The sequence below is a fragment of the Streptomyces sp. 3330 genome (assembly GCF_031456635.1).
Taxonomy (GTDB): Bacteria; Actinomycetota; Actinomycetes; order Streptomycetales; family Streptomycetaceae; genus Streptomyces.
Genome location: NZ_JAVDVA010000028.1, coordinates 1 through 57507, shown reverse-complemented (window position 1 = coordinate 57507; position 57507 = coordinate 1). Strand labels below are relative to the sequence as shown.

Genomic DNA, 57507 nt, shown 5'->3' with positions numbered 1-57507 from the left:
CGTCACCTGTTCGTCGGAGTACGGCGCCGGCGCCTGTGGCAGACCGCGGTGACGGTAGTCCTCGCCGTCGATGCGCAGCGCGCGGAAGTGCGCGGACAGGCCCTGGATCTCGCGCAGGAAGTCGGCGGACGCGAACCGGCCCTCGCCGAGCTTGCCCGGGAGGGTGTTGGAGGTGGCCGCGAGCGCGACCCCCGCCTCGACCAGCTTGCCGAGCAGCGTCGAGACGAGGACGGTGTCGCCGGGGTCGTCCAGCTCGAACTCGTCGATGCACAGCAGCCGGTGCCCGGACAGCGTCCGGACCGTCTGCTGGAAGCCGAGGGCGCCCACCAGGTTGGTCAGCTCGACGAAGGTGCCGAAGGCCTTGAGGGCGGGCTCCGCCGGGGTGGCGTGCCACAGCGACGCCAGCAGGTGGGTCTTGCCGACGCCGTAGCCGCCGTCCAGATAGACGCCGCGCGGCCCGGCGGGGACCTTGGCCGCCCTGGACCTGCCGAAGCCGAGGAACCCCCGCCTGGCGCCGCCGGCGGCGTGCGCTCCGCCGAGACCGGTCGCGAAGCCCTCCAGGACCCCGACCGCCTCCGTCTGGCTGGGCTGGTTCGGATCCGGGATGTAGGTGCTGAACCGGACCGAGTCGAAGCGCGGCGGCGGCACCATCTCGGCGACCAGCCGGTCCGCGGGGACATGCGGCTGGCGGGTGCAGAGGGACACGGGGGCCGCGTCGGCTATCGGGCCGAGGCCGTGGGCGGAGGAGGAGGACGACACGGTTCCCCATGCTACGGGGCGTGCCAGACTGCCTGGCATGCGACGGCTGTTCCCTGTGACCCACCAGACAGTGACCACCGACTCCGGCGGCAGGCCGCCCGGAGCCCCCGGCGAGGGCGGTGGCGACAGGGGCGCCGCCGAGGGCCATGAGTGGAGCCTCGACGAGCTCGCCGACGCCTACGCCTACCCCGAGCCCGGACCCGGCGGGCCGCGGCCCTGGCTGCGGGCCAACATGGTGTCCACCCTCGACGGCGCCGCCCAGCACGACGGACGCTCCCAGCCCATCTCCACCCCCACCGACATGCGGATCTTCGGCACGCTCCGCGCGCTCGCGGACGTGGTGGTCGTCGGCGCGGAAACGGTACGCCTGGAGGGCTACCGCCCCGCACGCGCGCGTGCCGAGTTCGCCGGGCGGCGCGAGGCCGCCGGGCAGGGTCCCGCGCCGGCCGTCGCGGTCGTCACCGCCCGCCTCGACCTGGACTTCTCGCTCCCGCTCTTCACCTCGCCGCTGGTCCCCACCCTGATCCTGACGGGCGCCGCGGCGGCCCCCGACCGGGTCGCCGCCGCGGAGAAGGCGGGCGCGCGCGTGGTGATCGCCGGTGACGGTACGGGCGTCGAGCCGGAGCGCGCCGTGCAGGCGCTCGCCGAACTGGGGCACACCCGGCTGCTGACGGAGGGCGGGCCCCGGCTGCTCGGTCAGTTCGTGGCCGCCGAGGTGCTCGACGAGCTCTGTCTGACCGTCTCCCCGATGCTCACCGCCGGCGACGCGCAGCGGATCGCGGGCGGCCCGTCCGTCGCGGTTCCGCGGCGGTTCGCGCTCGTGTCCCTGCTGGAGGAGGAAGGTTTCCTGTTCAGTAGGTATCGAAGGGCGTGACGCGGATAGGAGTTCGATCGTCACCGTCGGTCCTCAAAGGGCGGAATCAATCGTTCCGTTCCGCGTCCGGCGGGCACACTGAATCTCGCAGTCCCCGTGCGCACACGGGGAAGGATGGTTTCCGCAGGGCCGCCGACGGCCCACGGAGGAGAGAGGGCCACGGGGGTCCTCGAGGGAGAATGGGGCGCTGGTGTTCACAAGCGTTTTGATGATCGAGAAGGCCCTGACGTCCGCCGACGTGGAGTTCGTCAGCACCTTGCACGGGGACGAGCCGGTCTCCTTCCACGTGCTGCTCCAGCCGCGCGGCGACCAGGCCGACCGCTTGCTGCGGGCCATCGACGACGTGGCTCTCGGCGAACTGGACGAGGCGGCGCGGGAGGGCGAGACGCCCGAGGGCGACGAGGCGAAGGGGTTCGGCGTACGGGCCCTGGAGGTGTCCTTGCAGGCCCTGCACGCGGCGGGCCACGACGCGGTGGGACGGCTCATCGAGGACCATCCGCTGGACGCGCTGAAGTCCCTCGTCGCGGAGGCGGCGGCGGACGAGGTGATCGTGCTGACCGACCCCCACTACGTCGAGGAGTTCTTCCACCGGGACTGGGCCTCCCGCGCTCGGCACAAGGTGGGGGTGCCGGTGCTGAAGCTCTTCTCGCACAGCAAGGCGTGAGCCGGCCCCGGTGACGCGCGGTGAGGGACGGTGCGGGCGCGGGACGGTGCGGGTCAGCCGTGGCGCTCCCGCCCGCGCGACCCGGTCGTACATCGGTACGGTCCCGCGCCCCTGCGTGGGTGCGACGAGCCTCGCGCAATAGGGTGGGGGCGCACCGAACCGTCGCAGCGCACCCTGGGAGAACACGCATGGCACCCGGCCTTCCTACCGCCATGGACCGACCGCACTTCATCGGCATCGGTGGGGCGGGGATGTCGGGGATCGCGAAGATCCTGGCTCAGCGCGGCGCGAAGGTGGCCGGCAGCGACGCCAAGGAGTCCGAGACCGCGGCGGCGCTGCGGGCGCTCGGGGCGACCGTGCACATCGGCCACGCCGCCGCCCACCTGGCCGACGACGCCAGCTGTGTCGTCGTGTCGTCGGCGATCCGCGCGGACAACCCGGAGCTCGCCCGCGCGGCGGAGCTGGGGATTCCGGTCGTCCACCGCTCGGACGCGCTCGCCCGGCTGATGGACGGGACGCGGCCGATCGCCGTCGCCGGCACCCACGGCAAGACGACGACCACGTCCATGCTCGCGGTGTCGCTGTCCGAGCTGGGCCTGAACCCCTCGTACGCGATCGGCGGCGACCTGGACGCGCCCGGCTCCAACGCGCTGCACGGAGAGGGCGAGATCTTCGTCGCCGAGGCGGACGAATCGGACCGCAGCTTCCACAAGTACGCGCCCGAGGTCGCCATCGTCCTCAACGTCGAACTGGACCACCACGCCAACTACGCCTCCATGGACGAGATCTACGCGTCCTTCGAGACGTTCGCCGGGAAGATCGTGCCCGGCGGGACCCTGGTGATCGCCGCCGACCACGAGGGCGCGCGGGAACTGACCCGGCGGGTCGAGGGCGTGCGGGTGGTGACGTACGGAGAGGCCGAGCACGCCGACGTGCGGGTGCTGTCCGTCGTCCCGCAGGGGCTGAAGAGCGAGGTGACCGTGCTCCTCGACGGCCGCCGGCTCACCTTCACGGTGTCCGTGCCCGGCCGCCACTACGCCCACAACGCCGTCGCGGCGCTGGCCGCGGGCGTCGCGCTGGGCGTCCCGGCCGAGGAACTGGCCCCCGCCCTCGCCGCGTACACCGGCGTCAAGCGCCGGCTCCAGCTCAAGGGCGAGGAGGCGGGCGTCCAGGTCGTCGACTCCTACGCCCACCACCCGACGGAGATGACGGCCGACCTGGAGGCGATGCGCGCGGCGGTCGGCGACGCCCGCATCCTCGTCCTCTTCCAGCCGCACCTGTTCTCCAGGACCCAGGAGCTCGGCAAGGAGATGGGCCGGGCGCTGGCCCTCGCGGACGCCTCCGTCGTCCTCGACATCTATCCCGCCCGCGAGGACCCGATCCCGGGCGTGACCAGCGAGCTGATCATCGACGCCGCCCGGGCGGCGGGCGCGGACGTGACCGCCGTGCACGACAAGGACCTGGCGGCGGAGGTCGTGGCGGGAATGGCGAAGGCGGGTGATCTCGTTCTCACCATGGGCGCGGGTGACGTGACGGACCTGGGCCCGCGCATTCTGGACCGTCTTTCCCAGTAAGGGGCTGAGGCTCATGTCGTACGACGTCGAAAAGCCGGACGAGCAGTGGCGGGCGGAGCTGACCCCGGCCGAGTACGCCGTCCTGCGGCAGGCCGCCACCGAGCCCGCCTTCACCGGTGAGTACACCGACACCAAGGCCGAGGGCGTCTACTCCTGTCGCGCCTGCGGCGCCGAACTGTTCACCTCCGCGACCAAGTTCGACTCCCACTGCGGCTGGCCGTCCTTCTTCGACCCGAAGGACACCGACGCCGTCGAGCTGATCGAGGACCGCTCGCACGGGATGCGCCGCACCGAGGTGCGGTGCGCCCGGTGCGGCTCGCACCTCGGGCACGTCTTCGAGGGCGAGGGGTACGCGACCCCGACCGACCAGCGGTACTGCATCAACAGCATCTCGCTGCGGCTGGCGAAGGACGGCGAGGTCTGAGGGCGGGGGCTGAGGTCGAGGTCCGAGGGCGAGGTCGGAGGGCGGGGGGTCTGGCCGTCGTCGCTGACGGCCGGGGCCCGACGGCCGACGGCGAGGCCGCCCGGCAGGGGCGACGGCTCACAGCTGCTTGCGCTGCACCAGCGCCGACAGCACCAGCATCCCGGGCAGCAGGGGCAGCCACACCGTCAGCACCCGGTAGCCGATGACCGTCGCGGTGGCGAGGGGCAGCGGGGTGCCGTAGCCCGCCAGGGTGAGGACCAGGGCCGCGTCGACCGGACCGATGCCACCGGGGGCGGGGACGGCGCCGGCCGCGGTGCTCGCGGCGAGGAACGCGAAGAGCAGCTGCGGCCATGACAGGGGCAGGCCCAGCGCCGTTCCGACCGAGGCCACCACGCTCGCCTGGATCAGCGGCGCCGCGGCCGCTCCGCCCCACAGGGGGAGGAAGCGGGCGGGGCGGGTGTGCAGATGCCGGGCGTCGGTGAGGGCCGTGCGGACGAAGTCCAGGGCGGGGCGGCGCAGCGGCCGGACGATGACGAGCAGCGCCGCGGTCGCCGCGGGGGCCAGCAGCAGGCCCGCAGCGGCCAGGAGCAGCGTCCGTCCCTCCGGGAGAACCCTGGCGGGGGGTACGGCGCTGGGCGCGGCGAGCAGGAAGATCAACACGACGGGTGTTTTCGCCACGGCTCTCACCAGGGAGTACAGGGCGATCGAGGCGGTGGCACGGGGGAGGGCGACGCCCTGGCGTTGCAGGAAGCGGACCGTGACCGCGTGGGCGCCGATGCTTGCGGGCAGTAGGTGGTTCGCGGCGCCCGCGGCGATCTGGGAGGCCACCAGCAGGCCCGGTGGCAGGCGCTCGGGGATCGCCCCCTGCCGGACGCAGGCCGCGGCGACCGTTCCCAGGTAGGTGAAGAGGAGCCCGACCAGCAGCCACCAGGGATCGGCGGTGGCGAGCAGGGCCGCGCCGTCCCGCACGGCATGCCAGTCGATCACCGCCCACACCGCGAGCAGCAGGAGCGGGGACAGGGTGAGGGCCCGGCGGGCGGCGGTGGCGGCCAGGGGGCGGCGGCGGCCTTGCGCGAGCGGGGGCGGGGGCGGGGGCGGGGGCGGGGACGCGGGGTCATCGAGGGGCAGCAGGGACACGGCGCACGTCGTCCTTCCGCGTCGTGACCGCGCGCGGCGGCGCGTCGGATCGGGCCTGGGGGGGGGGGGGACGGGGACGTCCTTCCCCTCCGGTGTGACGGTGCGGTGTCCGTGAGCCGACGGAGTGCGGGCCGAGGGGCGACCGCGGTGCGGTGGGGCGGGGTGCCGTCAGGCAGATGCCGTGCGTCGAGTGCCGTCCGGCGAGGTGCTCTGGGAGCGGTGCTGCGAGGCGCGGTGCTCTGTGGTGCGGTGCTGCGAGGCGCGGTGCTCTGTGGTGTGGTGCCGTGAGGCGAGGTGCTGAGGGGCGAGGTGCTGTGCGGTGCGGAGAAGCGAGGTGCGGTGAGGCGGGGTGCTGTGCGGTGCTGCGAGGTGCGGTGCGGAGAAGCGAGGTGCGGTGAGGCGTGGTGCTGTGAGGCGAGGTGCGGAGAGATGCCGTGAGGCGGGGCGAGGTGCGGTGAGACTGTGGGATTTCTGCCCGTACCCTTCGGGGTTCATCCCGGGCGCGTCCCGAGGTTCACCGGCCCGCAGTACGGGCGGTCCCCTTCATGTGTTTCCGGTCGGTGGCCGACGAGATGCCGACGGAGGTGGCGGAAAGACGTCGAAACGGTTGCCGCTGACGAGCGGTGGGCTGCGGAGCGCAGCGGTGCACAGCCGTGCCGGGCGGTGCGGTGCACGGCAGAGCACAGCACAGCAGTGCCGGGCCGTGCGGTGAGGTGAGGTGAGGTGCGGTGTTGTGCCGTGCGCCCTCCGGATCATCGAGTCTTCGCGTTACTGCGTTTCGGTAACCGCTCTACGGCGCGCTACAGCGTCGCGGAAACCGGTTCACGGTGCGTTACTGCGTTTCGGTAACCGGTTCACGGTGCCTTGCCGCGTGTCGGAAACCGGTTCACGGTGCGTTACTGCGTTTCGGTAACCGCTCTACGGCGCGTTGCCGAGCGACCGGCCCACGCCGCTCCGCCCGGCGGTGGCCGATCCGCGCGGCAGCGTCAGCGTGAACACCGTGACCCCCTCCGCGTCGCCCAGCTCCAGCGTGCCCCCGTGCGCCCTGACCAGGGAGCGGGCCACGGACAGGCCGAGGCCGCTGCCGCCGCGGTCACGGCTGCGGGCCTTGTCGACGCGGTAGAACCGGTCGAAGACGCGGGCGCGGTCGCCGGGCGGGATGCCGGGCCCCTCGTCGGTGACCTGGACGCGTGCCGTGTCCGGCGAGACGGCGACCTCGACGCGGACCGCGGTCCCGGCCGGGGTGTGCACAGCCGCGTTGGTGAGGAGGTTGTCCAGGACCTGGCGGATGCGGTGCGGGTCCATCCGCAGCTGCACGGCGGCGGGTCCGCGGGACACCGTGAGCGCATGGCCGGGGTGGCTGGCGCGAAACGCGTCGGCCCCCTGCTCGACCAGTTCCACCAGGTCGGCGTTCTCCCTCCGCAGGGGGGTCTCCACCTCGGCCGCGTCCAGGCGGGCGAGCAGCAGGAGATCGTCGAGGAGGACGCCCATCCGGGCCGCCTCGGCCCGCAGCCGGGCCAGGTGCTTGTCACGTTCCTCGGGCGCGTTGGCCGCCGCGTACTGGAAAAGGTCCGCGTAACCGCGTACCGACATGAGGGGCGTGCGCAGTTCGTGCGAGGCGTCGGCGACGAAACGCCGCAGACGCTGTTCGGCCTGGGCCCGCACGGCCAGGGAGTCGTCGATGTGCTGCAACATCGTGTTGAAGGCGGTGCGCAGCTCCTCGACCTCGGGACCGCCGCCGGGGGCGTCCGCGCGCAGGTGCAGCCGGGACGCCGACTCGGTCAGGTCGTGCGAGGCGATGCCGTGCGCGGTGTGCGCCATGTCGCTGAGCGGTTTCAGACCGCGTTTCAGCATGCGCCGGCCGAACACCACGAGCGCCAGCAGGGCGAGACCGAAGGCGACCACCTGCGTGGTGATCAGCTGGCGCACGGTGCCGTCGATGTCCTCCGTCGGGGCGGCGCTGACCAGCACGACACCGGGCGACACCTCGCAGGCGCGCAGCAGATAGGTGCCCTCGCCGTCGATCCGTACCGTGCGGGTCACCTCCGTGTCGGCATCCTCCATCCGCCGGGCGAGGGCGGTGAGCGCGGTGGTGTCCGAGGGCACGTCGGCGGGCTTGCGCAACACGGCCGACCCCGCCGAGACGTCGTACACGGCCGTGTACCAGCCGTAGTACGGCTTGCGCTCCACGATGCCGTGCGCCTTGGCGTCCTTGGTCTGCACGATCTGGACGAGCTTGATCTGGTCGCGCAGCTGATGGTCCAGATAGTCCCGCATGTACATGGTCAGCGTGGCGCCGACCACCGCGAACACGACGAGCGACAGCGCGCCCAGGCCGAGAGCCAGCCGGGTGCCGAGCTGCAGTCCGCGGTACGTGTGCCAGAAGCGGCCGATCACTCGGCCGCCTGCCGTATCACGTACCCGAAACCGCGTACCGTCTGGATCAGCGGGTCGTCGCCGGTCGTGCCGAGCTTGCGACGCAGTCGGCTGACGACCAGTTCGACGACGTTGGAACGGCCGCCGAAACCGTATTCCCACACGTGGTCGAGGATCTGCGCCTTGGTGAGCACGGTCGGCGACTTCCGCATCAGATAGCGCAGCACCTCGTACTCGGTCGGTGTGAGCGTCAGCAGCTTCCCGCCGCGCCGGACCTCCCGGGTGTCCTCGTCCATGGTGAGGTCCGCGACCCGCAGCACGGAGCGCTGGACGCCGGGACCGGCGCTGCGCCGCAGCACGGTCCGCAGCCGGGCCATCAGCTCCTCCACGGCAAACGGTTTCACCAGATAGTCGTCCCCGCCCCGGGTCAGCCCGGCGACCCGGTCGGCCACCCCGTCGCGCGCCGTCAGGAACACCACCGGCACCATCGTCCCGCTGTGCCGCAACCGGTCGAGCACGCCGAAGCCGTCGATGTCGGGCAGCATCAAATCGAGCACCACGATGTCGGGGTGGAACTCGGCGGCGCGGCGCAGCGCCTCCGCGCCCGAGTTCGCGGTGACCGCGTCCCAGCCCTCGTAACGGGCGACCGTCGCCACGAGGTCGGCGATCGGCGGGTCGTCGTCCACGACGAGGAGTCGTACTTTTTCCACCTGCTCATAGTGCGCCACCCGCCTCCCGGCGCCAGACCCGCGTCTCCCGCACGACCGGATCGATAAGATCTTGAAAGTTGCACGACAGGAAAACGACAGCGAAGCACGGACAAGCTCTGTGTTCTGAGGACCCGATCTAGGAGTTTCCGTCCGTGACGACCGTCCAATCGCCTCCCGTACCCCCCACGGCGATACGTCCCAAAGCAGTGGCCCGCGCCGGCCTGTACGCCGTGCTGGCCGCGAACGCGGCCGTCGTGACCCTCTTCGCCGTCCAGGCGGGCTTCGCCTCCAACGCGCTCGTCGTGATCGGCCGCTTCGCCGGCCTGTACAGCGCCCTGCTGATGGCGTTCCAGCTGCTGCTGGTCGCCCGGCTGCCCTGGCTGGACCGCCGCATCGGCATGGACCGGCTGACCAACTGGCATCGCTGGACCGGTTTCGGCCTGTTGTGGACCTTGGTCGGCCATGTGGTTTCCATCACTTTCGGCTATGCCGAATCCTCGTCGATGAACCCGGTGAGCCAGCTCGTCGACCTCGCCGAGACCGTCGAGGGCGTGCTGCGCGCCGCCGTCGCGATGGTGCTGATCCTGGTCATCGGCGGCGTCTCCGCCCGCTGGGCCCGCCGCCGCCTCGCCTACGAGACCTGGCACTTCGTCCACCTGTACACGTATGTCGCCGTCGTGCTGGCCTTCACGCACCAGGTCGCGGTCGGTACGACCTTCACCGCGTCGTCCGCCGCCACGGCGTACTGGTACGCGGTGTGGGGCGTCGCCCTCGGCTCGGTGTTCCTGGGCCGGCTGGTCATGCCGCTCTGGCGGAACCAGCGTCACCAACTGCGCGTCGAGGCCGTCGTTCCCGAGGCCGACAACGTCGTCAGCGTGTACATCACCGGTCGTGACCTGGACCGGCTGCCCGCCCGGGCCGGCCAGTTCTTCCTGTGGCGGTTCCTGACCAAGGACCGCTGGTGGCAGGCGAACCCCTTCTCCCTCTCGGCCGCGCCCGACGGCACCCGGCTGCGCCTCACCGCGAAGGCGGCCGGCGACGGCTCCGCCGGACTGCGCCACCTCGAGCCCGGCACCCGCGTCTTCGCCGAGGGCCCCTACGGCGCCTTCACCGCCATGCACCGCACCCGGCCCGAGGCCCTGCTCATCGCCGGCGGCGTCGGCGTCACCCCCATCCGGGCGCTCCTCGAGGAGATCCACGGGCACGCCGTGGTCATCTACCGGGTGGCCGGCGAGCGGGACGCCGTGCTCTACGACGAACTGCGCGAACTCGCCCTGGCCAAGGGCGCCGAACTGCATCTGGTCACCGGGCCGCCGGTGCCGGACCGACTGGCGCCGCGTGAACTCGCCGCGCTGGTACCGGACATCGCGGAGCGGGACGTCTTCCTGTGCGGCCCGCCGCCGATGATGAACGCGGTGCTCGGCACCCTGCGCGAGCTGGACGTGCCCAAGCCGCAGATCCACTTCGAACGCTTCAGCCTGGCGGGATGAGAGAGACATCGTGAAGCGAGCCATACCTGTCCTGGTCCTGTCCGTGGCGGGTCTGATCCCGGTCTGGCGCTACGAGCCGTCGACCGGTACGACCTCCACCGCCGAGGCCGCCTCGACTCCCTCCGGATCCTCTTCCTCCTCCGTCTCGGCGGGATCGGCCACGTTCACCGGTTCGACCGTGGCCACGGAGAAGGGCGACGTCCAGGTCCGCATCACCTACGACGGCGACAGGATCACGGCCGTGACGATGCTGAAGCAGCCGGATCATCCGCAGACGACGGCGGCGGTGCCGAAGCTGATTGCGGAAACGCTTGCCGCGCAGAGTGCGGACATCGACACCGTTTCCGGCGCGACCGTCACGAGCGACGGCTACCGGGAGTCGCTCCAGGCCGCGCTCGACGCGAAGGCGGCCGCCGCGTCCGCGTCCCCCTCGGCCTCGGCGGCCGGCTCGGCGTCGCAGACCGTGTCGGGTTCGACCGTGGCCACGGAGAAGGGTGACGTCCAGGTCGAGGTCACCTTCGAGGGCGACAGGATCACGGCCGTGACGATGCTGAAGCAGCCGGATCATCCGCAGACGACGGCGGCGGTGCCGAAGCTGATTGCGGAAACGCTTGCCGCGCAGAGTGCGGACGTCGACACCGTTTCCGGCGCGACCGTCACGAGCGACGGCTACCGGGAGTCGCTCCAGGCCGCGCTCGACGCGAAGGGCGCCTGACGTGCACCGTGTCGAACACGTCATGGGATTCCCGGTCTCGCTGCGGGTGGACGACCCCGTCGTCCCCGACGGCACGGGGGACGCGGTGTTCGCGTGGCTGCGCGAGGTCGACGCGCGGTTCAGCCCGTACAAGGCCGACAGCGAGGTTTCCCGGTACGGCCGGGGCGAGTTGCCGGCCGACGAGCTGAGCGCCGACCTCGTGGAGGTGCTCGACATCTGCGAGCGGTACCGGGTGGCCACCGGCGGCGCCTTCGACGTCCGGCTGCCCGGCCGCCCTCTCGACCCCTGCGCGGTGGTCAAGGGCTGGTCCGTGCAGCGGGCGGCGGCGCTGCTGACCGGGGCCGGGCTCAGCCGGTTCTGCCTCAACGCCGGTGGCGACGTGGTCGTTTCCGGCGGGCCCTGGCGGGTCGGCGTGCGCCATCCCGAGATCGCCGACCGGCTGTGCGCCGTCCTCGAGCTCACCGACGGGGCCGTCGCGACCTCCGCTCGTTACGAGCGCGGCGACCACATCCTCGACGGCCGCACCGGACGCCCGGCGACCGGCCTCGACAGCCTCACCGTCGTGGCCCCGACCCTGACCGAGGCGGACACCGTCGCCACGGCCGCCTACGCCATGGGCGCGGAGGGCGTCGAGTGGGCGGCCGCGCGCGAGGGTTGCGAGGTCTACGCCGTGCTGCCCGGCGGACGTGTCCTGCGCACCGCCGGGTTCCCGGCGGCGGGGGCCGCGGCGGCGTGAGCGTCGGGGCGGCCGCCCTGGGAGCGGCCCTGTGGCTGCTCGGCTGGGGCGCGACGGTCCTCGCCTGGACGTCCGGGCGGGCACGTCGGCCGCCCCCGCGTCGGCAACGCCGGTGCCGTGGTCGTTGCCGCTGACCGGGTCGCGCCGGCCCAGCTTGCTCTGAAGCGGTTCCACAAGGTTTCAGGGCACACGGAAGGCGGGCCGTCGGTGAAACCGGCGGCCCGCCGTTTCTGTTCGGTGTTTCTCACCCGACGTCGGACGCGTCCAGGCGGTAGAGACCGCTGTAGTCGGACACGGCCGTGCCGTTCGCCTTGACCCAGGTCAAGATCTCGGAGTTCGAGGAGCCCTGACCGCTGTCGCCGACGACGATGTAGTGCAGCTTGCCCGCCTTCACGAGGCTCTTCAGCTTGGCCAATGTCATCGCGTCGTCGCTGCCGGACCAGCCGCCCATCGAGATGACCGGCTCGCCTGACTCCAGGATGATCGAGGAGGCCGTCTGGTCGGTGGCCACCGCCACCAGCCAGGTGGCCCCGTCCTGGTTCTGCTTCAGGTACGTGATCATCGCGGACGACACCTGGGTGCCGTCCATGCCCCCGGCAGCGCGACCGCCGGCGGTGCCGGACTCGGCGGTGCCGGATTCCGCGGTGCCGGACCCGGCCGTCCCGGAGCCTGCCGTGCCCGACCCCGTCGAGTCGCCGCTGCTCGACTGAGGGCCGCCCATGGCCTGGCCGTCGCCCGCACCGCTCGGCGCCTCACCGGAGCCGGTCCCCGGTCCGCCCTCGGACCCGCTGGGCCGCTGGCCGCCGCCCATGCCGCCGTTGCTCGGCCCGGCCGTCGGGTTGGTGCCGTTGGTGCTGGCGGTCGCCGCGGAGGCCGAGTAGGCGGCCGGACCGGCGAGCAGCGCCACGACCGCCGCAAGCGCCGCGACGCCCATCAGCCGCCGCCGCTTCGTGAACCGGCCGACCAGCAGCCCGATCACCGAGGCCGCCCCCGCCACACCGGCCACGATCTGGGCGACCGTGTACAGCGTTCCGGAGCCGGAGACCCGCTGGAGCAGGACGACCGCCCACACCGAGCTCGCGGCCACCGCGACCGGCAGCACCCATCCCCACTTCACCGCGGAACGGTTGCGGAAAGCGTTGTGGAGCATGACGCCACCGGCGCCGGCCAGTGCCGCGACACCGGGCGCCATGGCGGTGACGTAGTACGGGTGGAAGGTGCCTTCGGCGAGGGCGAAGGTCAGGTAGTGCAGGACGAACCAGCCGCCCCACAGCATCAGCGCGGCACGCCTGGCGTCCGTACGGGGCGCCCGGCCGCGCAGGACGAGACCCGCCACCAGCGCGATCGCCGCGAAGGGGATCAGCCAGGAGATCTGGCCGCCCATGATGTCGTTGAACATCCGGTAGAGGCCCGCCTCGCCGCCGAAGCCGGCGCCGTTGCCCTGCGAGCCCACCGAGGAACTCGCCCCGAAGATGCGGCCGAAACCGTTGTAGCCGATGACGAGGTCCCAGACCGTGTTGTCCGTCGAGCCGCCGATGTAAGGGCGGGACGAGGCCGGGATCAGATCGACGACCACCATCCACCAGGCGCTGGAGACGATCAGCGCGACCGTGCCGACGGCAAGGTTGCGTATGCGCCTGCCCAGCGAGGCGTCCGCGGCCCACAGGTACACCAGGAAGAACGCGGGCAGGACGACGTACGCCTGCATCATCTTCGTGTTGAACGCGAACCCGATGGCGACACCGGACCACACCAGGGGCATCAGCCGACCGGTGCGCACGGACTTCAGCAGCGCGGCGGCGCCGAGCAGCATCAGGAAGACGAGGATCGGGTCGGGATTGGTGTCGCGCGTGATGGCGACCGTGATCGGGGTGAGTGTCAGCGCCAGCGCGGAGACGGTCGCCGCCACCGCGCCGAAGTCCCGCTTCACCAACCGGTACAGCAACGCGACGGAACCGGTTCCCACGGCGACCATCGGCAGCGTCAACTGCCAGGTGCCGTACCCGAAGACCCGGGCGGACAGGCCCATCACCCACAGGGCGAACGGCGGCTTGTCGACCGTGATGAAGCTGCCCGCGTCCAACGCGCCGAAGAAGAACGCCTTCCAGCTCTCGGTGCCGCTGTACACGGCCGCGTCGTAGAAGGTGTTGCCGGTGATCGAGGAGAGGTTCCAGGCGTAGAGGACCGTGGCCAGGACGAGGATCGCCCACAGGGCGGGGCGGGCCCAGCGCGGGTCCTCGGGTGCGCCGGTGAACAGTCGCCGGGCGCGGGAGACGGGCCCGCCGTCGCCGGGCGGCGCCGACCGGTGGCGGGCGCCCTCCTCGCGGACGGAGGCGGGCGGCGGGGCGAGTGTCGTCATGACGCGTACTCCAGGTGGGTGTTCGCCCCGGTGGACAGGACGACGGCGGGAGTGGTCGTGCGTGCCGCCGGCGCCCGGCGGGTGCTCGTGCGGCGGGGTACGGCGGGGACACGGGTGCGGCCGGTGAAGCCGCACCGCGCGTCCGGGAACCGGGTGCCGAGCGCTGTTCCCAGCAGCGGACGGCGGCAACGGGAGACGAACTCCCGCTCGGCGCCCGGGACCACGGACGCCCGGCGGTGCGGCCGGCTGCCGACGGCGAGGTCGCTGTGGCCGGACAGCAACGGGGCGATCAGAGGGGGTAACGCATCCTGGCCCGTCGACATATCCACCTCCGTGTACGCGAGGCCATCCGCGCCGGAACGGTTTCCCACCTGTTTCACGACGGCGCCCCGGCTCTCGACCCGCCGCCGGACGCCTCCCGCGTTCGCTTCGTTCATGGCCCTGACGATCGAGGCCGTGTCTGGGGGATCCCTGAGCCGGCCCTGAGGGAGGAGTGAGAATCAGCGGACTCACAGGGTGCGCACAGTCGAAACCCCTTTCATCCGGGCGCGGGTGGCGTGATCCACTGGCCGCATGAGTCTGACGAGCGAGGTCTTCCTGGTGGGGGACGACGGCGACCTCGACATCCTGGCCGGGGTCCGGGACGGTCGGCCCGACGGCATGGATCTCGCCGGGCCGGAGTCGTGGCGCCGGACGGTCTGGGGATCACGGGCCATCCGCCGGATCGGCGCCCGGTTCCTGCCCGCGCTCGTGAGCGTGCACCACGGCGACGTCGTCGCTCCGGACGAGATTCCCGCCTTCCTGGCGGAAATCGCTTTGGTACGCGCTTGCTCGGAGCGGCTCGCCGCCGAGACCTGCCCGCCCGACCGCACGGTCGACAGCCACCGCCGTCATCTCCGCGCCCGCCTGCACGGCATCGAGGTGAGCGCGCGGTACGCGCAGGAGGCCGGCGGCGGACTGCTGATCTGGTAAGCGGTCTAGACTCTCCCCGCAACGGCCCGAACTCGTAACGAGAGCGGGCAGAAATTGCCAGTCCCGAAGGGTATTCGGCGCTTTGATACGGATAGATTCAGTCACCAAGCGATACCCGGACGGCACGGTGGCGGTCGACCGGCTCTCCCTCGACATACCGGACCGTTCGATCACCGTCCTCGTCGGCCCCTCGGGCTGCGGCAAGACGACCACCCTGCGGATGATCAACCGGATGGTCGAGCCCAGCGAGGGCACGATCCTCATCGACGGCGTCGACAGCCGTCAGCAGCCGGTCAACACCCTGCGCCGGTCGATGGGTTACGTCATCCAGAACGCCGGTCTCTTCCAGCACCGGACGATCGTCGACAACATCGCCACCGTGCCCCGGATGCTCGGCTGGAGCAAGGACAAGGCCCGTGCGCGGGCCCGGGAGCTGATGGAACGGGTGGGGCTCGACGCCTCGTTCGCCAAGCGCTACCCCTACCAGCTCTCCGGAGGCCAGCAGCAGCGTGTCGGCGTGGCCCGCGCGCTCGCCGCCGATCCGCCGGTGCTGCTGATGGACGAGCCGTTCTCCGCCGTCGACCCCGTCGTCCGCAAGGGCCTTCAGGACGAACTGCTGCGCATTCAAGCGGAGTTGGGCAAGACCATCGTCTTCGTCACGCACGACATCGACGAGGCCGTGAAGCTCGGCACGATGGTCGCGGTGCTGCGCACCGGCGGCCGGCTCGCCCAGTTCGCGCCGCCCGCCGAGCTGCTGTCCGACCCCGCCGACGCGTTCGTCGAGGACTTCCTCGGCGCCGACCGGGGCATCCGGCGCCTGTCGTTCTTCTCCTCGGATGGCCTGGAGCTGCTCACCACGCCGATCGTCGCGATCGACTCCACGGCCGAGCAGATCGCCGCCCGTGGCGCGACCGACGCGCCCTACCTCCTCGTCACCGGCCTCGACGGCCGCCCGCTCGGCTGGAGCGAGCCCGGCGCGCTGACGGCCGGACGGATCGACGCCGACCGACTCCTGCCGTACGGACGGCCGTTCGTCGCCGGGCGGGACTCGCTGCGCGCCGCCCTCGACTGCGCGGTCCTGTCGCCCACCGGCTGGGCGGTCGCCGTGGACGCCGAGGGCCGGGCCGCCGGAGTCGTTTCCCAGACGGCCATCGGCGAGGCCATCCGCGGCGCCCACGCGGCAGGTCGCGCGGAGCGGCCGTCGACCGAGGAGACGGCCCAGAAGGTCATCCGGTGAACCGCTTCTTCGACATCCCCAGCGACCTCCAGCACGACTGGTTCGGCCTGATCGGGCTCCACCTGCGCGAGGCCCTGCTGCCGGTGCTGGGCGGGCTGCTGCTCGCGCTCCCGCTCGCCCAGCTGTGCGTGCGGCTGCGCTGGCTGTACCCGCCCGTGCTGTGGGTGACGACCGTGCTCTACGCCATCCCGTCCCTGGCCTTCTTCGTCGTCCTCATCGACTACACGGGCCAGACCGAACTGACGGTCATGATCCCGCTCACCGTCTACAGCCTGGTCGTGCTCGTGCCGGCCATCGTCGACGGCGTGCGCTCGGTTCCGCAGGAGACCCTCGCCGCCGCGACCGCCATGGGCTTCGGACCCGTACGCCGTTACGTCCAGGTCCAGTTGCCGATCGCGGTGCCGGCCATCATCGCCGGCCTCCGGGTCGCCACCGTGTCCAGCATCAGCCTCGTCAGCGTCGGCATGCTGATCGGCAACCAGGGCGCGCTCGGCAACCTGCTGCACGACGCGCAGATCTACAACAGGCCCGAACTCGCCTGGAACTCCGTGATCACCAGTGCCGCCCTGGCGGTGCTCGCGGACGCCCTGCTGGTCGTCCTGCGCGTCCTGCTCACCCCCTGGATGCCGAGCGGCGTGCGCGGCGGAAAGTCCAGGCCCGCCGGTGTCCGGCCCGACCCGGCCGTGCCCGCCCTGGAGGACGCAGCCCGGTGAACGTCATCAATTTCATCAACGCCTTCTTCAGCGACGGCGCGCACTGGCACGGATACGACGGAATCCCCACCCGTGTGTGGGAACACGTGCAGTACTCCCTGGAAGCGCTTGCTCTGGCCGCCGCGATCGGGCTGCCGATCGGCCTGCTGACCGGACACTACGGACGGGGCGGAAACGTGCTTTCCCTGGTTGCCACCGCCGGCCGGGCGCTGCCCACCTTCGGCCTGCTGGTGGTCACGACCATCGTCCTCGGCTTCGGCATGCTGCCCGTGATGATCCCGCTGGTCGTCCTCGCCGTCCCGCCGATCCTGGTCACCACCTACGAGGCGGTGCGCTCCGTCGATCCGTCCCCCGTGGACGCCGCGCGGGGCATGGGCATGGGGGAGTCCGGCGTCCTGCTGCGCGTCGAACTGCCCGTCGCGCTCCCGCTGATCTTCGGCGGCCTGCGTTCGGCGGCCATCCAGATCGTCTCGACGGCCACCATCGCCGCGTACGTCAGCCTCGGTGGGCTCGGCCGTTACATCGTCGACGGTCTCTACCAGCACGACTACGAGAAGGTGATCGGCGGCGCCACCCTGGTCGCCGGCATGGCACTCGCGACGCTCGCGGTGTTCTGGGCGGCGGCGAAGGTGACGGTCTCGCCGGGGGTGCGCCGGAGCAACTAGGACCGGTCCCGGCCCTGGTACCCGCCCTCGCCCTGGGGCGAGGGCCGTACGGCGATCGCGTCGACCTCGAACAGCATGCCCGGCGGGGCGAGCGCGGCGACCCCGCTCAGGGTCTGCGCGGACAGCCGCTCGCCGAAACGGGCGTGCAAGGCCTTACCGAGGATCTCGAGCCTGCCGGGGTCGTGGTCGACGACGAACGTGCCCAGCCGCACCACGTGGCGGAGCCCGAGGCCCACCCCGGCCGGCGCCGCCTCCAGCCGGTCGAAGGCCAGCTCCACCTGGGCGGCGAAGTCACCGGGCACGGGGGCGCCCGACGCGTCCGAGGCGTACTGGCCCGCGACGAAGACCGGTTCGCCGGGCGCCGACACGGCATGGCTGTAGCCGAAGGGCGTGGGGTCGTGCAGGGCAGGCGGGTTGGTGATCGTCCGCTCGTCCTGGCTGTGCCGGTGCCTGAGATTGCGGCTGTTGCTGTCCCGGTTGCTGTCACGCTGGCTCATGACGGAAACAACTGCGGTGCGGAGGAAAGGCATTCCCCCGCACCGCAGTTCGGCCAGCCGCAAGCGTGGTGGCCGCTTGCGGCTGTTCTGTTTGTTTCCAGTCGTTTCAGCCGCCCGTGGTTGTTTCCGGTTGTCGGCAAGCGTTGCCAACCGCCTTCTGGCTGTTTCTGGCCGCCACTAGCTGTTTCTGGCTGTTTCCAGCCGGTTCCGGCCGTCGGCGGCCCACGACGTCAGCCGCCCGAGCGTGCCAGTGCCTGTTCCAGCACGACCAGCAGCGCGTCGCGGACCGAGCCGCGCTCGCGGGCGTCGAACACGAGCAGCGGGACGCCCTCGGACACGTCGAGGGCCCAGCGGACCTCGTCCAGCGTGTGCGCGATCTGTCCGTCGAAGGCGTTTACGGCAACGGCGAACGGGATCTGCTTGTGTTCGAAGTAGTCGACCGCGGCGTAACAGTCGTCGAGACGGCGGGTGTCCACGATGACGAGCCCGCCGACCGCGCCCTCCACGATGTCGTCCCACATGAACCCGAACCGCTCCTGCCCGGGCGTGCCGAACAGGTACAGCTTCAGTGTCGGGTCGATGGTGATGCAGCCGAAGTCCATCGCGACCGTGGTGGTGGTCTTGCGCGGTGTGTGGCTGAGGTCGTCCACACCTGCCGCGACTTCGGTGATGGCCGCCTCGGTGGTCAGCGGCTCGATCTCGGAGATGGAGCCGACGGCGGTGGTCTTGCCCACGCCGAAGCCGCCCGCGATCACCAGTTTCACCGGCAACGGCGGCCGTACGGCGGCCTGACCGGCCGAGGTGCGGACCAGCGGTTCAGTCGGTGTCACGGAGTACCCCCCGGGAGTCGGGGATGGCCCGCAGGCCATCGATAACCCTGCGCAGAACGGATGCGTCGTGGGTGACGCCGGAGTCGGGCACGTGCACCGACAACTGCCCCGCCGTCCGGAGGTCCTCGGCGAGGACCCGCACCACGTTCAGGTGCAGCCGCAGCCTGGCCGCGATCTCCGCGATGGACTGCGGGACGCGGCAGGCGGCGACGATGTCGTGCTGTTCGAAGGAGAGCCGGCCGAGCGCGTCGAGCCCGCCGGTGGTGGCCACCAGCTGGGTCTCCACGGGCATGGTCCGGCCGGACGACGCCTCGCCCGCGGCGCCCGCGACCCGGCCGGCGGTGACCAGGAAGGGCCGGACAGCGGGTGCGGGGCCGACAGGGGCGACGCCGTCCTCGTCGGCCCCGCGCGGTGTGCGGCCGTCCGCCATCGGTCTTCGCTCTCTCTACGGTGGCACGCGTTCAGCGCGTGCGCGTGGCGCCGACGCTGTTCTTCAGTTCCAGGACGAGCTGCGGGCTCAGCGCCGTGCCGGCGCGGTTGGCGAACACCGTCATCTCGTAGGCGATGTTGCCCAGCTTGGCCTCTTTGTCGGTGACGACGCCGAGCACGGCGCCGCTGCCGATCGCGGAGACCAGCACGTGGCCGCCCTCGAGGTCGATGATGACCTTGTTCAGGCCGCCCAGGCCGTAGTTCCCGGAGGCGCCGGCGGCCAGGCTGGTGATGCCCGAGACGATTGCGGCCAACCGTTCGGAGTCGGCGTGCTCGCGCAGCTCCGACACCGCGATCAGCAGTCCGTCGGAGGACACCGCGATGGCGTCCACGACCCCTGCGGTCTCGGTGGCGAAACGGTTGAGCAGCCAGGTGAAGTCGGCTGCGGCGGCCCGCAGATCGGTCGGTCTGGCGTCTCCGGCGGGAGTCTCACCTGTCGACGTGCTCACTGCTCGGCTCCTTCCGGAAGGTGGTTCTGGTGCTGCGTGGTGTCCCGGCCGGTGATCGGGTCGGTGATCGGTTCGGACCGGTCGGACGCGTCGGACTGCTCTGTCCGGTCGGTCCGTTCGGGCGAAACGGCGGGACGGTGGTCGTGCCGGGGGTCGTTCCGGCGGTCGGTCGGGTCTTCGCCCGTGGGAGTGAGGGGGCGGGGCTCGGCGGGGCGGGGGTGTTCGCCGGTGTCCCGGTGCGCGCGGGCCACGGCCGCCTCGAACTCCTCCAGGGAGTCGCGTACGGCGTCCGCGTCGGCGGGGCGGGCGGCCTGCCGCGCGGCCTGCTGGGCGGCGGCGTCGGCGGTCGTCCGCAGCGTCGCCCCGCGCACCCGTCGACGGAGCGGACGGGAGCCGTCGGGCCCGACGGCGAACGGATCCGCCCCGGCCCGGGAGGGAGCGGAGAGCGGACCGGCGGATCCCTGGGGGCCGGTGGAACGGTCCGACGCGGACGGCTCGCCGGCACGGTCGGCGCCGGTGTGCTGCGCCCCGCGGACGAAGTCACCGGGGTCGCCTGTCGCGCGGGCGGGGCCGCTCGCGTGGGCGGACGGGTGGGTCTGCGGCGCGGGCTCCGTCGTACGGGCGGCGGGCCGGGAGCCGGCCGCGTGGACGTGCGACGACTGCGCCGCACCGGGGGCGGTCGCGTGCTCCGCCGTACGGGCGTGGCCCCCGGGTTCGTCCTCCGCGCGGGCGTGAGGCGTCGTCCCGGCCGCACGGGGCGCCGGGATGCCGACGCCGGCCGGGTAGGCGCGGGACGCGGGCTCCTCGCCGGTCGCCGACTCGGTGCCGGTGGCGGCCGGAGCCTCGGACGGGGCGGCCGCGGCGGGGGCCGCGGGCTCCGCCGTACAGGCGGAGAAACCGCCTTCGACGATGTGCTCGGTGGAAGCGGTCACGGCGGCAGGCCCGGAGGGAGCTGACCCGGTTCCGGCCGCAAAGGAGGAGGAACCGGTTTCCGCCGCAAGGGCCGAGATACCGCTTTCATCGGTTTCGGCGCCGGCACCCACCACCGTCGTCGCGGTGTCGCGCGTGGGGTCGACTGCGCCGGTCACCGGAGTGAGCGGGGCCTCGGCCTGTCGTTCGGCCGGGGACGGATCGCGGCGGGGGACCCGGCGCGGGAGCGTGCCCGGTTCGTCCTCGTGCGTGGCCCAGGACGGCACCGTGGACGGGACCGACGACGACGGTGAGGGGCCGGCCGCGGGGGCCGACGGGGCGGCGAGGGCGGCGGCGCCGGTGGCGGCGGGCCGACCGGGCGGGTCCAGCTCGCTCATCGTCAGGAGCAGCGTCGAGGGGATCTGCACCTCGGCCGTCACGCCGCCGCCCGGGGTGCGGGAGAGGGTGACGTCGACGTCCCAGCGGCGGGCCAGCGCGCCGACGACGAACAGGCCGAGCACCTTCGTGGGGACGACGTCGAGGCGTTCGCGGCGCACGAGGCGGGAGTTCTCCTCGGCGAGGCGTTCGGCGCTCATGCCCAGACCGTGGTCGGCGACGGTGATGGAGGCGCCGTCCGCGTCGGAGCCGACGACGACCTCGACGGGGCTGCCCTCGGGCGAGAACGACACGGCGTTCTCGAGGAGTTCGGCGATCATCAGCGTGAGGTCGCCGATGATGTCGGGCTCCACCATGGTCTCGGTCGCGGCCCGCAGCTGCACCCGCTGGAAGCCCTCGATCTGCCCCAGCGCGGCGCGCACGACGTTGGTGAGCTCGGTCGGCCCCGCGTCCAGGACGGTCTCGCGGATGCCGGCCAGCAGCATCAGGCTGTCGGCGTTGCGGCGCAGGCGGACCGCGATGTGGTCGATGGAGTAGAGGCGTTCGAGCAGCGCCGGGTCTGTCTCACCGCGCTCCACCGCGTCGATCAGCGCCAGTTGACGAGTCGTCAGGTTGCTGACGCGTCGGCCGACGTTGCCGAACATCTCGGCGACGTTGCGCCGGCTGAGCACCTGGCGTTCCAGCAGCGCGGCCGCGGTGGTCTGTACGTTGTTGAAGGCCTCGGCGAGTTCACCGATCTCGTCGTCCGCGGTGACCGGGAGCTCGCGCAGGCGCGGAGGCCCGGACTCCTCGGCGTCGTCGTCGGCGACACGGGCGAGTTCGCGGCCCGCCACGTCGGCGACCTCCTGGGCCGCCCCCGTCAGCGCCAGCACCGGGCGGACCACGGAGCGGCGCACCAGGATGGAGAAGGCGATCCACAGGGCGAAGCCGAGCAGTGCGAGGGACAGCAGCAGACCCGCGCGCCACTGGGCGCTGGAGGCGGTGTCGTCGGCCCGGTCGGCGATCTGGTCGATGAGCGACGCGGTGATCTTCAGCCTGGTCCGGGCCTGGGTGCTGTAGTCGGGGTAGGAGGCGATGGCCGCGCGGAACGCCGTGCGGATGTCGGCCTTCGACTCGGCCTGCAACGCGCTCGGGTCCACGGCGAGTTCGGCGTAGTGCTGGCCGATCGACGCCTGCGAGGAGTTGTGTTCGATGCCGCCGAACTCTTCGTTCTGCGCCTCGTCGGCGAACCGCTCGAACCGCTGGGCCTGGTAGGTGAACAGCTCGTAGGAACCGACCGCGCCGGTGAACTCGATGAGTGCGTTGCTGTCGCCGGTCCGGGCGGAGAACACGCCGGTCTCGAAGGCGCCGTGCGCGGCGTCGGCGCGCAGCAGCGAGTCGAGGAGGTTGCCCGTGAAGGTCGTCGCGAGGTCGGCGTTGCGGTCCAGGCCCAGGCCGTCGATGAGGCCGTCGGCCGCACCCGAGTACGCCGGGTCGATGTTGTCGGCGGGCAGATAGCCCTGCTCGATGGTGGCCCGCAGACCGGCCAGACCCTGGACCTCCTTCAGTGCCTGCACCTCGGTGTCCGGCAGTCGGTCGCCGAAGGCGTCGACGACTTTCTGCACCTGCGCGTCCACGGCGGCCTGCGCCTGACGGTAGCCGTCGGTGGAGGGGGTGCCGCCGTCGAAGGACGCCTCGTGCCGCACGGAGAGCAGGATCGCCTGCTGGTGCTCGTCCTGCAGCACGGCGACGAGCTGGGCGACCTGGGCGCTGTCACGCACCAGTTGGGCGGCGTTCTCCGCGCGGTCGGACTCCTGCACCAGGTCGACGATGAGGTACGTCAGCAGCAGCGCGATCACCGTCAGCGGGATACCGACGAGTACGTTCAGCTTGCGCTGGAAGGGCCACCGGTCGGCGAAACCCCGCAGACCCCGGCGTGCGGACGCCGGTGCCGAGGATGCCGACCGGGCGGGCGCGTCCACCTCTTTCGTGGACACCGGGCCTCCTTCAAGGGGGTGCTGCGGGTGTGCAGGGGGCATCTGCATGCATGCCGACTTTCTGCACACACGTGTCCGAATATGAATGATACGGAAGCGGCCCCCGTACACCGCTGTGGCCGACGCCGACTGCTGTGGCGGACGCCAACTCCGGCGAGACTATCGCCTATTCGAACGGTCGAGCGCGTCGCCCTACGTCAAGAATCCATTACGAAGCGGTGAACCAGGGCCGTTCAGGGGCCTTCAAAGGGGTACACAGGTGATCTACCGATCCGGTCGTAAGTGATCACGGATCGAAGCCAATCGGTAACCCGGCTCCTCTTGACTGATCAAGAAGCGGGTGGATTGGATCAGGCCAGCGTGTTTGAGTTCTCATCAACCCCCCAGCCCGGAACGGGAACCGTGACTTCCAACGCCCACAGCAGCAGGTCCCTCAGGAACCACCCCGGTGCGGCGGCCGTCGCCCTCGCGGCGGTGACGGTCCTGCTGGCGGGATGCTCCTCCTCGTCCGACGACACCTCCGACCCGCTCGCCGGCGACAAGGCGGCCGGCGACACCGTGGTCGTCGGCTCCAACAACTTCGCCGAAAGCATCCTGCTCGCCGACATCTACGGCGAGGCCCTGAAGGCCAAGGGCATCAAGGTGTCCTACAAGCCCAACATCGGCAGCCGCGAGACCACGTACGGCCTGCTCAAGAACGGTTCCATCACCGTCCTGCCGGAGTACAACGGCTCGCTGCTGGCCTACCTGGACGCGAAGGCCGAGCAGACCTCGCTCGCGACCGTGAACGCCGCCGCGAAGGCCAAGCTCGACTCCAAGCTGACGCTCCTCGAGTCGTCGCCCGCCGAGGACAAGGACTCCGTCACGGTCAACGCGGCGACCGCGAAGAAGTACAACCTCACCGCGACGTCCACGCTCGCCGACCTCAAGGACATCGCGCCGGAGCTGGTCCTCGGCGGTTCGCCCGAGTTCCAGACCCGCCAGCAGGGCATCCTCGGCCTGGAGTCGGTCTACGGGCTGAAGTTCAAGTCCTTCAAGGCCCTCGACGCGGGCGGTCCGCTGACCCAGGCCGCGCTGAAGAAGAACACCGTGCAGGCCGCGGACATCTTCACCACGGACCCGACCATCACCCAGGAGAAGTTCGTCGTTCTCCAGGACCCGGAGAACCTCTTCGGATTCGCGAACGTGACGCCGCTGGTCTACAAGAGCGGACTCTCCCAGGAGGGCATCGACGCGCTCAACGCCGTCTCCGCCAAGCTCGACACCAAGACCCTGCTCGACCTGGACTCCCAGGTGCAGCTGGAGAGCAAGGACCCGCTGGACGTCGCCAAGGCCTGGCTGAAGTCGGCCGGTCTCGGCTGAGGTTCCACCGGAGCACGTGAACCGTTGGAAACAACAGGAAACGGACCGGCCCGGGTTTCTCCGCCCCGCGGGGGCGCCCGGACCGTTCTGAACGGCACCACCCTTACCGTCGGCGAGCTGATCGCACTCGTCGACGGTGCGTCCGTCCCCGCGGTGGCCCCCGAAGCCCGCGAGCGCGCCGTCCACTCCTGGCATACGGCGCAGACGCTCGCCGCCGCCGGACGGCTGTACGGCCGCGGCACCGGCGTCGGCGCACAGCGCTCGGTGCCGGTCGACGAGGGCGACGAGGCCGCGCACGGCCTGCGCCTGCTGCGCAGCCACGCGGGCGGCGCGGGCGCCCAGCTCCCCGCCCGCCAGGTCCGCGCCATGCTCGCGGTACGCGCCAACCAGCTCCTCGCCGGCGGCTCCGGAATCCAGCCCGCGTTCGTCGACGCCCTCGTCGACGCGCTCCGTCTCGGCGTCCACCCGGCCGTCAACGAGTACGGAGCTGTCGGCACCGGCGACCTTACGGCGCTGGCCCAGACCGGCCTGACGCTGATCGGTGAACGGCCGTGGCTGAGCCCGGAGTCGAGCGGGCCAAGGAGGACGCCCGGGCCGGACGGCGAGCCGACCGGCCCCGTGGAGCACGCTGCTGAGCCGGCCGGCGGACCCGCCGCCTCGGGGACGGGGCCGGCGCGCTCCTGCCCGTCGGCCACGGCTCCGGCCCTGGACGGCGAGCCCGCTGCCGCCGCTCCCTCCGCCGGCGCCCCCACCGTTCAGCTCGTCACGCTGCCCGGACCCGCTGCCGAAACCGTATACGTCCCCGTTTCCGCCCCTGTTACGGCCGTCGCGGCCGTCCGGGGCCCCTCCACCACGGGCCCCTCCACCCGGCTCCCGGCCCCGGTCGTCCTCGGACCCGGTGATGCGCTGGCCCTGCTCAGCAGCAATGCGCTCGCCTTGGGCCAGGCCGCGCTCGCCCAGCACGAACTGGATGTGCTGCTGCGGGCCACGCACGCCGTCGCCGCTCTGTCCCTCGCCGCGGTGTCCGGCTCGGCGGAGGCGTACGCCGCTCCCGTGCACGCCCTGCGGCCCTATCCCGGCGCCGCCCGCGCGGCCGGTGAGGTGCGGCGGCTGCTGGGCCTGCCCGACCGCCCGCGGCACCGCGGGAGCGGGCGGATCCAGGACCCCTTCGGGTTCCGTGCCTTCCCGCAGGCGCACGGCTGCGCCCTGGACGCCTGCGACCGGCTGCGGGAAATCGTCGAGGTGGAGATCAACTGCCCCTCGGAGAACCCCCTCATGGATCCCGGGGGCACCGCGGCCTACCACCACGGCGGCTTCTTCGCCGCGCCCCTGGGCCTCGCCCTGGACGCCGCGAACCTCGCCCTGCTGCAGACCGCGCAGCTCTCCGCCGCCCGCCTGACGGCGCTCGGCGACCCCGGGCTCACCGGTCTGCCCCCGTTCCTCGGCGGCGGACCGGCGACCAGCTCGGGCACGATGATCCTGGAGTACACGGCCAACTCCGCCCTGGCGGAACTGCGTGCGGCGACGGCACCCGCGTCGGCGGGACACGCGGTCCTGTCGCGGGGGCTGGAGGAGGCCGCCACCTTCGCCGGGCAGGCCGCCCGCCAGAGCGCGCGAGCGGCGGACGCCTACAGCACCGTCCTCGCCTGCGAACTCGTCGCCGCCGTACGGGCCTTGAGGATGAAGCCGGCCCGGGCGGAGGCGCCGGCGCCGTCGGCCGCGGTCCTCGCCGCGGCGACGGCCGTTCTTCCCGCGGGCACGGAAGACCGTCCGCTGAGCGGCGACGTGACGGCGGCGGCCGAACTGCTGCCGCGGCTGGCCGAGTGGTGAGCGCCGCTGCGCGGCAGCGGCACCGCTGACGGATCCGGGTCAGTAACCCACGAAGAACGTCGCGTCCTGCTTCTCGGTGGCCGTCGAGACCGGGTCGATGCGCAGGACGTAGTTCGCGTGCCGGATGTAGCGCGTCGGGTTGTTGTAGGAGCGGAACGACGCCCATCCGGAGTCCGCCAGGCCCGCCGTACGGTAGAAGGTCGCGTCACCGGCGAAGGTCGACGTGGCGTCGTCGGCGTCGAGCCGGAGCTGGTAGTCGTAGTGCCGCAGATACCGCGTCGGGTAGTTCACCGACCGGAAGGAGACCCCGGAGCTGTCGGCCAGGCCGGGGACGAGCTTCCACTGCGAGTCCGTGTACAGGTCGAAGGGGTACGCGTCGATGCGGCCGACGTAGTCGGCGTGGCGGACGTAACGGTCGGGGTAGTTGTAGGACTTGAGCCGGTTCCACGCGGGGGCGCCCCACTTGGCGACGAGGTTGCTGTACTGCGTGCCGGTGATCGTCGTGATGCCGCAGTGCTTGGAGTTCACGGGCTGGGTGTACGTCTTCTGGTCGAGCGCGGTCCAGGTGCCGGCCGCGAGGTCGGTGGACTGCCAGGCGTAGAAGACGCCGTTGGGCGTGTAGGTGTCTCCCCAGAGCCACCAGGTGCTGGAGGTCAGCGACTTGACGAGGGTCGGCGCCTCGGTGCCGCCGTGGGCGACGCCGGTGTTGAAGACCGTGAAGCTGCCGGGGTCGAGCGAGCCGGACCGCGCGCCCACCAGCGTCTGGTCCTTCTTGAAGTAGAGGTAGTTGACGCCGTTCACCCCGACGGCCATGTCACCGTCGATCACGTCGTAGCCGGGGTCGAAGAAGACCTGGGGGGCCGAGGCGGTGACGAAGTCGGTGGTGTAGTTGACCATGATCACGTTGTGGCCGCCGGCGTTCACCGCGGAGTAGATGAGCGCGTACTGCCCCCGGCCCGCGTCCCAGAACGCCTCCGGCGCCCAGCTGTGGGTGTTCATGTCGTGCAGCTTCAGCCGGTGGTAGCCGGTGAAGGTGCGCAGGTCGGTCGAGTTCCACACGTGCACGTACTGGCTGACGTAACTCCAGTCGGTGCCCTTGAGGTCGGTGGCGATCACCACGAAGGTGCCGTCCTGCTTGCGCAGGATGAACGGGTCGCGCAGCCCCAGCGCGCCCTCGGTGGGCGTGACCACGGGGTTGTTCTGATTGAGCGGCATCCACTGCAGCCCGTCCGTGCTGACGGCGAGGTGGAGGCCGTAGTCGGTGCCGGCGCCGAGGCTGGTGGACTCGGTGAAGTAGCCCATCACGTAGGCCGAGTCGGCCGCGTGGGCGGACGGCATGCCGAGGGTGAGGGCGAGGGGGACGGAGGCGGCCGCGCCGAGGAAGAGGCGGCGGGAGGGGTCGGGGGTCATATGCGCTCCAGGGGTGCGGGGATGCCCTTAGACACCGACCTGCAGTTCGAAATGTCGAACCAGGTTCGGTGAGTCGGTCAGAAGGTAGGGGTGTGCGGGGAACAGGTCAATCACTGGGACACGCTTGGCGGTTTCCCGCCTCACACCTGCGGTGCATCACGGAAAATTCCGGCGATCTCCGCGGCGGTCCGGACTACTCTCGGCGACCGTGAACAGGAGACGGCAGAAGAAACTGACGAAGCGTCTGTTGTCGGCGGTGATGTTCGAGGGCGTTCCTCAGGTCGACCTGCTGCTGCGGGCCGGCGCCGACCCCGCGGCCGCCGATGTCGACGGAACGACTCCGTTGTACGCGGCCTGTGTCCACGGGGCCGCCAAGACCGCGCGCAGGCTGCTCGAGGCCGGTGCGCCGCCCGACGCCGAGAGCGCGGGCCTGGGCGCCGAGGGAACCCCACTGTGCGCGGCGGCCTGTTGGGGCCACATCGACGCGGTCCGCGCCCTGCTCGCGCACGGCGCCGACCCCAACCTCCGCGAGGACCACGGCACCGGTCTGACCCCCCTCGCGTGGGCGACCGCGGGACCCCACCCGGAAACGGTTGCGGCCCTGCGTGCCGCGGGAGCCCGGTGACGTGGTCCCGGGTAGGCGGACGGCGGGACGGCGGGACGGCGGGACGGCGGGACGGGGGGACGGGGGGACGGCGGGACGGGGGGACGGCGGGACCGGGGGCGCCGGGCGGTCGGGCAAGTGGCCTGCGGCAAGGCACGCCGGGCGGTGGGGGTGGCCGGACAGGGCCGGGCGGTGGGGGTGGCCGGACAGGCCGGGCGGAGGCGGCCTGTCCGGCCGGGCAGGCAGGTCGATCGGGCCGGGCAGCCAGGTGGACCGGGCCGTGGATCAGTGGGCCGGGCTCGGCCGGAGTGTGACGTCCTCGATCAGCCGGTCGAGGAGAGCGATCAGCACGTCCCGGCACGAGTCACGCTCCCGCGCGTCGCACAACACCACGGGAACATGGGCCGGCAACGCCAGCGACTCCTTGATCTCCTCCGTCGGATAGGGGTGCAACCCGTGGAAACCGTTTACCGCGACGACGAACGGGATGCCCCGGCGCTCGAAGAAGTCGATCGCCGCGAAGCTCGACTCCGGCCTCCGCACATCGATGAGCACCACCGCCCCCAGAGCGCCGATCGCCAGGTCGTTCCACATGAACCAGAACCGCTGCTGGCCGGGCGTGCCGAAGAGGTACAGCACCAGATCGTCACCGATGCTGATCCGCCCGAAGTCCAGGGCCACGGTGGTGGACCGCTTCTCCTCGATGCCCTTGAGGTCGTCCACCTCCAGCCCGGCGACGGTCAGCGGTTCCTCCGTGCGCAGCGGCGTGATCTCGCTGACCGCCCCGACCATGGTGGTCTTCCCGACGCCGAAGCCGCCGGCGATGAGGATCTTCACCGCGTCGGGTGCCGCGGCCTGCCCGGGGCCGAGGGCGGTGGAAGCGGTGGCATCAGATCCGGCCAAGGCCGTCCCTCACTTTCTCCAGCAGATCGAGATCCGGGGTGCCGGTGACGGGACGGGGCGGCCGGGCGGTGATCAGGCCCGCCTCCAGCAGGTCGCAGAGCATGATGACGACCACGCTCACCGGCAGGTCGAGACGGGCCGCGAGTTCCGCCACGGCGAGCGGCCGGGCGCACAGCCGCAGGATCCGGGTGTGCTCGGGCTGCGGCCGCGCGGCCCGCTCGGGCGGCGGGTCGACCGCGGTCACCGTCGTGATGAGCGTGAAGTCGGCACGGCTGGGCCGGGTCCGGCCACCGGTGAGGGTGAACGGCCTGACGAGTCTGCCCGCTTCGTCGCCTCCGCTCACCTCACCCGCCGTTGGTGCGCGCGGCGGGACCGACATGGGCCCGCGGTGCCGCGCTGAGGTGCTCGCCGATCTTCTTGACCAGCATGTTCATCTGGTACGCCACCACGCCCACGTCCGCGTTCTTGCCCGCGAGCACGACGAGATGGGCGCCCGGTCCGGCCGAGGTGAGGATCAGGTAGCTATGGGCCATCTCGATGAGCGCCTGGCGCACCGGACCGCCGCGGAAATCCATGCTGACGCCTTTGCTGAGGCTCATCAGGCCGGACGCGGTCGCCGCCAGTCGTTCGGCGTCCTCGCGCAGGAAGCCGGTGGACTTGCTCACCACCAGCCCGTCCTCGGAGAGCACGACGGCCTGGTTCACGTCGGCGACCCGGTCCACGAGACCGGTGAGCAGCTGGTCGAGCTGGGTGTTCGTGCCGGGGGTGGAGCGTGTCATCGTGATGTCCTTCATGAGCGGTCGGCGGGCGGTGTCGGGGTGTGGGAGGTGCTCGCGGCGGTGACCTGCGGGCCGGGGGCCTCCTCGGGGGCTGGTTCCCGCGGGTCGTCGGGCGGCAGGCCGGCGTCGGCGTGTGCGCGCAGCGTGCCCCGCTGGAAACCGCCGAGGGAAGAGGCCGCGCGCTCCGCGGTGAAGTCGTCCGGGTAGCCGTCTTCCTCGACGGCCGCGGCGGACGCGGCCTCCTCGCGCAACTCGGTGGCGAGGCTGGTCTGCGGGACTCTGCGGGGCAACGGCGTGAGACCTCCGGGCCGAGCGGCCGTGCGCGCGGTCCGGGCCGTGACGGGAGCCACCGCGCTCGCCCGGTTGCCCCGGCCGCCTGCGACGTCCGACGCATCGGATCCGCCGACGTCCGACGCCTCGGCCTCGGCTCTCACACCGTCCGTCGGGAGGGGCGCACGGCTCGTCGAGGACGGGGAGTCCGGTGTGTTCCCGGCGGGCGACGGGCGGTGCGATCCCGGGGCGAGGGGACGGTCGGGCGTCGGCCCGGCGGAGTCGTCCGCCGTCGGGGCCGACGGGCCGGGGGCCTCGCGGACCACGATGTCGTGGGGGACCAGCACGATGGCCGTGGTCCCGCCGTACGGCGACGAGCGCAGGGTGACGGTGATCCCGTGCCGGGTCGCCAGCTGGGCGATCACGAACATGCCGAGCCGTAGGTCGTCGGCGAGCGCCACCACGTCGAACTGGGGCGGGACCGCCAACTGCGCGTTGAACGAGGCGTAGTCCTCCTCGGACAGGCCGAGGCCGCGGTCCTCGACCTCGATCGCCAGGCCCTTGGCCACCAGCGCGGCCCGGACGCCGACCGGGCTGGGCGCCGGCGAGTAGGACGTCGCGTTGTCGATGAGCTCGGCGAGCAGATGGATCACGTCCGCGACGGCCGGTGGCGCGATGTACACGTCCTCCTCGGTGTGCACCTCCGCCCGCCGGTACTCCGCGACCTCCCCGACGGCACTGCGCAGGATGTCGATCAGCGCCACCGGCTCCGTCCAGCTGCGTCCGGGCCGACCGCCGCTGATGATGACGAGGTTCTCCTCGTAGCGCCGCAACTGGCTGGCCGTGGAGTCCAGTTCGTACAGCCCGTTGAGCACGTCCGGGTCCTGGTGCCGCCGCTCCAGCGCGTCGAGCTTGCTCAGCTGGAGGTTGACCAGGTTCTGGCTCTGCCGGGCGATGCCCAGGATGACCTTCTGGAATCCGCGCCGGGTGTCGGCGAGTTCGACGGCGGTGTGCACGGCGGTGCGCTGCGCCGTGTTGAACGCCGCCGCCACCTGGCCGAGTTCGTCGCCGCCGTAGTCCAGCGGAGGGGTCTCGGCGTCCACGTCGACCGTCTCGCCCCGGTCCAGCCGGGAGACGACGTCCGGGAGCCGTTCGTGTGCCAGGCTCAGCGTGGCCATCCGCAGGCCGTGCAGCCGCCGGGACAGCGAGCGGGTGATGCGCCAGGACATGCCCACGCACAGCAGCAGGGCGACGAGACCGCCGGCGCTGAGCGAGGCGGCCGTGATGAGCAGCTCGCGGGCCTCGTCCGCGCTGTGCTGCAGCAGCGCCGTGGTCTGCAGCCGGATCAGTCCCGAGTACTTGTCGGAGACCTCGATGAGCGCGGCACGCCACTGCTTCTGCACGTCCGGCAACGCGATGTCACCGTTTTCGCTCTGTTTCGCGCGGGCCGCGAGCACCTTGTCCTCGACGGACTCCAGGATCTGCCACTGGTAGCTCGTGAGGATCTTCTCGGTCTGTGCCTTCGCGGTGCCGGTGAGCGAGGGGACGATCTGGTCCTGCACCAGCCAGCGCCGGGTGTTCACCAACTGGGCGAACTGCGCCCACGTCTCCTCGTCCATCCGCTGCCGGGGTCCGGCCAGCGTGAGCTGCAGGTCCTCCTCGGAGACCAGTTCGGCGGCGTGCTCCAGCGCGACGAGCGGCCCGGCCTGCGAGGTGAGGTCTCCGTCGTCGACCTGGGACAGCTCCTGGAAGGCGTGGATCTGGTCGTCGATGATCGACGTGTACTGGTCCAGAGCCTGGGCCGCGGTGATGTCGACCGGGTCGTCCACCTGGCCCCGGTAGTACTCCAGGCTGCCCACGGAGGCGACGACCGAGTACATCCGGTCCCTGACGCGGTCGGACGCCTGCTGGATGTCGTCCGACCGCGCGACGAGCTCGGCGACCGCCACGTCCGTCTTCTCGCGCTGCGCCTCCAGCGCCTCCCGGGAGCCTGCGGGCCGCGAGGCCAGCCACACGGCGGACAGGCTGCGCTCCCGCTGCAGCATCAGCGTCGCCTCGGTGCCCATGGCCCCGGTCGACCGGCTCAGCTCGGTCTGTGCGCGCAGCCGCAGCCCCTCCGCGAACATCTGGGTCGTCGTCACACCCCACATGGCGGCGAGGGTGACGCTGGGCACCAGGGCCAGCAGGATCAGGGAGAGACGTATGGAGCCGAGACGTCGGCGCCGGGCACCTGTCCGTGGAGACATAGTCGTCCTAGAGCGATCAGCGGGGGGAAGGGGAAGAGCGAGGGGGGAGGAACTGGGGAGGAGCCGCGGGGTGAGGGGGACGGTCCGGTCAGCGGGTGCCGGCCGCGGCGAAGCGGGCTACTTCGGCGACGTTGGTCTTCGTGACGAAGGCCGGACCCGTCAGCACGGGCGCGGTACTGCCGCCGCTGACATTGCCGTTGGTCTTGTACAGCCAGAGCCCGTCGACCGCCAGGTAGCCCTGCAGATAGGGCTGTTGATCCACCGCGAACTGCACGCTGCCGTCCCGTACGGCCGTGACCAGATCCTCGTTGAGGTCGAAGGTGGCGACCTTGGCCTTGCTGCCGGCCTTCGCTGTCGCCTGCACCGCCGCGAGCGCGAACTGCGCCCCGTTGGCGATGACTTCGTCGATGTCCGGCTCCTGCCGCAGCCGCGCGGCCACGGCGGCGGTCATGGCGTCCATGTCCGTTCCGTCGACGTAGAGCATCTCGGTCTCGCCGGTGAACGTCTTCTTCACGCCCGCGCAGCGCGCCTCCAGGGCGATGTTGCCCCGTTCGTGGATGACGCACAGGGCGTGCCGGGCGCCGAGGCTGTCGAGCTTGTCGCCCACGGCACGGCCCGCGACGCTCTCGTCCTGGCCGAAGTACTCCAGAAGTCCCGCCGAACGCCACGCGTCGATACCGGAGTTGAGACCGACCACGGGGATGCCGGCCGCCTTGGCCCGGGCGACCGGGTTCTTCATGGCCTGCGGTTTGGCGAGGGTCACCGCGATGCCGTCGACCCGGTCGTGGACCGCGTCCCGCACCAGTTCGGCCTGCCCGGCGGCGTCGGGGTCGCTGGCGTAGGTCAGGTCCACACCGTCCTTGGCGGCAGCGGCCTCGGCGCCCTTGCGCACCAGCGCCCAGAAGTCGTCGCCCTCGGCGCCATGGGTGACCAGGGTGATCTTGAGGCGGTCGCCCGAGCCGCCCGCCGTGTCCAGGTCCGCACCGGACGACGTGGCGCCGGAGCAGCCGGTCAGGAGGAGGAGGCAGCAGGCCGCCGCCAGGGCGGTGAGGCGTATGGATCCGAGGGGAGCCGGAGCGGAGGGAGCGGGGAGGGGAGTGTTCATGGGGGGCTGCACCTCGCTGTGCGGCAGAGCAGGGAGGACGGGGCGAGCGCCGCCGGAGCGAGGGGTGTGCACCGGCGAGAGGCATTCGTTGGCTCGGAGCCAACCGCGTGTGACCGCTGGGAGTCAAGTGAGCGACCGCATGGTGTGAGGTGCTGCTGCCGCATTGTGATCCGGGACGGGGCGGCGATGACCTGGAGGAGCATATCCGCAGCTGAATTGACTGATCGTCAAACAATCGGAGCCGGCTCAGGGCTTGCGGCCCACGGCCCTGTCCATGGCGATGTCCGCGCCGCGGTTGACCTCGGTGCCGGTGCCGTCGGGCGCCGGCGGGGGACCTGGACGATCCCCGGGTCGAGCAGTTCGAGGCCGGTGAAGAACTCCGCCGCCTCCGCCAGGGTGCGCGACCGCGTCGGCATGCCGCGCGCCGCGGCCTCACGCGCGACGCGACCGACCTCTTCCCAGGGGTCGCACCTCGGCCGCCGTCGCCGCCCTTGCCGACGGCGGGTCCTCCCGTGACGGCACGTCGAAGGCGTCGAAGGCGTCGGAGTCCGCGAAGGCCCGGAGAACCCGGAGAACCCGGAGAGCCCGGAGGCCCGGAGAACCCGGAGGTCCGGAGGCCGGGAGAGCCCGATGGCCCGGAGTACTCGGAGAGCCCGGAGGACCTGAGAACCCGGAGAGCCGGAAGGCCCGCAGAGCCTGGAGAGCCCGGAAGACCCGGAAGACCCGGAAGACCGGAAGAGGCCGGGAAGCTCGGTCCAGCGCTCGTCTCCCGCTGCTCTCGCACCTGATCCGGCCGTTCTTCTCCCTCTCCCTCTCGCTCTCCCTCTCCTAGTACTCCTCGTTCTCCTCTGCTTCGACTCCCTCCTCTTCGTCGTCCCCTCCCTCTTCTTCCTCTTCTTCGAAGAAGTCACCGATCTCGTCCACCACTTCGGCCACCACCACGCCGCCGACGGCCCCTGCGCCGAGCCCCGCCGCGCTCGCGACGGCCGTTGCGCCCGTGCCGGGGAAGGAGCCGTGTACGGCGAGGTGGTCGGCGTGCGACGCGGAGTGGACGTAGGCCTGCGCGCCGTACGCCTCACGGTGCTCGGTCACCCGGCGGATCCAGCCGTCGACCTCGCTGTTCCAGTCGAGTACCGGCACGTCCTCGTGGCGCACGGTGAAGCGGGTCAGCGCGTCGTGGCCGGGAGTGAGCGGGCCGCCGCGCTTGTCGGCCTCCAGCACGACCTCCAGGCCGGACGCGGTGGTGAGGAAGGTCAGTTCGATGTCGGTCACGGCGTGCGCGTACCGAGGGGGCGGGGTGAGCTCGATCTCCTGGTAGAACGGCAGCCGTTGCCCCGTGCCCCCGATGCGACCGTGCTCCAGGTCGGCGGAGCGGAAGCCGAACCCGAGCTGCCCGAGCGCTTCGAGGACCGCCTCCTGCACGGGCAGCGGACGGACGATGAGCGGGTCGAGATCGCTCCGGTCGCGGGCGTCGGCCACCGCGAGCTCGGTGCGCACGCCCAGGACGACGCCCAGCGGCTGCCCGTACAGCTCGTTGACCGGTGTCTCCCAGGGCACCGTGACGGAGAACGTCACGCTGCGTTCCTCGTCCTCGCCGAGCAGGAATCCGCCACCGACCACATACCGCTCGAAGGCGACGGCGCCCTCGCTCTCGCCTTCCTCGTGCTCGGCCTCGACGCGTGCCAGCAGCTCCAGGCCGATCTCCTCGATCTCCACGGCCGTCCCGCCGCCCCGCAGCCGGACCTGCCCCGACAGCGCCCCGCCGGGCAGCACCGCCTCGTCGTCGAGCACCGTGTCCACCGAGGGGCAGCCTACGCCGATCGCCCCGAGCAGCCGTTTGAACACCATGCCCTGTCGCTCCTTCACGCCGAACCCACTGCCTCGAACCCATTCTGGTGATCTTCCGCTGAACTCACCGCGACGGCCGAGAAGTTCCCACGTCACCTGTTCGAAGGACGTGGGAGGGCGGGGTGGCGAAATGAGACGGATCACGCCTCCGGACGGACCGGGAATCCGGACGGATCCAGAATCCGGACGGGCCGAGCGACAGGAGGGGCACGAATCCGGACGGGTCGCGAAGGACGGCAGGTCGTGCCGTCGAAGAGGCGGTCACTCCCCAGGGAAGCGGATCCCCGGGCACGCGGATCCCCAGGCATGCGGATCCCCAGGCATGCGGATGCTCAGAGACGCGGATCCACAAGAGCCGGAAGAGTGGCGACACCGGGCGACACCGAAAGAGCGGCGACACCGGAAGGCCGGCGACACCGGCGGGGCCGGGCGGCCCGCTGTGCGCAGGTCGTCCCGGCCCCGCCGGTGAGAGGACGTACGGCCGTGTGCCACGGCCGCGCGTCAGACGCGTGCCTGTCCGCGTGTCGGGCAGGTCACCCCGCTCCGGGCAGCGGGCCGTCCTGCCGGACCGACTCGGCCGTGTGTTCCGGTCGCTTCTCCTTGTGCCGCTGCCGGCGGCTCCGGCGCGGTTCCTGGTCGGGCAGCCAGCCGAAGGCGAGGCTGCTGCCCACGGCACCCATCAGGAGGCCTACGACGAAGCCGCCGATGTTGGAGGTCAGCCAGGTGCCCAGGGAGAGCAGGATGGCGATGATCGAGTAGAACAGCCGCTGGGTCGGGTTGAAGAGGATCAGCAGACCGCACACCACCATCAGGGTGGGCAGGAGATAGCCCGCCAGGCCCTGCATCCCCACATGAAGGATCACCGGGAGCGGCGCCTTCATGGTCACGAGGATCTCGGCGCCGCCCAGGACGAGCAGCACGCCGCCCGCGAAGGGCCGGTGGCCTCTCCACTCCCGGAAGCGGCCCCGCCACTGGGTGAAGGTCATTACTTGCAGCCCTCGCTGGAGAAGCTCATCTTCAGGCCGGGAAGCTTGAAGACGGCCGCGGTGGCCGCGTAGTTGTGCTGGTACAGGTTCTTGATGACGACCGTGTCGGCCTGCTGGCCGTAGACGCCGGCGGGACCCTGGATCGGGACCTTGTCGAAGGTGCTGGAGTCGCGGCCGATCTCGATGTTGTTGAACTCGGCGTCGCCCGAGATCTCGTCGGAGTCGATGGCCAGGTTCTTCACGCTCACCGGCGTGGATCCGCCGCCGGCCTTGAGGACGAGCTGGATGCCGCCGAGGTCGACGCTCTGGCACATGTTGGTGATCTTGCCGTTCTTCACGACCGAGGTGACGACCAGGACCTGGCCGCCGGTGTCCCCCTGGTTGGGGCTGTTCTCGATCATGTTGTCCAGACCGCCGAACTGCGCGAAGCCCTCACCGTCGAGCCTGTCGGCGGTGACCACGAAGGGCATGCCGGAGATCGCGAACTGCACGCCCAGGGCGCCCTGGGCGGTGAGGACCGCGAGCCCCGCGGCGACGAGGGTGGCGGGTATCGCCATGACGGCGGCCCGGCGCGGCCGGACCCGGCCGCGTCTCGTTGTGGAACCGCTTTCGGGGTTCTCGGGGAAGTTGTCGGCGGACGAAGTGACGTCCGGGGACGAGGCCATGTCTGCTCCCATGCGCTTGATCGTGCGGGTTGGGCTTCAGTGGCACGTTGTCCTGGCGCGGACAGCGGCTGCCACGCACGCCTCCTCGCGACTCCCGGAAACCGCAAGGGCTTTCTGGTTACGCAGCAGTAGCCGTCCAGGAAGTTACCGATGGTTACACCAGCCGGTCAAGGGAGATGTGGAAAAAGAGTGTTCATTATGTGCCGCCTGCCGAGCAGGCCCCCCGACAGGCTTTCGCATATATCTGTCACACCATCAACTTTGTTGCAGAGCCTTGACGTTGACTGACCATCAGGTCTAGAACTCTCCCTGGCTCAGCCGGGATCCGTGGCGCCGGATCCGCAGCGCGGCGACACCGCCGCGCTCCCGGACGCTTTTCAGCCAGTACGGGCCACACGGACCCGAGCTCGATCCCTTGACGGCACCGGTACGGCCGCTTCCCCCCGCGGGCCGCGACCGGTCGCCCCTCCCCGCCCGGCCCGGCCGGAGTCACTCGCCAGTGCCTCCGGCCGGTCACCGGCCGGCCGCCGTTGCCGGTCCGTCACGTACGGAGAAGGCGTCACGGGCCGGCGACGGCGGACGCCGACCAGCGTCCTTCCGGTTGCGATCAGCGACGCGCCGGTTCACCCCCACCGATCCCCCCACCGATCCCCCCACCGATCACCCCCCACCGATCCACCGGTCACCCCCCACCGAACACCCCCGAATCAACCCCCACTTGAGAAAGAGGCACCCGCATGCGCACTCGCTCCCTCCTCGCCCTCGCAGGTACGGTCGTCGCCCTCTCGCTCACCGCCGTCACCCCGGCCTCCGCGGCCGGCGCGGTGCTGACCACGGCCAACGGCGACGTCGCCGTCGGTGACGTCCTCAACGCCTCCCTCGCCAGCGGCACGACCGCCACGCTCTACTCCAGCGCGACCGGCACCAGCGGTGTCTCCTGTGCCACGTCCGGGTTCAGCGCCACCGTCACCGACAACCCCACCGCGCCAGGCACGGCCACCGAGTCGCTCACCGCGCACACCTTCGGCAACTGCACCGCGAACGTCGTCGGCGTGCTAGGCGTCACCAGCATCACGGTCAACAACCTGGCCTACACGACCAGTGTCTCCTCGGGCGGCACCGTCTCCGTCACCCCGCCGAGCGGCTCCACCATCCAGACCACGGTCGTGCTGCGCACGCTGCTGGGCAGCATCAACTGCGTCTACCAGGCGCCCAGCCTGACGGGCACGGCGAGCAACGCCGACAACAGCATCACCTTCACCAGCCAGCAGTTCACCAAGACGTCGGGCTCGTCGCTCTGCTTCGCCAACGGCTACTTCACCGCCAAGTACGCCCCCGTGACCGACGCGGGCGCGGTCGTCTCCGTCAACTGAGCCCCGTCACCCGTAACTGAACAGCGTCCACGCGACTGATCGTCCGACGTGCGACCGGACTCCGTTCCCGCGGAGTTCAGCGTCGGCGCAGGCGCACGACGAGGGCGGCGCCGCCGGTGAGCACCAGCACCGCCGCGGCGCCGCTCGCCAGTATCGGCGCGGACGGCCCGGAGCCGGACCCGGTGGTGGAAGCCACCGGAGTGCTCTCGGGGCCGGCCGCGGCGGCCTGGGCGGGCGCGGCGCCGGAGGCGGTCGCCACCGACGGAGCCGTGGACGGTGAGCTCGGCGTCGGGCCTGCGGACGTCGCGGACGTCGCCGGCGTGGCCGAAGCGGGCGCCTTCGTCGTCGGGCCGCTCTCCGGCTTGCTCGGTGAAACCGCTTCCGGGAACACCACGTCCGAGCACGAGTAGTAGGTGTCCGGCGTGCTGCTGTTCTGCCAGATCGTGTAGAGCATCTGACGTCCCGTCCGGTCGGCGGGCAGCTTCGCCGTGAGGTGGTACGCGCCGTTCTTCAGTGCCGGGTCCTTGACCTCGGCGAACGGACGCGTCGGCAGGTCGGACCAGGTGAGCGGTTTCGACGGGTCGTAGCCCGGCTTCGTCAGATACAGCTTGAACGTGCCGGTGTGCGCGATCGTCGAGGCGTACGTCATGCGCAGGGTCCCGCCCGGGGTGAGCCGGGTCGACGGCCAGTCGGCGCGGGCGAGGTCGAGTCCCTTGTACGCGGACAGGCCGCCGCTGCACAACTGCCCGTCGGGAATGGTCTGCCGGTCGCGTCCGTTCACGTCCGCCACCCGCAGGTTGTCCCACGCGGCGAAAGAGGTGCCGTTGGCGTCGACGGCCGCCCGGCAGGCCGCGGTCCCTGCGTCGGCCCCGCCTTCGGGGGAGCAGGCGAACACCCGGCTGACCGGATCCGTGGGGGCGCCGTGCGCCTGCGCCGGTCCGGCGGCCCACAGGCCCAGCAGGAACGGGCTCACGGCGGCGGCCGCCAGGGCTGCGGTGCGATGTGCGGTCGTGCGGGGCATCGGGGACGTCTCCTCGGCCGGCGCGGGAACGGTCTGCAATCAGTACGGGAATCCCGTGCGGGGCGTTCAGTCCCCGTCCGGCAGTCGGTGTGCGCTGCCCGGCGGCCGGCGCGCCGCCCGGACGCGATCAAATCGGACACGCGCTGGCTGATTCCGGTCGTCAAGGGTTGGATTTTGGCCGGATCGAGGGTTTCCCCTGTATCCGAATGACTGATCCTTTGCCTATCGTTCCTGCACAGCCGACCCACAGGTAACCCCGAGGGGGTCGGACCCCGCGCCTGGCCGGCCTTTCGCGCTGCACTTCGATGCACCCCCCGCCGCTTCCCCGCCGAAGCGAATCGACCGCCGCTCCGCCCTGCCCGGAGTCGGTTACGAAAGGCATGCCCTTGCGCACCTCACCCCCCTCGAGACGGAAGCTGATATCCGTCGCCGCGGCCTCCGCGGCCCTGCTCACCGCAGCGGCGACGGCCTCGGCCGTCGCCGCCCAGGAAACCGTTTCCCAGGGTTCCGCCGTCCCCGCGGCCCAGACCGAAGCCGCGCCCGGTACCCCGGCCGAGCGCCTCATCGTCGGCTACAAGTCCGGCGCCGCCGAGGCCAGGTCGAACCCGGCCGCCGAGGCCGACGCCGCCGCCAAGGGAGAGAAGACCGGCGAGGACGTCGACTTCCAGCGCCGTCTCGGCACCGGCGCCGCCCTGGTCGACCTGGGTGACGACGTCACGCAGGCGGAGGTCGCCGACGTCGTCGCCCAGTACCGGGCGGACCCGCAGGTCGCCTACGTGGTTCCGGACCGGCTGAACCAGCCGAAGGCCGACCCGAACGACACCGAGTACACCAAGCAGTGGGACCTCTTCGAGACCACCGCCGGTATGAACGTGCCGGGCGCCTGGGCCACGTCGACGGGAACCGGTGTCACCGTCGCCGTCATCGACACCGGTTACGTCGCGCACACCGACCTCGCCGCGAACATCGTCGGCGGCTACGACTTCATCGCCGACACCGCGGTCTCCGTCGACGGCGACGGCCGCGACGCCAACCCGGCGGACCCGGGCGACTACTACGCGGCCGACGAGTGCGGCTCCGGCGTCCCGGCGAGCAACTCCTCCTGGCACGGCACCCACGTGGCCGGCACCATCGCCGCCGTCACGAACAACAACAAGGGTGTCGCGGGGATCGCGTACGGCGCGAAGATCTCCCCGGTGCGGGTGCTCGGCAAATGCGGCGGTTACGACTCCGACATCATCGACGCGATCACCTGGGCGTCCGGCGGCACCGTTTCCGGAGTTCCCGCCAACTCCAACGTCGCCAAGGTCATCAACATGAGCCTGGGCGGCGACGGTGCCTGTACCTCGGCGACCCAGAGCGCGATCACCGCCGCCGTGAACCGGGGAACGACGGTCGTGGTGGCGGCCGGCAACGAGAGCGACAACGTCGCGAACCACTCGCCGGGCAACTGCGACAACGTCATCTCGGTCGCGGCGACCAACCGCACCGGGGCCAAGGCGTCCTACTCCAACTACGGTTCCCTCGTCGACATCTCGGCGCCCGGCGGCCAGACCAGCACCGGCACCGCGAACGGCATCCTGTCCACCCTGAACTCCGGGACCAGGACGCCGTCGAGCGAGTCGTACGCCTACTACCAGGGCACCAGCATGGCGACCCCGCACATCGCGGGCCTGGTCGCGCTGGTCAAGTCGGCGAACTCCGCGCTGACCCCCGCGCAGATCGAGACGGCCATCAAGAACAACGCCCGTGCCCTGCCCGGCGCCTGCTCCGGCGGCTGCGGCGCGGGGCTGGCGGACGCGACCAGGACGGTGCAGGCGGTGAGCGGCTCAGGGGGCTCCACGGGGGGCACCACCTTCACCAGCACGACCGCGGTCCCGATCCCGGACAACGGCTCCGCCGTCGAGTCCCCGATCACCGTCAGCGGCCGCACCGGCAATGCCCCGAGCACCCTCAAGGTCGGTGTCGACATCACGCACACCTACCGCGGCGACCTGGTGATCGATCTCGTCGCGCCCGACGGCAGCGCCTACCGGCTGAAGGCGGCCAGTTCCTCGGACTCGGCGGACAACGTCAACACCACGTACACGGTGAACGCGTCCGGCGAGACCGCCAACGGCACCTGGAAGCTGCGTGTCCAGGACACCGCGGCGCAGGACACCGGCAGACTCGACAGCTGGCAGCTGACGTTCTGAGGGAACTCGCTGCTTGCCGTTTGTGAGGAACGGGCGGGCCGACCGGTGTGGATGGACGCCGGGCCGGCCCGCCTTCTTCTGTCTGTTCCCACCTGTTCTCACCCGTTCCCGTCTGTTTCCGGTGAAGCCGGTTGTTGCCTGTTCCCGTCTGTTTCCGGTGAAGCCGGTTGCCGCCTGTTCCCGTCTGTTTCCGGTGAAGCCAGTGGCCGGCTGTTCCTGTCCCGGCCCGGTGAGGCCCGTTACTACCTGTTCCCGTCCCCGCCGGTGAAGCCCGTTACTGCCTTTTCCCGTGCGGCGACGTGGGCACGGGCTCCCCCGTCAAGTGCCCTGCGGACGCAATGAGTTACCTGTGTGTTTCCAGCCGTTTCCCCTGAAAACAAACCGGCCGCCTCGCACATGAAGGCCCCTCGAAAGGCGTGCTCCGCGCGGCGCCGTGGGAACCGCGGTACGCGGTTACACGTGTCGCTCGATGGTTCCGGCATCCCGCACTCGCGCCGCCCACAGGCAGAAACCGCGCACCCCGTCTCTTTTGATCCGGGCTCGATTATGCCTCCGGTACGTTCTCTGTGGGAGGCTGCCATCGGCAGGCCAGCAGCGGCGCACAAGTCGGTTGAGCGCAGGGGCCGTCGGCTGTCTTCACTCCCATGGCCAATACAGTCTTACCGTGAGCTATTGTGTACGGGGGGTAAGAAAAAACGGCATGACCCGTTCGTTACCGGCCCGGGAGAGTACCAGTCGATGGCGAGGCAGTTACGCGCCGAACAGACCCGCACGACGATCATCACGGCCGCCGCCGACCTGTTCGACCGGCACGGCTACGAGTCGACCAGTCTCAGTGACATCGTCGCGCACGCCCATGTCACCAAGGGCGCCCTCTACTTCCACTTCGCGGCGAAGGAGGATCTGGCCCACGCCATCATGGAGTTGCAGTCCTCGGCCTCGCGCCGGATCGCCGGCGAGATCGACGACCGGGGTTACGCCTCGCTCGAAGCCCTGATGCGCCTGACGTTCGCCCTGACGCGACTGTCGGTCGAAGGGCCGATCACCCGGGCCGGCCTACGGCTCGCCACGGGCGGAGTGGCGGTCCGGCCGCCCCTGTCGCATCCCTTCGTGGAGTTGCTGGACCTGATCTCCCGGCGGCTCGGCGGTGCGGTGAAGGAGGCCGACATCCATCCGGACGTCGACGTCGACGCCGTGGCGCACTCCCTCGTCTGCTTCTTCGTCGGGACCCGCGTCGTCGGCCGGTCCCGCGAACCCGCCGGCCGACTGCCCCGCCGGATGGCCGAGATGTGGCACGTCCTCATCCGCGGCCTGGTACCGGTACCGCGTCGACCGCGCTATCTCAGCCTCGCGGCACGGCTGGAGCGGGAGATCATGGCGGTGGTGTGAGGGCCCGGGTCCTCGGCCCGTGGCGCCGGTGTTCCGCGCCCGGTGATGTCCGGCGCCCGGTGCCTGATGCGGGTGTTCGGTGCTCGGTGCCCGGTCCGTCACGTCTGAGAGGTGAGGGGCTCGGGACGCGTGGCCGTGGTACGCGTGACGGTACGGCCCGGGCCGTGGGCCCCGGGATACGGTGAGCCGCATGTCCGACACCCCCGCGCCGCCCGTCATCCTCGGCGACGAACCCGGCTCGTTCCCGCACAGCGTCCTGGCCGAGCGGCATCCGGCGATCATTGAGCAGGTGCGGGAGGCCTTCCCCTACGGTCCCGACATCCACCGGAGTCTGGACGCGCTGCTGGACAACTGCACCAAGGGAGTGATCGAGCCGCTCCCCGCCGATGCGCCCGACCGGGACCGGTGGCGGGCCTGGGGCCTCGACGCGTACGCGGGCCGGTCCTGGTTCGACGTGCCGTGGCTGTGGTCGGAGAGCTACTTCTACCGTCAACTTCTGGAGGCCGTGGGCTACTTCGGGGCCGGACCCTGGCGGGGCATCGACCCGTTCCGCCCCTTCAAGCTCGCCGAGCTCGACGCGCCCGAGACCGACGAGGAGGTGGCCGTCCTCGACACGCTCGAGGGCCGCCCGGTCGCCGAGCAGGCCCGCGCACTCCTGCACGGCTCCCTGTGGGGCAACCGCGCCGACCTCGGCTTCCGTCTGTCCGACGGTGAGGCGGAGAAGCGGGCCGCCGTGCCGGGGTTGGTCGCCGACGAGAGTGAGACCCTGTGGTCGTTGCTACCGACCCCGACCCCGACCCCCAGCCCCAGCCCGGATACCTATGCGGACGCTGCCGCGGGTACGGAAACCCGTTCCGAAACCGGTATCCGTGGCGAGACCAGCACCGGCACCGGCACCAGCACCAGCACCGGCACCAGCACCGAGACCGGCACCGGCACCAGCACCAGCACCGGCACCGGCACCAGCACCGAGACCGGCACCGGCACCAGCACCAGCACCGGCACCAGCACCGAGACCGGCACCGGCGACAGGACCGGCACCCTGTGTCTGGTCGCCGACAACGCGGGTCGGGAGCTGATCCCCGATCTCCTCCTCGCCGCGCATCTCCTCGCGCGCGGGCAGTGCGGCCGCGTCGTCCTGCACGTCAAGCCGTACCCGTACTACGTCTCCGACGCCACCACGGCCGATGTCGTCGACGCGCTCAGGAAGCTGACGTCCGCGGGGGGAGCGGCCGCCGATCACGGTCGGCGGCTCTGGGCGGCCATGGCCGACGGCACCCTCACGGTGCGCGCCCATCCCTTCTCCGCCGCCCCGCTGCCCTGGGCCGCGATGCCGGAGGACTTGCGGGCCGAGTTCGCGGCGGCCTCCCTGACGATCGTGAAGGGCGATCTCAACTACCGCCGTCTGGTGGGCGACAGCCGGTGGAACCCCACCACCCCGTTCGCCGAGGTGACCGCCGGCTTCCCGGGCCCGGTCGCGGCACTGCGCACCCTCAAGTCCGACGTGATCACCGGCCTGGACGCCGGCACGGTGGCGGCCCTGGTCGCCGCCGAGGGGCAGCGCTGGCGCACCGGGGGAACCCACGCGCTGATCCAGGTGCGGGGCTGATCCAGGGACGGAACTGATCCGTCCGGGTGCGGGAGTGACGCCCGCGGGCGGGCGGACGGAGGGGCAGTCGCGGACGGCGGGCACGGCCAGGACCGGGCACCGGACTGCCGGGCGAACGCGACGGGAGCGCCCGCCGGGCCCCGTCCGTGTCGACGACGCCGAGCGATGACGCCGAGCGACGACGTTGAGCGGCGAGGCCGAGCGACGACGTTGAGCGATGACGCCGAGCGACAGCGGCCGGGCAGGTGACGCGAGGGCCGGACGGGCGGATACGCCAAGTCCCGTACGATTCAGGGCTTCCCGTCCGATTCACGCGATGGTGTGATCATGTGTCGCCCCGTGGATGGCGGCGCGGACCCCCGGGTAGGGCCCGGCCATGACGCAACCGTTCGAACTCCCGCACTTCTACATGCCGCACCCCGCGCGCCTGAACCCGCACGTCGAGGAGGCGCGGGCCCACTCGACGCAGTGGGCGCGCGACATGGGCATGCTGGAGGGGTCCGGGATCTGGGACCAGGCCGACCTGGAGGCGCACGACTACGGCCTGCTCTGCGCCTACACCCACCCCGACTGCGACGGTCCCGCGCTGTCGCTGATCACCGACTGGTACGTGTGGGTGTTCTTCTTCGACGATCACTTCCTCGACATGTTCAAGCGCACCCCGGACCGGGCCGCCGGCAAGGCGCACCTGGACCGGCTGCCGCTGTTCATGCCTCTGGACCTGTCGACGCCCGTGCCCGAGCCGCGCAACCCGGTCGAGGCGGGCCTCGCCGACCTGTGGACGCGCACCGTGCCCGCCATGTCGCCGGACTGGCGCCGCCGCTTCGCCGTGGCGACGGAGCACCTGCTCAACGAGTCGATGTGGGAACTGTCCAACATCAACGAGGGGCGGATCGCCAACCCCGTCGAGTACATCGAGATGCGGCGCAAGGTCGGCGGGGCGCCCTGGTCGGCGGGGCTGGTGGAGTACGCGACCGCCGAAGTCCCGTCCGCCGTGGCCGGGTCGAGGCCGCTCAGGGTGCTGATGGAGACCTTCTCCGACGCCGTGCACCTGCGCAACGACCTGTTCTCCTACCAGCGCGAGGTGGAGGACGAGGGCGAGAACAGCAACGGCGTGCTGGTCCTGGAGACGTTCTTCGGCTGCACCACCCAGGAGGCCGCCGACACCGTCAACGACATCCTCACCTCCCGCCTCCACCAGTTCGAGCACACCGCGTTCACCGAAGTGCCCGCGGTGGCCCTGGAGAAGGGCCTCACCCCCGACCAGGTCCTCGCGGTCGCCGCGTACACCAAGGGGCTGCAGGACTGGCAGTCCGGCGGCCATGAATGGCACATGCGCTCCAGCCGATACATGAACAAGGGCGCCGCCTCCGAGGCTCCCTGGCAGAGGCTGACCGGTCCCGGCACCTCCGCCGCCGACATCGGCGCGCTGCTGGCCTCGGCCGCCTCCGAGCGCCTGCGCGCGTACGCGCACGTGCCGCACCAGAAGGTCGGCCCCTCGCTGCTGCCCGACTTCCACATGCCGTTCCCGGTGGAGCTGAGCCCGCACCTGGAGGCGTGCCGCCCGCGTCTGAAGGCCTGGTCGCACCGGATGGGCATCCTGCAGGAGGGGGTCTGGGACGAGGACAAACTCGCCGCCTACGACCTCCCGTTGTGCTCGGCCGGGCTCGATCCGGACGCCACCGCTGAGGAACTCGACCTCAGCGCCCAGTGGCTGGCCTGGGGGACCTACGGTGACGACTACTACCCGCTCGTCTTCGGCAACCGGCGCGATCTGGCCGCCGCCCGCCTGACCACGGCCCGGCTGTCGGCCTGTATGCCGGTCGACGGCGAGTCGGCGCCCGTCGTCCCCGTCAACGCCATGGAGCGCGGTCTGATCGACCTGTGGGCGCGCACCACCGTGGCCATGACCCCCGACCAGCGGCGCACCCTGCGGGCCGCGGTCGACGTCATGACCGAGAGCTGGGTGTGGGAGCTGTCCAACCAGCTGCAGAACCGTGTCCCCGACCCGGTCGACTACCTGGAGATGCGCCGCGCCACCTTCGGCTCCGACCTCACACTGAGCCTGTGCCGCATGGGCCAGGGCCCCGCGGTGCCGCCGGAGGTCTACCGCAGCGGCGTCGTCCGCTCGCTGGAGAACGCGGCCGTCGACTACGCGTGCCTCACCAACGACGTCTTCTCGTACCAGAAGGAGATCGAGTACGAGGGCGAGATGCACAACGCGATCCTCGTCGTGCAGCACTTCTTCGGCTGCGACTACCCGGCCGCGCTCGGCATCGTCCACGATCTGATGACCCAGCGCATGCAGCAGTTCGAGCATGTCGTCGCACACGAACTGCCCGTCCTGTACGACGACTTCGACCTCTCGCCCGCAGCGCGCGAGGCGATGGGGCACTACGTCGCCGACCTCCGGAACTGGCTGGCCGGCATCCTCAACTGGCACCGCGAGGTCGACCGCTACAAGTCCGCGTACCTGGCCCGCCGCACCCATGGCTTCGTGCCGGACGCAGCCCCGCCGCCCGTCCCGCACCTGCCGCTCTCCGCGCTCTCCTCCAACTGACCTTCCCTGCGGGAGGCGTGACCGACCGCGGCTCGCGCCAGTGCCCGGACGATCGGGTGCGGGCGTGAGCCGTCGCCGGACAGCTCCGGCTGGAAGAGGGAGGCCAGGAAGAAGGGGTGGCCCGGCAGTTCGGCGATGCGGACCCGGCCGTCCTCGTCGTGGCCGGAGAACCGCAGACCCCCGGCGCGCAGGGTGTCGAGGTGGCGGGAGGGGCCGTAGGCGCAGAAGTAGCGCTCGACCGTGCGCTCGGAGCCGATCACGGACTGGGCGAGCGACCCCGGCTCGATCGTCACGGCGCCCTCGTGGCCGACCAGCGAACAGGCCAGGGGCTCGATGAGGAGATCGTCCGCCTCCGGGTCGTTCTCGGCGTGCGCCGCCCGCGACAGCCCGCAGACGTGGCGGGCGTACTCCAGGAGTGCGTGCTGGAAGCCGCCGCAGGTGCCGAGGAACGGGATGCCCTCCTCGCGTGCCGTGCGGATCGCGGACAGGACGCCCGACTCGCTGCGGTAGGGGCTGCCCGGCAGCACCCAGACGGCGTCGAATCCGCGCACCGCGCCCTCGGCCTCCGCCTCCTCGGACGGGATCCAGTAGGCGTCCAGGACGAGCCGGTCCCGGGCGGCGAGCGCCTCCACCAGGAGCGGGACGCGGGTGTGCGAGACGACGTTCGGGGAGCGGTCGCCGACCAGGGCGACCCTGGCGATACGAGCTGCGGTGTCGGTCATGCCGTTCATCCTGGGGCGGTCCTGATTTCACGTCCAACGATGATTGCTGCACCTTCGATAAGCAGAACTGATGCGGCCTGCGACCCTGGGCGCATGGATCCGCATCTGCTGCGCACCTACGTCGCCGTCGCGCGCCTCGCCTCCTTCTCCGAGGCCGCCCGGGAACTCGGCTACACGCAGTCCGCCGTCTCCCAGCACATCGCGGCCCTCGAACAGGACCTCGGCGCGCCGCTGCTCACCCGCAGGCCCGTGCTCCCCACCACGGCGGGCGAGCGGCTGCTCGAACATGCGGGAGCGTTGCTGCTGCGCCTGGACGCGGCCCGCGCGGACGTCGTCCGGATCGCCGCGGCGCCCTCGCACGGGCTGACCCTGGCCGGCTCGCCGACCGCCCTCGGCCCGACCGCCCTCGCCGCGCTCCCGCCCGCCGGGGTGACGCTGCGGGTGCTGAGCCGTGACGGCGTCTGCGCCGCCGTCGCCGACGGCACGGCCGACGTGGGACTCGTCGACGGCCTGGCCGCGCCCAGCGACCCGCTCCGGCTGCCCGACGTCGCGCCGCTGACCACGCTCGGCGTCGGCGAGGAGCCCGTCCGCGTCCTGCTGCCCGCCGGTCACCCCCTGGCCGGGCGCGGCGGCCTGCGCCTCGGCGACCTCGCCGACGCGCGCTGGCTGGACGCCCCCGACGCCGGGCTGCCGCTGCCCCAGCTGCGGGCCGCGAACGGCGGCCACGGCTTCCGCCCCGCCCTGCGCTACGACGGCGCCGACCTCCGTGTCCTGACCGCCCTGGTCGCCGCGGGCCACGGGCTCACCCTGCTGCCCCGCTCGGTGGCGGACGGCGCGCCGGGCACCGCCGCCGTCCCGGTCACCGGACCCCGCGTCGTGCACCGGGTCGAACTCGTGCACGCGGGCGCGCCGTCGGGCGCGGCCCGGGCCCTGGTGGAGGCGCTGTCCACCCGCCCGTGACCTGCGGCGCGGCCGACGCGTACCGCCCCTGACCCTGGGGCAGTCTCACTCGTTCGTGGCTCGTGGTGCGCCGGTGCGCCGGGTAGAGCACCAGCCGGAGGCGATCCATGGAACAGACAGCGTTGCGTCCCAAGCCCCTGCCCGGTTCGGAGTCCGCAGGCGGTGCCGGGCCGGGCGGCCCGGCCCGGCGCCCGCACGCCGCGCGCCGCCGCGGCCGACGGCTGGCGACCCTGCTCTTCGGCCTGTCCGCCGGCGCCGTCCTGGTCCTGACCGGCGTCGGACTCGGCACCGTGGGGGCGACCGTGATCGGCATGAGCAGACTGGCCGAACTCCAGCGTCAGGCGGGCCCGGGCGGTCCCGGCGCGGCGTCCACTCCGGCCCGACCGGGCCCGGCCGCGCCGGACGGTTCGCCCGGCACCGCCACGGCGTCCCCGCGCCCGCCGGACGCCACCCTGGGCCTGGAGGCCGTGGACGCGGAACACGAGGGCGCCGAGATCGTCGCCGTCCACATCCCCGGCCCCGGCTACACAGCGGGCCTGGTCCGCGGCGACGTCGTGGTGATGTTCGGCGGCACCAGGATCGAGTCGGCCACGGATCTCGCCCGGGCGGTCGACGAGGCCCGCCCCGGCCAGGCGGTCAAGGTGACGGTGCGCCACGGACGGGGTGGATACGGAAGGCTGACGGTCGTCCCCGGCGTCGTCACGTGAGCGGACCGCGGCCACGGCCGCCCCCCCCGCGGCCACGGCCGCCCCCCCCGCGGCCGCTGCCCTGCGGGTCCGCCGGCGCCCGGCCCGCGCCGCCTCCGGGCAGACCACCGGCCGGGCGGACCACCGGCCGGGCAGACCACCGGCCGGGGACGGACCACCGGCCGGGACGGACCCGGCCGCGCCCTCATGAGCGCCGTGCCGACCTCCCTCCTGGCGTTCCCGGGCGCCTGCACCCTCGTCGCCGCCTCGCCCGGGCCGAGCACCCTGCCCGTCGTCCAGCAGTCGCTGCGCAGCCGCCGGGTCGCTCTCCCGGCGGTGCTCGGCAACCAGACCGGCGTGTCCGTCCGGGGCGTCGTCGCGGCGTTGGGCCTGACGGCCCTGCTGACCGCGTCCCGGGCCGCCCACGACGTCACGCGCCTCGTCGGCGCCGTCGTGCTGGTCCGGTGCGGCGTCCAGGCCCTGCGGCAGGCGCAGGGGAGGACGGCGCGCCGGGCGACACCGGCCGCGAGGCCGCCGGGCAGAGCGGCTGGGCCTCCTACCGGGGCGGGCTGCCCCGGAACCCCGCCGACCCGAAGGCGGCCGTCCTCGCCCTGTCCTTCCTGCCGCAATGTGTGCCCGGGGGCGCCCCCGCCTGCCCGCCCTGACGGGCCTCGCGGCGCTCCGGGCGGTCCACGAGGTCGGGTACTACGGTCTGTACGTGTGGTTCGCGGGCCGGATGAAACCCGTCCTGCCCCGGGCCGGCGTACGCCGCGCCTGGAGCGGGTCTCCGGCGGCGTGCTGCTGCTCCTGGGCCTGCGGACGGCCCCGGACGGCTGACCCGGGCCGGTTCCCGCCGAGACCCGCGCCGAACCGGCTCGCGCGACCCCCGCCGTACGGGCAGGATGCTGCCCGTGGTCCCGTCCGCGGCACCACGTCCGCAACACGTCAGTCGCCACGTCCTGTCTGGGAGGCCCGGATGACCGGCACCGCCACCGCGCCCTTCACCGCCGACGACTACCGGGCCCGCCTGGAGCGGGCCGCGCACCAGGCCGCCGAGGCCGGACTCGCCGGACTGCTCGTGGCGCCCGGCCCCGACCTCGTATGGCTCACCGGCTACGCGCCCACCGCCGTCACCGAGCGGCTCACCCTGCTCGTCCTCGCGCCCGGCCGGGACCCCGTCCTCGTGGTGCCGACGCTGGAGGCCCCCGACGCCGCGAAGGCGGCCGGCGCCCCGGCGCTCACCCTGCGGGACTGGACCGACGGCAAGGACCCCTACGCCGTCACCGCCGCCCTCCTCGACGCGCGCGGCCGGTTCGGCATCAGCGACAGCGCCTGGGCGATGCACCTGCTCGGCGTCCAGCGGGCCCTGCCCGCCACCTCCTACGCCTCGCTCACCGAGGCCCTGCCGATGCTGCGCGCCGTCAAGGACACGGCGGAGCTCGAGCTGATGGCGGCGGCGGGAGCGGCCGCGGACGCCACCTTCGAGGAGATCCGGAAGGTTCCCTTCGCCGGGCGCAGGGAGACCGAGGTCGGCGCCGACCTCGCCGCGCTGCTGCGCCGGTTCGGCCACTCCCAGGTCGACTTCACCATCGTCGCCTCCGGGCCGAACGGCGCCGACCCGCACCACGAGGTCGGCGACCGGGTCATCGAGCGCGGCGACATGGTCGTCCTGGACTTCGGCGGCCTCAAGGACGGCTACGGCTCGGACACCTCCCGCACCCTGCACGTCGGCGAGCCCACCGACGAGGAGCGCCGGGTCCACGACCTCGTGCGCGAGGCCCAGGAGGCCGGCTTCCGGGCGGTCCGGCCGGGCGTGGCCTGCCAGGAGGTCGACCGGGCCGCCCGCGCGGTCATCGCGGACGCCGGCTACGGCGAGTACTTCATCCACCGCACCGGTCACGGCATCGGCGTCACCACCCACGAGCCGCCGTACATGATCGAGGGCGAAGAACTGCCGCTCGTGCCCGGCATGTGCTTCTCCGTGGAGCCCGGGGTGTATCTGCCGGGCCGCTTCGGCGTGCGCATCGAGGACATCGTCACCGTCACCGAGGACGGCGGCCGCCGCCTCAACGACACCACCCGTGAGCTGGTCATAGTGGACTGACCCGCCTCCAGGAGTTCCCGGCATCCATCCGAACGGCAACGGCGCGACCATGACCCAGGCACCGACACCCACCGCGGACACCGTCCGCCGACTGGTCCGCGCGCTCCTCGACGAGGGCGGCGCGGGCGGCTCAGGGCCGGAGGTACGGCCCGTCGTCGCGGGCGCCTCGCCCTCCACCTGGTGGGTCGGCGCCCGCCATGTGCTGCGCCTCGCCCCCGACCGGGAGACGACCCTGCGCCGCCGCCGCGAACTGCGGCTGCGCGACCTCGTCCGTCCGCACGTCCCGGTCGCCGTGCCCACCAGCGTCGCGCACGGCGAGTGGTCGCCCGGGCTGATGTACACCCTCGACACCAAGCTGCCCGGCGGCACCGCCGAGGAACACGACGTGTCGGCCGTCGGCGAGGCCGATCTCGCCGGACTGCTCCGGGGGCTGCGCGAGGTGCCGCCCCGGCAGGCCGAGGCGCTCGGCGTGCCGCGCACCGCCCCGCGCTCGCTGGAGGCGCTGCGGCGGATGGCGGTGGCCGCCGCCGCGCGCCTCGCCCGCGCCGACGAGTTCGACCCGGCCCGCCTGCACCAGCTCACCTCGCCCGGCGCGGCCCAGCTCGCCGCCCAGCCCGGCACCGCCGTCCTCGTCCACCACGCCCTGCTCGGCGAGCACCTCGTGGTGAGCGCCGACGGCCGGGTGCGCGGTGTCCTCGACTGGACCGGCGCCGTCCTCGGGGATCCCGCCGAGGACATCGCCGGGCTGGCCCTCGCCGTCGGTTCCGGCGCCGCCGTCCGCGCCGCCACCCTCGCCGGCTACGGAGCCCGCCCCTGTCTGCGCGGCCTGTGGCTCGCCCGCTGCGACACCGTCGTGCGCCTCGCGGAACACCTCGACGACCGCACCGCAGGACCCCGGGACGCCGAGGCGCTCACCCTGCCACGGGTCCGGCTGGCACGCGCCTGGGAGGCGATCCTGCTGGAGCGGGTGACGGAGTTCCGCGAGGAGGGCGAGGGCGGGACGGGCGACGCGGGCTGAGGGGACGGGCGTACGGGGCGGGGGAGGGGGCCGGACCGCGGGCGGGCGAGGGCCGCCCCCTCCACCGGGTGCGTCTCAGTCCTGTTCCAGCACCACGCAGGACTCGCCGGGCACGTGCAGCAGCCCGTCCCGGCCCGGTACGTCCACCGGGTCCCAGGTCACGAGGACGCGGGCCGGACGCGGGCCCAGGGGGATCGCCGCCGGCTCCTTGCCGAGGTTGACGGCCACCCGGACGTCACCGCGCCGGAACGCCAGCCAGCGCGCCCGCGCGTCGTAGGCGACCTTGATGTCGGCCAGATCCGGATCGGTGAGGTCCGCGGTCGCGTGCCGCAGGGCGATCAGCTCGCGGTACCAGGCCAGCACGCGCGCGTGGGGCTCGCGCCCGGGCTCGGACCAGTCCAGGCACGAGCGTTCGCGCGTCGCCGGGTCCTGCGGGTCGGGCACGTCCTCCTCGGCCCAGCCGTGCGCCGCGAACTCCCGCCGCCTGCCCCGCCGTACGGCCTCGGCCAGCTCCGGGTCGGTGTGGTCGGTGAAGTACTGCCAGGGCGTGCCCGCCGCCCACTCCTCGCCCATGAAGAGCATCGGCGTGAAGGGCGCGGTCAGCGTCAGCGCGGCCGCGCAGGCCAGCAGGCCGGGGGAGAGGGACGCCGAGAGGCGGTCGCCCTGGGCGCGGTTGCCGATCTGGTCGTGGGTCTGGCTGTACCCGAGGAGCCGGTGCGCGGGCAGGCGGGTGCGGTCCAGCGGACGGCCGTGGTGCCGGCCGCGGAAGCCGGAGTAGCTGCCGTCGTGGAAGTAGCCGCCGGTGAGGGTCTTGGCGAGCGCGGCGAACGGGTCGCGCGCGAAGTCGGCGTAGTAGCCCTGGGACTCGCCGGTGAGCGCGGTGTGCAGGGCATGGTGGAAGTCGTCGTTCCACTGCGCGTGCAGGCCCAGGCCGCCCGCCCGGCGGGGCGTGATCAGCCGCGGGTCGTTCAGATCGGACTCGGCGACCAGGAACAGCGGCCGGCCGGTCTCCGCGGCGAGGGCGTCCACCGCCGTCGACAGCTCCTCCAGGAAATGGCACGCGCGCGTGTCCGCCAGCGCGTGCACCGCGTCCAGCCGCAGCCCGTCCAGCCGGTAGTCGCGCAGCCAGGCCAGCGCGCTGCCCAGCAGATAGGCGCGCACCTCGTCCGAGCCGGGCGCGTCCAGGTTGATCGCCGCGCCCCACGGCGTGTGGTGCGTCTCCGTGAAGTACGGGCCGAACACGGGCAGGTAATTGCCGGACGGGCCCAGGTGGTTGTGCACCACGTCCAGGACGACGCCCAGACCGTGGGCGTGGGCCCGGTCGACGAACCGCTTCAGCGCCTCGGGACCGCCGTACGGCTCGTGCACCGCCCACGGCGCGACCCCGTCGTACCCCCAGCCGTGCCGGCCGGGGAACGCGCACAACGGCATCAACTCGACGTGGGTGATCCCGAGTTCGGCGAGATGGCCCAGGCGCTCCGCGGCCGCGTCCAGCGTGCCCTCGGGGGTGTACGTGCCCACGTGCAGCTCGTACAGGACCGCGCCCGGCAGCGGCCGGCCGGACCACGGCGTGCGCCACGCGTACCGGGTCTGGTCGACGACCGCGCTCAGCCCGTCCGGGCCGTCCGGCTGACGGCGTGAGCGGGGGTCCGGGCGGACCGGCCCGTCGTCCACCGCGAACCCGTACCGCGAGCCGTCCGCGGCCTCCGCCTCACCGGTCCACCATCCCGCACGCTCCGGATCGCGCTCCAACGCGCGGGTGACGCCGTCGCACTGGAGCGTCACACGTTCGGCCTGCGGTGCCCACACCTCGAACTGCACGGACGGTTCCCCTTCGTCTGCTCACCGTGATGTAGCCCGTCGGGTCCATCGTGCTGCACGCGAGATCAATCCGCTTTTGGAACACTCCCATTGACGGCAGGCGCGCGACCCGGGCGTTTTCGCGTCTTCTGGACACCCGGGGCCCGCTGACCGACAATCACCAGCGTGACGTCGTCTTTCGAGTTCAACACGTACCCCGCGCGGTTGTCCGACGTGGAGCGCGACCGGGCGCTGAAGGTGCTGCGTGACGGCGTCGCCATGGGGCGGCTGTCGCACGACACGTTCATCAGGCGTATGGAGCTGGCTCTCGTCGCCCGCCGCTCCGACGAGCTCGCCGTCCTCACCGCCGACCTGCCCCGGGAGAGCCGCTTCTCGCGGGCCGTGTTCGGCACCGTCGAGGCGGTCTCCGGCTTCTCCGTACGGCTGCGCAGGGCCTGGCAGGCCGAGCGGCTGCCCAAGCTGCTGCTGCCGCACCCCGGCACCGAGAGCGCGCTGCGGATCGGCCGCGACCCCGCGAGCGGGCTCAGGCTGACCCACGACAGCGTCTCGCGCGTGCACGCCGAACTGCGCCGCCAGGGCGGGATGTGGGTGCTGCGCGACCTCGGCTCCACCAACGGCACCACGGTCAACGGGCGCCGGGTCATCGGCGCGGCCGTGGTCCGCGAGGGCGACCAGGTCGCCTTCGGGCGCATGGCGTTCCGCCTCTCGGTGAGCTGACCCGCCCCACGGAACCGACCCGCCGACCGGCTTGCTCCGCCGAGGGGCACGTCCCGCCGGCCGGCTCGCTCGTCGCGCCGACCGACCGAGCGGCCGACTTGCGCCGCCGCACGTTCCGCGCCGCCGCACGCTGGGCACCGCCGACGGGCCGCGTCGCCACGGGCTGCCGCCGGGCCGGACCGTCCCGGAGCGCTGCCCGGTCCGCTCGGGCGGCCGGACCGCCGGTCCGTACGCGACCCGTCGCACCGTCGCGCCCCGGCGGGCCGGCGGGACACCCGCGCTCGCCCGCGTCACCACGGTCCGCTCAAGTCACCACGCGTACCGCGGTGTTGACGTACCCCCGGCCCATGACTCACTGTGCGTACACCAGACACGCCAGGTGAACCGACGGCGCCACCCTGTGGGAGGTGTGCCCTGCCGCCCCTCCTCCGCTACCCGACCGTGGACGAACTCGCGGCCCGCGCGGCCGCGCTCGCCGTCCGTGGTTCCGGGGACGTCCGGCTGCGCCGCGTCGGGGTCTCGCGCGCGGGCTCGCCGCTGTGGCTGCTCTCCGTCGGCCGGGGCGCCCGTCAGGTCCTCGTCGTCGCCGGACCGCACGCCAACGAGCCCGTCGGCGGCGCGACCGTCCTGCGGCTGGCCGAACGGGTGCTGGCCGACCCGCGGCTCACCGTCGGCGCCGACGCCACCTGGAACCTGCTGCTCTGCCTCGACCCGGACGGCCTGCGCCGCAACGAGGGCTGGCTGACCGGCCCCTACAGCCTCGGCCGCTACTTCCGGCGCTTCTTCCGGCCCGGTTTTCTGGAGCAGCCCGAGTGGCTGCCCGACGGCGCCGCCGCCGCCGCGCTGCCGGAGACCCGCGCGCTGCTCCGTCTCCAGGACGAACTCAAGCCCTTCCTCCAGTGCTCGCTGCACGGCGTCGACGTCGGCGGCGCCTTCGTCGAACTCACCCGCGACCTGCCCGGACTCTCCCGGCGGGTCGCCCACGCCGCCGCCCGCCTCGGCATCCCCCGCGAACTGGGGCCCTACGACACCCTGTACTGGCCGCGCCTGGGGCCCGCCGTCTACCGGATCCCGCCGCCCCGGCCGCGTGATCGGGCCGCCGCCATCACGGAGGCCGCCGTCGAGTCGACCTGGTACCACCCGCACCGGCACGGCACGCTCACCGCGGTCGTCGAGGCGCCCATGTGGGGAGTCGCCGCCGCCGAGGACGACTCCCCGCCCGCCGACCGGGACGCGGTCCTGCGTGCCGTCAGCTCTGCCCTGCGCCGTGACGCACAGTTGCTGGAACGTATCCTCGCGCGGGTGCGGCCGCACCTCGCCGGGCCCGACGCCGCCCGTCTGCTCGCCCCGGTCGACGACTATTTACTGGTCTGCCCCGGTCTCGCGGACGCCTGGGACCCCGCCACCGCCGACCCCGCCCGTCCGCTGCCCGTGCTCAGCACCGCCCATCTGACCGCGCTGCGCATCGCGGGCCGCCGGATCGCCGTGCGGACGGCGGGCCTGCTGCACCAGCTCGTCGTCGGCGCGGGACGCGACCCCGCGGGCGTGCTGCCGGAGCTGGACGGGCTCATCGACGCGTGGTGCGCCGGCTACGAGGAGGAGTGCCGGGCACGCTGGATTCCCGTCGCGCGCCAGGCGGAGTACCAGGCGCGGGTGGTGTTCGCCGCGTTCGAGCTGGCCGGCCGCCGCGCCGCCGAGCACGCCGGTGCCCGTTCGGGTGAGCCGGACTGGGGTACACAGCCGGTCGTGCCGATGCATCGGGAATGACGTACTTCCTCACCTGTCTCCGGCCGGCGAAAGCCGTACGACGCGCGCTCCCGGCCGCGGCCGCCCTCCTGCTCGCCGCCGGCGCCGCCCCGGCCGTCGCCGTCTCCCACGACGCCCTTCCCGGCAACTGGCTCCAGCTCACCGTCACCCGGGGCGACTCCCGCTCCAGCGACACCCGGGGCACCCTGCTGCTGTGCGACCCGCCCCAGGGCCACTCCCGTGCCGCGGAAGCCTGCGACGTCCTGACGCGGGCCGACGGCGACGTCGACGCCCTCGCCGCGGACGGCAGCCGCATCTGCCCGCTCATGTACGCGCCGGTGACGGTCCGCGCGCAGGGGCAGTGGAACGGGCGCCCGGTCGACTACGAGCGCACCTTCGGCAACGACTGCGAGCGGGAGGCGCTGACGGGGGCGGTGTTCGCCCTGGACGACCAGGAGGTGCCGGAGGTCTGACCCGGCCAGGCCGGCCGGGGGGGGGGGGGGGCCCGCGGGGGGGCCGCCCGCCCCCCCCCCCCCCCCCCCCCGCCCCCCCCCCCCCCCCCCCCCGGGGCGCCCCCCCCCCCCCCCCCCCCCCCCCCCCGCGGGGGGGGGCCCCCCCCCCCGGGGG

At 72.3% G+C, this 57507-nt stretch carries 49 protein-coding genes and 3 pseudogenes (1 of these 52 only partly in view); 28 read left to right on the top strand and 24 right to left on the bottom strand.

From position 1 onward, the window contains the following. On the bottom strand, positions 1-759 hold the 5' portion of the coding sequence (zapE, locus tag J2X68_RS33700) for a cell division protein ZapE (RefSeq protein ID WP_310436402.1). Its footprint begins 348 nt before the window's first position; the window shows 759 of its 1107 coding nt (coding positions 1-759); the start codon lies at positions 757-759; its stop codon lies beyond the left edge, outside the window. Between the two features lie 37 nt (positions 760-796). Here zapE and J2X68_RS33695 point away from each other — a divergent pair, with 37 nt between their 5' ends. The 4 genes from J2X68_RS33695 to msrB all read left to right on the top strand — a co-directional run bounded on the left by J2X68_RS33695 (position 797) and on the right by msrB (position 4295). Continuing rightward, on the top strand, positions 797-1633 hold the full coding sequence (locus tag J2X68_RS33695) for a pyrimidine reductase family protein (RefSeq protein ID WP_310436401.1): 837 nt from the start codon (positions 797-799) through the stop codon (positions 1631-1633). A 190-nt stretch (positions 1634-1823) separates the two neighbouring features. After that, positions 1824-2297, top strand: coding sequence for an indole-3-glycerol phosphate synthase (locus tag J2X68_RS33690; protein WP_310436400.1), 474 nt, complete (start codon positions 1824-1826; stop codon positions 2295-2297). 188 nt (positions 2298-2485) lie between these two features. Next, positions 2486-3871, top strand: a complete 1386-nt coding sequence (gene murC, locus J2X68_RS33685) for a UDP-N-acetylmuramate--L-alanine ligase (RefSeq protein ID WP_310436399.1) — start codon at positions 2486-2488, stop codon at positions 3869-3871. A gap of 13 nt (positions 3872-3884) precedes the next feature. Beyond that, complete coding sequence (gene msrB, locus J2X68_RS33680; RefSeq protein WP_310436398.1) at positions 3885-4295, top strand: peptide-methionine (R)-S-oxide reductase MsrB; 411 nt, start codon at positions 3885-3887, stop codon at positions 4293-4295. Positions 4296-4412: 117 nt separating this feature from the next. Here msrB and J2X68_RS33675 read toward each other — a convergent pair whose 3' ends face one another. From J2X68_RS33675 to J2X68_RS33665, 3 genes are all read right to left on the bottom strand, one after another. Then, positions 4413-5432: a lysylphosphatidylglycerol synthase transmembrane domain-containing protein gene (locus tag J2X68_RS33675; protein ID WP_310436397.1), complete on the bottom strand. Its 1020-nt coding sequence runs from the start codon at positions 5430-5432 to the stop codon at positions 4413-4415. A gap of 918 nt (positions 5433-6350) precedes the next feature. After that, complete coding sequence (locus J2X68_RS33670; RefSeq protein ID WP_310436396.1) at positions 6351-7829, bottom strand: HAMP domain-containing sensor histidine kinase; 1479 nt, start codon at positions 7827-7829, stop codon at positions 6351-6353. Beyond that, on the bottom strand, positions 7826-8518 hold the full coding sequence (locus J2X68_RS33665) for a response regulator transcription factor (protein WP_310436395.1): 693 nt from the start codon (positions 8516-8518) through the stop codon (positions 7826-7828). Before J2X68_RS33665 ends, J2X68_RS33670 begins: the two co-directional genes overlap by 4 nt. A gap of 152 nt (positions 8519-8670) precedes the next feature. Between J2X68_RS33665 and J2X68_RS33660 the strand changes: the two genes are divergently transcribed. Genes J2X68_RS33660 through J2X68_RS33650 form a run of 3 tightly spaced genes read left to right on the top strand, consistent with a single transcriptional unit; the run spans position 8671 to position 11459 of the window. Further along, positions 8671-10008, top strand: coding sequence for a ferredoxin reductase family protein (locus J2X68_RS33660; RefSeq protein WP_310436394.1), 1338 nt, complete (start codon positions 8671-8673; stop codon positions 10006-10008). Between the two features lie 10 nt (positions 10009-10018). Beyond that, positions 10019-10723: an FMN-binding protein gene (locus J2X68_RS33655; RefSeq protein ID WP_310436393.1), complete on the top strand. Its 705-nt coding sequence runs from the start codon at positions 10019-10021 to the stop codon at positions 10721-10723. A 22-nt stretch (positions 10724-10745) separates the two neighbouring features. Continuing rightward, entirely contained in the window at positions 10746-11459 is a 714-nt protein-coding gene (locus tag J2X68_RS33650) for an FAD:protein FMN transferase (protein ID WP_310436425.1), read from the top strand. 244 nt (positions 11460-11703) lie between these two features. Here J2X68_RS33650 and J2X68_RS33645 read toward each other — a convergent pair whose 3' ends face one another. Together J2X68_RS33645 and J2X68_RS33640 are read right to left on the bottom strand one after the other, a co-directional pair. Further along, on the bottom strand, positions 11704-13818 hold the full coding sequence (locus tag J2X68_RS33645) for a glycosyltransferase family 39 protein (RefSeq protein WP_310436392.1): 2115 nt from the start codon (positions 13816-13818) through the stop codon (positions 11704-11706). Then, positions 13815-14255 (bottom strand): hypothetical protein, encoded by a 441-nt coding sequence (locus tag J2X68_RS33640; RefSeq protein WP_310436391.1) that lies wholly within the window; start codon positions 14253-14255, stop codon positions 13815-13817. Before J2X68_RS33640 ends, J2X68_RS33645 begins: the two co-directional genes overlap by 4 nt. A 136-nt stretch (positions 14256-14391) precedes the next feature. Here J2X68_RS33640 and J2X68_RS33635 point away from each other — a divergent pair, with 136 nt between their 5' ends. From J2X68_RS33635 to J2X68_RS33620, 4 genes are all read left to right on the top strand, one after another. Next, on the top strand, positions 14392-14790 hold the full coding sequence (locus J2X68_RS33635; RefSeq protein WP_310436390.1) for a hypothetical protein: 399 nt from the start codon (positions 14392-14394) through the stop codon (positions 14788-14790). Between the two features lie 82 nt (positions 14791-14872). Continuing rightward, a complete protein-coding gene (locus tag J2X68_RS33630; RefSeq protein WP_310436389.1) occupies positions 14873-16027 on the top strand; it encodes an ABC transporter ATP-binding protein in 1155 nt (384 codons plus the stop codon). Then, positions 16024-16740, top strand: coding sequence for an ABC transporter permease subunit (locus tag J2X68_RS33625; protein WP_310436388.1), 717 nt, complete (start codon positions 16024-16026; stop codon positions 16738-16740). Before J2X68_RS33630 ends, J2X68_RS33625 begins: the two co-directional genes overlap by 4 nt. Continuing rightward, positions 16737-17405, top strand: coding sequence for an ABC transporter permease (locus J2X68_RS33620; RefSeq protein WP_310436387.1), 669 nt, complete (start codon positions 16737-16739; stop codon positions 17403-17405). Before J2X68_RS33625 ends, J2X68_RS33620 begins: the two co-directional genes overlap by 4 nt. Here the strand turns inward: J2X68_RS33620 and J2X68_RS33615 are convergent. From J2X68_RS33615 to J2X68_RS33595, 5 genes and pseudogenes are all read right to left on the bottom strand, one after another. Then, positions 17402-17902, bottom strand: a complete 501-nt coding sequence (locus tag J2X68_RS33615; RefSeq protein WP_310436386.1) for a RidA family protein — start codon at positions 17900-17902, stop codon at positions 17402-17404. The two genes, J2X68_RS33620 and J2X68_RS33615, sit on opposite strands and share 4 nt — an antisense overlap. Positions 17903-18132: 230 nt before the next feature. Further along, the gene (locus tag J2X68_RS33610) at positions 18133-18732 is read right to left on the bottom strand and encodes an ATP/GTP-binding protein (RefSeq protein WP_020125271.1); all 600 of its coding nucleotides are present in this window, start codon (positions 18730-18732) and stop codon (positions 18133-18135) included. After that, positions 18719-19162: a DUF742 domain-containing protein gene (locus J2X68_RS33605; RefSeq protein ID WP_310436385.1), complete on the bottom strand. Its 444-nt coding sequence runs from the start codon at positions 19160-19162 to the stop codon at positions 18719-18721. The genes J2X68_RS33610 and J2X68_RS33605 overlap by 14 nt, the downstream gene beginning before the upstream one ends. A 31-nt stretch (positions 19163-19193) precedes the next feature. After that, a complete protein-coding gene (locus tag J2X68_RS33600) occupies positions 19194-19670 on the bottom strand; it encodes a roadblock/LC7 domain-containing protein (protein ID WP_190147619.1) in 477 nt (158 codons plus the stop codon). Then, positions 19667-22951: pseudogene (locus tag J2X68_RS33595) on the bottom strand (ATP-binding protein). The gene J2X68_RS33600 and the pseudogene J2X68_RS33595 overlap by 4 nt, the downstream one beginning before the upstream one ends. A gap of 402 nt (positions 22952-23353) precedes the next feature. Between J2X68_RS33595 and J2X68_RS33590 the strand changes: the two are divergent. Both J2X68_RS33590 and J2X68_RS33585 read left to right on the top strand, forming a co-directional pair. Beyond that, positions 23354-24313, top strand: coding sequence for an ABC transporter substrate-binding protein (locus tag J2X68_RS33590; protein ID WP_310436383.1), 960 nt, complete (start codon positions 23354-23356; stop codon positions 24311-24313). Between the two features lie 24 nt (positions 24314-24337). After that, positions 24338-26143 (top strand): aromatic amino acid lyase, encoded by a 1806-nt coding sequence (locus tag J2X68_RS33585; protein ID WP_310436382.1) that lies wholly within the window; start codon positions 24338-24340, stop codon positions 26141-26143. Positions 26144-26182: 39 nt separating this feature from the next. Here J2X68_RS33585 and J2X68_RS33580 read toward each other — a convergent pair whose 3' ends face one another. Then, on the bottom strand, positions 26183-27553 hold the full coding sequence (locus tag J2X68_RS33580) for a glycoside hydrolase family 43 protein (RefSeq protein WP_310436381.1): 1371 nt from the start codon (positions 27551-27553) through the stop codon (positions 26183-26185). 208 nt (positions 27554-27761) lie between these two features. On the opposite strand from J2X68_RS33580, the gene J2X68_RS33575 reads away from it, so the two are divergent. Then, on the top strand, positions 27762-28178 hold the full coding sequence (locus tag J2X68_RS33575) for an ankyrin repeat domain-containing protein (protein WP_310436380.1): 417 nt from the start codon (positions 27762-27764) through the stop codon (positions 28176-28178). Positions 28179-28442: 264 nt separating this feature from the next. Here the strand turns inward: J2X68_RS33575 and J2X68_RS33570 are convergent, their stop codons facing one another. From J2X68_RS33570 to J2X68_RS33530, 9 genes and pseudogenes are all read right to left on the bottom strand, one after another. Beyond that, positions 28443-29060, bottom strand: coding sequence for an ATP/GTP-binding protein (locus tag J2X68_RS33570; protein ID WP_310436379.1), 618 nt, complete (start codon positions 29058-29060; stop codon positions 28443-28445). Next, positions 29047-29403 carry a DUF742 domain-containing protein gene (locus J2X68_RS33565; protein ID WP_310436378.1) on the bottom strand — a complete coding sequence of 119 codons (357 nt, stop codon included), beginning with the start codon at positions 29401-29403 and terminating at the stop codon, positions 29047-29049. The genes J2X68_RS33570 and J2X68_RS33565 overlap by 14 nt, the downstream gene beginning before the upstream one ends. Position 29404: 1 nt before the next feature. Further along, on the bottom strand, positions 29405-29839 hold the full coding sequence (locus J2X68_RS33560) for a roadblock/LC7 domain-containing protein (protein ID WP_310436377.1): 435 nt from the start codon (positions 29837-29839) through the stop codon (positions 29405-29407). 11 nt (positions 29840-29850) lie between these two features. Further along, the gene (locus J2X68_RS33555; protein ID WP_310436376.1) at positions 29851-32355 is read right to left on the bottom strand and encodes a nitrate- and nitrite sensing domain-containing protein; all 2505 of its coding nucleotides are present in this window, start codon (positions 32353-32355) and stop codon (positions 29851-29853) included. 88 nt (positions 32356-32443) lie between these two features. Then, complete coding sequence (locus J2X68_RS33550) at positions 32444-33460, bottom strand: substrate-binding domain-containing protein (RefSeq protein WP_310436375.1); 1017 nt, start codon at positions 33458-33460, stop codon at positions 32444-32446. 246 nt (positions 33461-33706) lie between these two features. Further along, positions 33707-33918: pseudogene (locus J2X68_RS33545) on the bottom strand (SAM-dependent methyltransferase); the annotation flags it as partial. Between the two features lie 370 nt (positions 33919-34288). Next, a complete protein-coding gene (locus J2X68_RS33540) occupies positions 34289-35308 on the bottom strand; it encodes a sporulation protein (protein ID WP_310436374.1) in 1020 nt (339 codons plus the stop codon). Positions 35309-35841: 533 nt separating this feature from the next. Then, positions 35842-36294, bottom strand: coding sequence for a DUF6114 domain-containing protein (locus tag J2X68_RS33535; protein WP_310436373.1), 453 nt, complete (start codon positions 36292-36294; stop codon positions 35842-35844). Continuing rightward, positions 36294-36959, bottom strand: coding sequence for a DUF6230 family protein (locus tag J2X68_RS33530; protein WP_310436424.1), 666 nt, complete (start codon positions 36957-36959; stop codon positions 36294-36296). The genes J2X68_RS33535 and J2X68_RS33530 overlap by 1 nt, the downstream gene beginning before the upstream one ends. A 737-nt stretch (positions 36960-37696) precedes the next feature. Between J2X68_RS33530 and J2X68_RS33525 the strand changes: the two genes are divergently transcribed. Next, positions 37697-38332 carry a Tat pathway signal sequence domain protein gene (locus J2X68_RS33525; protein ID WP_310436372.1) on the top strand — a complete coding sequence of 212 codons (636 nt, stop codon included), beginning with the start codon at positions 37697-37699 and terminating at the stop codon, positions 38330-38332. A 76-nt stretch (positions 38333-38408) separates the two neighbouring features. Here J2X68_RS33525 and J2X68_RS33520 read toward each other — a convergent pair whose 3' ends face one another. Beyond that, positions 38409-39353 (bottom strand): lytic polysaccharide monooxygenase, encoded by a 945-nt coding sequence (locus tag J2X68_RS33520; RefSeq protein ID WP_310436371.1) that lies wholly within the window; start codon positions 39351-39353, stop codon positions 38409-38411. A 386-nt stretch (positions 39354-39739) separates the two neighbouring features. Between J2X68_RS33520 and J2X68_RS33515 the strand changes: the two genes are divergently transcribed. From J2X68_RS33515 to cyc2, 4 genes are all read left to right on the top strand, one after another. After that, positions 39740-41548, top strand: a complete 1809-nt coding sequence (locus tag J2X68_RS33515; protein ID WP_399041475.1) for a S8 family peptidase — start codon at positions 39740-39742, stop codon at positions 41546-41548. Positions 41549-42286: 738 nt separating this feature from the next. Beyond that, a complete protein-coding gene (locus tag J2X68_RS33510; RefSeq protein ID WP_310436369.1) occupies positions 42287-42937 on the top strand; it encodes a ScbR family autoregulator-binding transcription factor in 651 nt (216 codons plus the stop codon). 190 nt (positions 42938-43127) lie between these two features. Beyond that, entirely contained in the window at positions 43128-44546 is a 1419-nt protein-coding gene (locus tag J2X68_RS33505) for a damage-control phosphatase ARMT1 family protein (RefSeq protein ID WP_310436368.1), read from the top strand. Positions 44547-44922: 376 nt separating this feature from the next. Beyond that, entirely contained in the window at positions 44923-47106 is a 2184-nt protein-coding gene (gene cyc2, locus J2X68_RS33500) for a germacradienol/geosmin synthase Cyc2 (RefSeq protein WP_310436367.1), read from the top strand. Here the strand turns inward: cyc2 and J2X68_RS33495 are convergent. Continuing rightward, positions 47004-47828 carry a glutamine amidotransferase-related protein gene (locus tag J2X68_RS33495; protein ID WP_310436366.1) on the bottom strand — a complete coding sequence of 275 codons (825 nt, stop codon included), beginning with the start codon at positions 47826-47828 and terminating at the stop codon, positions 47004-47006. The two genes, cyc2 and J2X68_RS33495, sit on opposite strands and share 103 nt — an antisense overlap. 93 nt (positions 47829-47921) lie before the next feature. Here J2X68_RS33495 and J2X68_RS33490 point away from each other — a divergent pair, with 93 nt between their 5' ends. The 6 genes and pseudogenes from J2X68_RS33490 (at position 47922) to J2X68_RS33465 (ending at position 52596) form a co-directional block, all read left to right on the top strand. After that, entirely contained in the window at positions 47922-48788 is an 867-nt protein-coding gene (locus J2X68_RS33490; RefSeq protein WP_310436365.1) for a LysR family transcriptional regulator, read from the top strand. A 107-nt stretch (positions 48789-48895) separates the two neighbouring features. After that, positions 48896-49495 (top strand): PDZ domain-containing protein, encoded by a 600-nt coding sequence (locus J2X68_RS33485; protein WP_310436364.1) that lies wholly within the window; start codon positions 48896-48898, stop codon positions 49493-49495. Positions 49496-49681: 186 nt separating this feature from the next. Further along, a pseudogene (locus tag J2X68_RS33480) lies at positions 49682-49921 on the top strand (LysE family transporter); the annotation flags it as partial. A gap of 17 nt (positions 49922-49938) precedes the next feature. Further along, positions 49939-50139, top strand: a complete 201-nt coding sequence (locus J2X68_RS33475; protein WP_310436426.1) for a hypothetical protein — start codon at positions 49939-49941, stop codon at positions 50137-50139. Between the two features lie 311 nt (positions 50140-50450). After that, positions 50451-51578, top strand: coding sequence for an aminopeptidase P family protein (locus J2X68_RS33470; RefSeq protein WP_310436363.1), 1128 nt, complete (start codon positions 50451-50453; stop codon positions 51576-51578). A 49-nt stretch (positions 51579-51627) separates the two neighbouring features. Then, on the top strand, positions 51628-52596 hold the full coding sequence (locus J2X68_RS33465; RefSeq protein ID WP_310436362.1) for an aminoglycoside phosphotransferase family protein: 969 nt from the start codon (positions 51628-51630) through the stop codon (positions 52594-52596). 75 nt (positions 52597-52671) lie between these two features. Here J2X68_RS33465 and treZ read toward each other — a convergent pair whose 3' ends face one another. Beyond that, positions 52672-54417 carry a malto-oligosyltrehalose trehalohydrolase gene (treZ, locus tag J2X68_RS33460; protein ID WP_310436361.1) on the bottom strand — a complete coding sequence of 582 codons (1746 nt, stop codon included), beginning with the start codon at positions 54415-54417 and terminating at the stop codon, positions 52672-52674. A 165-nt stretch (positions 54418-54582) separates the two neighbouring features. Between treZ and J2X68_RS33455 the strand changes: the two genes are divergently transcribed. From J2X68_RS33455 to J2X68_RS33445, 3 genes are all read left to right on the top strand, one after another. Further along, a complete protein-coding gene (locus tag J2X68_RS33455) occupies positions 54583-55134 on the top strand; it encodes a DUF1707 and FHA domain-containing protein (protein WP_310436360.1) in 552 nt (183 codons plus the stop codon). A gap of 441 nt (positions 55135-55575) precedes the next feature. Continuing rightward, entirely contained in the window at positions 55576-56901 is a 1326-nt protein-coding gene (locus J2X68_RS33450; protein WP_310436359.1) for a M14 family zinc carboxypeptidase, read from the top strand. After that, the gene (locus J2X68_RS33445) at positions 56898-57353 is read left to right on the top strand and encodes a subtilase-type protease inhibitor (RefSeq protein ID WP_310436358.1); all 456 of its coding nucleotides are present in this window, start codon (positions 56898-56900) and stop codon (positions 57351-57353) included. Before J2X68_RS33450 ends, J2X68_RS33445 begins: the two co-directional genes overlap by 4 nt. Positions 57354-57507: the final 154 nt, after the last annotated feature.

Bases quoted from the DNA above. Each gene is read 5' to 3' on its own strand.
- J2X68_RS33695 (WP_310436401.1), top strand. From the start codon at position 797: ATGCGACGGCTGTTCCCTGTGACCCACCAGACAGTGACCACCGACTCC.
- murC (WP_310436399.1), top strand. From the start codon at position 2,486: ATGGCACCCGGCCTTCCTACCGCCATGGACCGACCGCACTTCATCGGC.
- msrB (WP_310436398.1), top strand. From the start codon at position 3,885: ATGTCGTACGACGTCGAAAAGCCGGACGAGCAGTGGCGGGCGGAGCTG.
- J2X68_RS33650 (WP_310436425.1), top strand. From the start codon at position 10,746: ATGGGATTCCCGGTCTCGCTGCGGGTGGACGACCCCGTCGTCCCCGAC.
- J2X68_RS33645 (WP_310436392.1), bottom strand. From the start codon at position 13,818: ATGACGACACTCGCCCCGCCGCCCGCCTCCGTCCGCGAGGAGGGCGCC.
- J2X68_RS33640 (WP_310436391.1), bottom strand. From the start codon at position 14,255: ATGAACGAAGCGAACGCGGGAGGCGTCCGGCGGCGGGTCGAGAGCCGG.
- J2X68_RS33635 (WP_310436390.1), top strand. From the start codon at position 14,392: ATGAGTCTGACGAGCGAGGTCTTCCTGGTGGGGGACGACGGCGACCTC.
- J2X68_RS33615 (WP_310436386.1), bottom strand. From the start codon at position 17,902: ATGAGCCAGCGTGACAGCAACCGGGACAGCAACAGCCGCAATCTCAGG.
- J2X68_RS33605 (WP_310436385.1), bottom strand. From the start codon at position 19,162: ATGGCGGACGGCCGCACACCGCGCGGGGCCGACGAGGACGGCGTCGCC.
- J2X68_RS33580 (WP_310436381.1), bottom strand. From the start codon at position 27,553: ATGACCCCCGACCCCTCCCGCCGCCTCTTCCTCGGCGCGGCCGCCTCC.
- J2X68_RS33560 (WP_310436377.1), bottom strand. From the start codon at position 29,839: ATGACACGCTCCACCCCCGGCACGAACACCCAGCTCGACCAGCTGCTC.
- J2X68_RS33555 (WP_310436376.1), bottom strand. From the start codon at position 32,355: ATGTCTCCACGGACAGGTGCCCGGCGCCGACGTCTCGGCTCCATACGT.
- J2X68_RS33550 (WP_310436375.1), bottom strand. From the start codon at position 33,460: ATGAACACTCCCCTCCCCGCTCCCTCCGCTCCGGCTCCCCTCGGATCC.
- J2X68_RS33540 (WP_310436374.1), bottom strand. From the start codon at position 35,308: ATGGTGTTCAAACGGCTGCTCGGGGCGATCGGCGTAGGCTGCCCCTCG.
- J2X68_RS33535 (WP_310436373.1), bottom strand. From the start codon at position 36,294: ATGACCTTCACCCAGTGGCGGGGCCGCTTCCGGGAGTGGAGAGGCCAC.
- J2X68_RS33530 (WP_310436424.1), bottom strand. From the start codon at position 36,959: ATGGCCTCGTCCCCGGACGTCACTTCGTCCGCCGACAACTTCCCCGAG.
- J2X68_RS33525 (WP_310436372.1), top strand. From the start codon at position 37,697: ATGCGCACTCGCTCCCTCCTCGCCCTCGCAGGTACGGTCGTCGCCCTC.
- J2X68_RS33520 (WP_310436371.1), bottom strand. From the start codon at position 39,353: ATGCCCCGCACGACCGCACATCGCACCGCAGCCCTGGCGGCCGCCGCC.
- J2X68_RS33510 (WP_310436369.1), top strand. From the start codon at position 42,287: ATGGCGAGGCAGTTACGCGCCGAACAGACCCGCACGACGATCATCACG.
- J2X68_RS33505 (WP_310436368.1), top strand. From the start codon at position 43,128: ATGTCCGACACCCCCGCGCCGCCCGTCATCCTCGGCGACGAACCCGGC.
- cyc2 (WP_310436367.1), top strand. From the start codon at position 44,923: ATGACGCAACCGTTCGAACTCCCGCACTTCTACATGCCGCACCCCGCG.
- J2X68_RS33495 (WP_310436366.1), bottom strand. From the start codon at position 47,828: ATGACCGACACCGCAGCTCGTATCGCCAGGGTCGCCCTGGTCGGCGAC.
- J2X68_RS33490 (WP_310436365.1), top strand. From the start codon at position 47,922: ATGGATCCGCATCTGCTGCGCACCTACGTCGCCGTCGCGCGCCTCGCC.
- J2X68_RS33485 (WP_310436364.1), top strand. From the start codon at position 48,896: ATGGAACAGACAGCGTTGCGTCCCAAGCCCCTGCCCGGTTCGGAGTCC.
- J2X68_RS33470 (WP_310436363.1), top strand. From the start codon at position 50,451: ATGACCGGCACCGCCACCGCGCCCTTCACCGCCGACGACTACCGGGCC.
- J2X68_RS33465 (WP_310436362.1), top strand. From the start codon at position 51,628: ATGACCCAGGCACCGACACCCACCGCGGACACCGTCCGCCGACTGGTC.
- J2X68_RS33445 (WP_310436358.1), top strand. From the start codon at position 56,898: ATGACGTACTTCCTCACCTGTCTCCGGCCGGCGAAAGCCGTACGACGC.